The sequence below is a fragment of the Paenibacillus sp. cl141a genome, from assembly GCF_900109305.1.
GTDB classification, from domain to species: Bacteria; Bacillota; Bacilli; order Paenibacillales; family Paenibacillaceae; genus Paenibacillus_AQ; species Paenibacillus_AQ lautus_A.
Window position 1 is genome coordinate 1 of record NZ_FNZO01000009.1, and the last position, 57,671, is coordinate 57,671.

At 53.0% G+C, this 57,671-nt stretch carries 49 protein-coding genes and 1 other RNA gene (1 of these 50 running past the window's edge); 5 read left to right on the forward strand and 45 right to left on the reverse strand.

The features are described from left to right. A partial coding sequence (locus BMX45_RS21770; RefSeq protein ID WP_139212482.1) for an IS3 family transposase occupies positions 1-298 on the forward strand: 298 nt, incomplete at its 5' end. A 55-nt stretch (positions 299-353) separates the two neighbouring features. Here BMX45_RS21770 and BMX45_RS21775 read toward each other — a convergent pair. Both BMX45_RS21775 and BMX45_RS21780 read right to left on the reverse strand, forming a co-directional pair. Then, positions 354-1,604, reverse strand: a complete 1,251-nt coding sequence (locus BMX45_RS21775) for an extracellular solute-binding protein (protein ID WP_090911791.1) — start codon at positions 1,602-1,604, stop codon at positions 354-356. A 196-nt stretch (positions 1,605-1,800) separates the two neighbouring features. Continuing rightward, positions 1,801-3,132, reverse strand: coding sequence for a PhoH family protein (locus BMX45_RS21780; protein WP_090911793.1), 1,332 nt, complete (start codon positions 3,130-3,132; stop codon positions 1,801-1,803). A gap of 117 nt (positions 3,133-3,249) precedes the next feature. Between BMX45_RS21780 and BMX45_RS21785 the strand changes: the two genes are divergently transcribed. Continuing rightward, positions 3,250-3,930, forward strand: coding sequence for a YhcN/YlaJ family sporulation lipoprotein (locus BMX45_RS21785; RefSeq protein WP_090911795.1), 681 nt, complete (start codon positions 3,250-3,252; stop codon positions 3,928-3,930). 455 nt (positions 3,931-4,385) lie between these two features. Here the strand turns inward: BMX45_RS21785 and BMX45_RS21795 are convergent, their stop codons facing one another. The 5 genes from BMX45_RS21795 to BMX45_RS21815 form a co-directional block, all read right to left on the reverse strand. Then, positions 4,386-5,489 (reverse strand): LCP family protein, encoded by a 1,104-nt coding sequence (locus tag BMX45_RS21795; protein WP_090911798.1) that lies wholly within the window; start codon positions 5,487-5,489, stop codon positions 4,386-4,388. Between the two features lie 163 nt (positions 5,490-5,652). Further along, a complete protein-coding gene (locus BMX45_RS21800; protein ID WP_009592386.1) occupies positions 5,653-5,946 on the reverse strand; it encodes a YlaH-like family protein in 294 nt (97 codons plus the stop codon). 39 nt (positions 5,947-5,985) lie between these two features. Continuing rightward, on the reverse strand, positions 5,986-7,827 hold the full coding sequence (typA, locus tag BMX45_RS21805; RefSeq protein ID WP_009592389.1) for a translational GTPase TypA: 1,842 nt from the start codon (positions 7,825-7,827) through the stop codon (positions 5,986-5,988). A 152-nt stretch (positions 7,828-7,979) separates the two neighbouring features. Beyond that, on the reverse strand, positions 7,980-8,492 hold the full coding sequence (locus BMX45_RS21810) for a hypothetical protein (RefSeq protein ID WP_090911800.1): 513 nt from the start codon (positions 8,490-8,492) through the stop codon (positions 7,980-7,982). A 258-nt stretch (positions 8,493-8,750) separates the two neighbouring features. Further along, entirely contained in the window at positions 8,751-9,413 is a 663-nt protein-coding gene (locus BMX45_RS21815; protein ID WP_090911802.1) for a TerC family protein, read from the reverse strand. A gap of 128 nt (positions 9,414-9,541) precedes the next feature. Between BMX45_RS21815 and BMX45_RS21820 the strand changes: the two genes are divergently transcribed. Further along, positions 9,542-10,234, forward strand: a complete 693-nt coding sequence (locus tag BMX45_RS21820; protein ID WP_090911804.1) for a TerC family protein — start codon at positions 9,542-9,544, stop codon at positions 10,232-10,234. A gap of 133 nt (positions 10,235-10,367) precedes the next feature. On the opposite strand, the gene thiI is transcribed toward BMX45_RS21820, so the two are convergent. From thiI to BMX45_RS21850, 6 genes are all read right to left on the reverse strand, one after another. After that, the gene (gene thiI, locus BMX45_RS21825) at positions 10,368-11,606 is read right to left on the reverse strand and encodes a tRNA uracil 4-sulfurtransferase ThiI (protein ID WP_090911806.1); all 1,239 of its coding nucleotides are present in this window, start codon (positions 11,604-11,606) and stop codon (positions 10,368-10,370) included. Beyond that, the gene (locus BMX45_RS21830) at positions 11,603-12,763 is read right to left on the reverse strand and encodes a cysteine desulfurase family protein (RefSeq protein ID WP_090911809.1); all 1,161 of its coding nucleotides are present in this window, start codon (positions 12,761-12,763) and stop codon (positions 11,603-11,605) included. The genes thiI and BMX45_RS21830 overlap by 4 nt, the downstream gene beginning before the upstream one ends. Positions 12,764-12,931: 168 nt before the next feature. After that, a complete protein-coding gene (locus BMX45_RS21835; protein ID WP_254778183.1) occupies positions 12,932-13,591 on the reverse strand; it encodes a lytic transglycosylase domain-containing protein in 660 nt (219 codons plus the stop codon). 187 nt (positions 13,592-13,778) lie between these two features. Then, on the reverse strand, positions 13,779-14,135 hold the full coding sequence (locus tag BMX45_RS21840) for a hypothetical protein (RefSeq protein WP_090911814.1): 357 nt from the start codon (positions 14,133-14,135) through the stop codon (positions 13,779-13,781). Between the two features lie 69 nt (positions 14,136-14,204). After that, positions 14,205-14,429: a DUF1540 domain-containing protein gene (locus tag BMX45_RS21845; protein WP_006209042.1), complete on the reverse strand. Its 225-nt coding sequence runs from the start codon at positions 14,427-14,429 to the stop codon at positions 14,205-14,207. A gap of 139 nt (positions 14,430-14,568) precedes the next feature. Next, the gene (locus BMX45_RS21850; RefSeq protein WP_009592128.1) at positions 14,569-15,075 is read right to left on the reverse strand and encodes a YpuI family protein; all 507 of its coding nucleotides are present in this window, start codon (positions 15,073-15,075) and stop codon (positions 14,569-14,571) included. 255 nt (positions 15,076-15,330) lie between these two features. Between BMX45_RS21850 and BMX45_RS21855 the strand changes: the two genes are divergently transcribed. Next, positions 15,331-17,259, forward strand: a complete 1,929-nt coding sequence (locus tag BMX45_RS21855; protein WP_090911816.1) for a S8 family peptidase — start codon at positions 15,331-15,333, stop codon at positions 17,257-17,259. Between the two features lie 68 nt (positions 17,260-17,327). On the opposite strand, the gene BMX45_RS21860 is transcribed toward BMX45_RS21855, so the two are convergent. The 30 genes from BMX45_RS21860 to BMX45_RS22005 form a co-directional block, all read right to left on the reverse strand. After that, a complete protein-coding gene (locus BMX45_RS21860; RefSeq protein ID WP_090911818.1) occupies positions 17,328-17,606 on the reverse strand; it encodes a hypothetical protein in 279 nt (92 codons plus the stop codon). A 313-nt stretch (positions 17,607-17,919) separates the two neighbouring features. Further along, positions 17,920-18,326, reverse strand: an RNA gene (gene rnpB, locus BMX45_RS21865) — RNase P RNA component class A. Between the two features lie 88 nt (positions 18,327-18,414). After that, positions 18,415-19,530, reverse strand: coding sequence for a Nif3-like dinuclear metal center hexameric protein (locus BMX45_RS21870; protein ID WP_090911820.1), 1,116 nt, complete (start codon positions 19,528-19,530; stop codon positions 18,415-18,417). Further along, complete coding sequence (locus tag BMX45_RS21875) at positions 19,506-20,264, reverse strand: tRNA (adenine(22)-N(1))-methyltransferase (RefSeq protein WP_090911822.1); 759 nt, start codon at positions 20,262-20,264, stop codon at positions 19,506-19,508. The genes BMX45_RS21870 and BMX45_RS21875 overlap by 25 nt, the downstream gene beginning before the upstream one ends. A gap of 263 nt (positions 20,265-20,527) precedes the next feature. Next, positions 20,528-21,658 carry an RNA polymerase sigma factor RpoD gene (gene rpoD / locus BMX45_RS21880; RefSeq protein ID WP_036666181.1) on the reverse strand — a complete coding sequence of 377 codons (1,131 nt, stop codon included), beginning with the start codon at positions 21,656-21,658 and terminating at the stop codon, positions 20,528-20,530. A gap of 42 nt (positions 21,659-21,700) precedes the next feature. After that, on the reverse strand, positions 21,701-23,518 hold the full coding sequence (dnaG, locus tag BMX45_RS21885) for a DNA primase (protein ID WP_015734206.1): 1,818 nt from the start codon (positions 23,516-23,518) through the stop codon (positions 21,701-21,703). Between the two features lie 41 nt (positions 23,519-23,559). Then, positions 23,560-24,039, reverse strand: a complete 480-nt coding sequence (locus BMX45_RS21890) for a YaiI/YqxD family protein (RefSeq protein ID WP_090911824.1) — start codon at positions 24,037-24,039, stop codon at positions 23,560-23,562. A gap of 213 nt (positions 24,040-24,252) precedes the next feature. Then, positions 24,253-26,328: a glycine--tRNA ligase subunit beta gene (gene glyS / locus BMX45_RS21895; protein WP_090911826.1), complete on the reverse strand. Its 2,076-nt coding sequence runs from the start codon at positions 26,326-26,328 to the stop codon at positions 24,253-24,255. Then, complete coding sequence (gene glyQ, locus BMX45_RS21900; protein ID WP_090911828.1) at positions 26,321-27,208, reverse strand: glycine--tRNA ligase subunit alpha; 888 nt, start codon at positions 27,206-27,208, stop codon at positions 26,321-26,323. Before glyQ ends, glyS begins: the two co-directional genes overlap by 8 nt. A 369-nt stretch (positions 27,209-27,577) precedes the next feature. After that, the gene (gene recO / locus BMX45_RS21905) at positions 27,578-28,333 is read right to left on the reverse strand and encodes a DNA repair protein RecO (RefSeq protein WP_009590819.1); all 756 of its coding nucleotides are present in this window, start codon (positions 28,331-28,333) and stop codon (positions 27,578-27,580) included. A 36-nt stretch (positions 28,334-28,369) separates the two neighbouring features. Beyond that, on the reverse strand, positions 28,370-28,510 hold the full coding sequence (locus tag BMX45_RS21910; protein WP_090911830.1) for a YqzL family protein: 141 nt from the start codon (positions 28,508-28,510) through the stop codon (positions 28,370-28,372). A 138-nt stretch (positions 28,511-28,648) separates the two neighbouring features. After that, positions 28,649-29,551 (reverse strand): GTPase Era, encoded by a 903-nt coding sequence (gene era / locus BMX45_RS21915; protein WP_015734202.1) that lies wholly within the window; start codon positions 29,549-29,551, stop codon positions 28,649-28,651. Between the two features lie 73 nt (positions 29,552-29,624). Beyond that, on the reverse strand, positions 29,625-30,032 hold the full coding sequence (gene cdd, locus BMX45_RS21920) for a cytidine deaminase (RefSeq protein WP_090911832.1): 408 nt from the start codon (positions 30,030-30,032) through the stop codon (positions 29,625-29,627). 21 nt (positions 30,033-30,053) lie between these two features. After that, entirely contained in the window at positions 30,054-30,437 is a 384-nt protein-coding gene (locus tag BMX45_RS21925) for a diacylglycerol kinase family protein (protein ID WP_090911834.1), read from the reverse strand. Next, positions 30,437-30,934: an rRNA maturation RNase YbeY gene (ybeY, locus tag BMX45_RS21930; RefSeq protein ID WP_009590805.1), complete on the reverse strand. Its 498-nt coding sequence runs from the start codon at positions 30,932-30,934 to the stop codon at positions 30,437-30,439. The genes BMX45_RS21925 and ybeY overlap by 1 nt, the downstream gene beginning before the upstream one ends. A 2-nt stretch (positions 30,935-30,936) precedes the next feature. Then, a complete protein-coding gene (locus BMX45_RS21935) occupies positions 30,937-33,237 on the reverse strand; it encodes an HD family phosphohydrolase (protein ID WP_036666063.1) in 2,301 nt (766 codons plus the stop codon). A gap of 14 nt (positions 33,238-33,251) precedes the next feature. Continuing rightward, the gene (locus BMX45_RS21940) at positions 33,252-34,223 is read right to left on the reverse strand and encodes a PhoH family protein (RefSeq protein ID WP_009590792.1); all 972 of its coding nucleotides are present in this window, start codon (positions 34,221-34,223) and stop codon (positions 33,252-33,254) included. Between the two features lie 6 nt (positions 34,224-34,229). Then, the gene (yqfD, locus tag BMX45_RS21945) at positions 34,230-35,423 is read right to left on the reverse strand and encodes a sporulation protein YqfD (RefSeq protein ID WP_090911837.1); all 1,194 of its coding nucleotides are present in this window, start codon (positions 35,421-35,423) and stop codon (positions 34,230-34,232) included. Beyond that, positions 35,420-35,713, reverse strand: coding sequence for a sporulation protein YqfC (yqfC, locus tag BMX45_RS21950; RefSeq protein ID WP_009590797.1), 294 nt, complete (start codon positions 35,711-35,713; stop codon positions 35,420-35,422). The genes yqfD and yqfC overlap by 4 nt, the downstream gene beginning before the upstream one ends. 191 nt (positions 35,714-35,904) lie before the next feature. Further along, entirely contained in the window at positions 35,905-36,483 is a 579-nt protein-coding gene (locus BMX45_RS21955; RefSeq protein WP_090911839.1) for a single stranded DNA-binding domain-containing protein, read from the reverse strand. Between the two features lie 21 nt (positions 36,484-36,504). Next, positions 36,505-37,512 (reverse strand): flotillin-like protein FloA, encoded by a 1,008-nt coding sequence (floA, locus tag BMX45_RS21960; protein WP_036666067.1) that lies wholly within the window; start codon positions 37,510-37,512, stop codon positions 36,505-36,507. 93 nt (positions 37,513-37,605) lie between these two features. Beyond that, positions 37,606-38,967: an NfeD family protein gene (locus BMX45_RS21965; RefSeq protein WP_090911841.1), complete on the reverse strand. Its 1,362-nt coding sequence runs from the start codon at positions 38,965-38,967 to the stop codon at positions 37,606-37,608. A 266-nt stretch (positions 38,968-39,233) separates the two neighbouring features. Next, positions 39,234-39,674: a GatB/YqeY domain-containing protein gene (locus BMX45_RS21970; RefSeq protein WP_006209020.1), complete on the reverse strand. Its 441-nt coding sequence runs from the start codon at positions 39,672-39,674 to the stop codon at positions 39,234-39,236. Between the two features lie 16 nt (positions 39,675-39,690). Then, positions 39,691-39,864: a 30S ribosomal protein S21 gene (gene rpsU / locus BMX45_RS21975; RefSeq protein ID WP_005547957.1), complete on the reverse strand. Its 174-nt coding sequence runs from the start codon at positions 39,862-39,864 to the stop codon at positions 39,691-39,693. Positions 39,865-40,049: 185 nt separating this feature from the next. Then, positions 40,050-40,409 carry a histidine triad nucleotide-binding protein gene (locus BMX45_RS21980; protein WP_015734194.1) on the reverse strand — a complete coding sequence of 120 codons (360 nt, stop codon included), beginning with the start codon at positions 40,407-40,409 and terminating at the stop codon, positions 40,050-40,052. Positions 40,410-40,688: 279 nt separating this feature from the next. Continuing rightward, the gene (locus tag BMX45_RS21985) at positions 40,689-44,132 is read right to left on the reverse strand and encodes an AAA family ATPase (protein ID WP_090911845.1); all 3,444 of its coding nucleotides are present in this window, start codon (positions 44,130-44,132) and stop codon (positions 40,689-40,691) included. A gap of 1 nt (position 44,133) precedes the next feature. After that, positions 44,134-45,318, reverse strand: coding sequence for an exonuclease SbcCD subunit D (locus BMX45_RS21990; protein ID WP_090911847.1), 1,185 nt, complete (start codon positions 45,316-45,318; stop codon positions 44,134-44,136). A 54-nt stretch (positions 45,319-45,372) separates the two neighbouring features. Then, on the reverse strand, positions 45,373-49,485 hold the full coding sequence (gene addA, locus BMX45_RS21995; RefSeq protein WP_090912135.1) for a helicase-exonuclease AddAB subunit AddA: 4,113 nt from the start codon (positions 49,483-49,485) through the stop codon (positions 45,373-45,375). A 5-nt stretch (positions 49,486-49,490) separates the two neighbouring features. Beyond that, positions 49,491-53,021, reverse strand: a complete 3,531-nt coding sequence (addB, locus tag BMX45_RS22000) for a helicase-exonuclease AddAB subunit AddB (protein ID WP_090911849.1) — start codon at positions 53,019-53,021, stop codon at positions 49,491-49,493. A gap of 305 nt (positions 53,022-53,326) precedes the next feature. Then, entirely contained in the window at positions 53,327-54,700 is a 1,374-nt protein-coding gene (locus BMX45_RS22005) for a class I SAM-dependent rRNA methyltransferase (RefSeq protein WP_090911851.1), read from the reverse strand. A 209-nt stretch (positions 54,701-54,909) separates the two neighbouring features. Here BMX45_RS22005 and BMX45_RS22010 point away from each other — a divergent pair, with 209 nt between their 5' ends. Continuing rightward, positions 54,910-55,881 (forward strand): Na/Pi cotransporter family protein, encoded by a 972-nt coding sequence (locus BMX45_RS22010; protein ID WP_090911853.1) that lies wholly within the window; start codon positions 54,910-54,912, stop codon positions 55,879-55,881. Here BMX45_RS22010 and BMX45_RS22015 read toward each other — a convergent pair. Continuing rightward, positions 55,878-56,333, reverse strand: coding sequence for an NUDIX hydrolase (locus BMX45_RS22015; RefSeq protein WP_090911855.1), 456 nt, complete (start codon positions 56,331-56,333; stop codon positions 55,878-55,880). The two genes, BMX45_RS22010 and BMX45_RS22015, sit on opposite strands and share 4 nt — an antisense overlap. An 87-nt stretch (positions 56,334-56,420) precedes the next feature. Then, positions 56,421-57,671, reverse strand: the 3' portion of a protein-coding gene (mtaB, locus tag BMX45_RS22020; protein ID WP_090911857.1) for a tRNA (N(6)-L-threonylcarbamoyladenosine(37)-C(2))-methylthiotransferase MtaB. The gene runs 93 nt beyond the window's last position; only the last 1,251 of its 1,344 coding nucleotides appear in the window; its start codon lies beyond the right edge, outside the window; it ends in the stop codon at positions 56,421-56,423.

Here is a 57,671-nt window from a genome sequence, read left to right on the forward strand (position 1 = left end):
TCTCCTTCATTCAGATCAAGGGTGGCATTACCAAATGAAGCCGTATCAGCATGCGCTTAAGTCGAGAGGCATTCTCCAAAGCATGTCACGAAAAGGGAATTGTTACGACAATGCCGTCATAGAGAATTTCTTCGGTATCCTCAAGTCGGAGTTTCTGTACTACAAAGAGTTTGAAAGTGTGGAGCATTTTAAGAAAGAACTGAAAAAATACATTGAATACTATAATACCAAACGGTTAAAGGCAAAATTAAAAATGAGTCCGGTACAGTACCGAACTCATTTTGAGAAAGCTGCCTAATGAAATAACCGTGTCTAACTTTTGGGGGTCTCTTCACGAGGGCAGCTTTTTCTTGTTATGGTTGAGCAGGCGTGTACAATTTCATATATTCTTTAACCGTTATTTCGCCATGCAGCAATCGATATGCTGATTGGCTATAAGTCTGGAAACCTTCCGAATCGCCAAAATCCAAGGCGGCAGGCTCATTCCGGGAGAGCAGCACCTGGGCGGGAACCGCTGCTTTTTGCCAAATGCCCCGATCCCTCAGGTTCGTGCCCGTGACATACATTTCGGGTACAACGGGGAGTGTTCCTGACGTTTTGCTCCACTCCTGCTGCATCTCTTTGCTTGTCATATACGTAATCCATTTCATGGCAAGCGCAGACGACTCCGTCTGTGCGGCTACAGCGAAACTTCTCGCTCGTACAACCGGCGTATTCAAATGACTCTTTCCCATGGCCAATGCGGAAGACACTCCGCTTACCGCTCGGTTCGCAAAACTCGAATACGGCTCAACGACCACGGAACCCGCCTCCATGCCAGAGGCATCTTCCTGCCCCGTTTCTATCGTATCCGCTGCGTCGTGGGACGATTCCAGCGTTCGAAGGTGATTGCGTATTAACATTTCAAGGACTTCTTGATCCGGCTTGGAAGGATCGCCTTCAAGCAAATGCACCGCCGCGCCGAAGGCGTAAGGATCCTTCGGATCAAATGAGAGGACAGGGCTCGTCTTATGAAGCTCCATATATTCCTGCCAAGCCTGACGGCTCTCCGGCATGTTAAATGAGGCGCCGTCCTTCCCTTCAGTCTGCCAGGTCACGATATAGGGATCTATATCAAAAGGCATTCCCCATTGATACCCGTTCCATTGCAGCTGCGGGAGAAGACCATTCAGGGTATCCTCGCCGGTCACCGTTGTCTGTGATGCATCGACGGGCAATAAATACCCCGTCATTGCAAGCGCTTTAACGTAATGGGAATCCGTTAATATAATGTCCGGTCCTTCGCCAAGGGACATATGAAGCAAAAACGATTCTTTCTCCGTATCGGCCGTTTCCAGAGGCGTGATTTCGATCACGGCTCCGGTCTCTTCCATAAAGCGTTCGTTGAGCGCTTTCAGGTGCCTCAGATCGTCCGGATTCAATTGGACGCCGACCTTGATGGGGCCCAGGTCGCTCTCCGGTACCTCCGGCCTCTGCTGCGGAGGAATCGGTTCATCCCCAGGCGGTTCCCGTCTCGTATGATGAGTGAAGTCAAAGCTGGGAGATAAACTGGATAAGGATAATAATAAAATGGCGAATAAGAACCAATATTTCTTCCGCTTCATATCCCTCTTCACTCCTCCCATAGTCGCATGCCCTTATTTTACCAAACTTATAGTGCTCTTGTCCTATCTTTTTTTATAATTTACCAGTCCATATTTTACTAATAGGACCCGATTGCGAAAAGGACTGTCCAATGAATTCCGGACAGTCCTTCTTGCACAAGTTACTTTGTGAGATCATTTCTCGGGAAATATAACACTACAGCAAATCGGCCGCCAGCTGTGCCAACTTGGAACGCTCCCCTTTAGTCAGCGTAATATGCCCGCTTAAACCTTCCTGCTTAAATCGTTCAACCACATAGGTCAGCCCATTGCTAACGGCATCCAGGTAGGGGTGGTCAATCTGTTCGGGGTCCCCCATCAGTATCACCTTGCTCCCTTCTCCCGCCCGGGAAACAATCGTCTTGACCTCGTGGCGGGATAAGTTCTGAGCCTCATCAACGATGATGAACTGACCCGGAATGGAGCGACCGCGGATGTAAGTCAGTGCTTCTACCTGAATGCTTCCCAGACCCATCAATATTTTATCGATATCGCCGGATTTCTTGGTATCGAACAAATACTCCAGGTTGTCATAGATCGGCTGCATCCACGGTCTCAGCTTCTCTTCCTTTTCTCCCGGCAAATATCCGATATCTTTCCCCATGGGAACGACCGGACGCGCAATGAGCAGTTTTTTGTATTTGTGCTCATCCTCCACTTTGGATAGTCCTGCTGCCAATGCCAGCAAGGTTTTGCCCGTTCCGGCTTTTCCCGTAATGGTAACCAGCGGAATGTCGTCATTCAAGAGAAGTTCAATCGCCATGCGCTGTTGAGCATTCCGGGCACTGATGCCCCATACGGGCTCGTTGCTTAGATGTAGCGGCTCTAGTCGGGATGCATCCTCATTCACATGAAGCAGGGCAGACTTGCCGGATCCCATCTCGTCCTTCAGAATAACGAATTCGTGCGGATACAGCGGATAGGAGAGTTGAAGTGGCTTAATCGGCAAATAACGATAGCTGTAGAATTCATCAATCACGGAAGGATGCACCTTGATCGTTGAGAATCCCGGATATAATTCGCTTGGGTCTGCCGTGCGGTCAGATAGATAATCCTGAGTCGTTAGCCCAAGCACATCCGCTTTTATTCGAACGAGAACATCCTTGCTGACAAGAACAACAGGTCTTCCGTCCTCCTTCGGCTCCTCCTCCAATTTATAATTTAACGCGACAGCCAAAATACGATTGTCGTTCGATGCTTCGCTAAATAACTCCTGTACCTTGACGAAGCTGCGATGATTAAGCTCAACCTTCAACGTCCCGCCGTTTTCCAGAAGAACTCCGTCGTGAAGATGACCTTGTTCTCTAAGCCCATCAAGCAACCGGGAGACCATACGGGCATTGCGGCCGATTTCATCGGCATTTCGCTTCTTGGAATCAATCTCTTCAAGAACCACCGCAGGAATGATGACTTCATGCTCCTCGAATGCATAGATCGATTGAGGATCATGCAGCAGTACGTTCGTATCCAGTACAAATATTTTTTTCATCTTATCCCTCCACTGCTTCTTCATCAGGTACACACATAAACCTTTCCGTCCCGGACATAATAAGCGTAGCGACTGGAGTAATTTAGCGAATTCTATTACGAAAGGACAGATCAATCCATGAGAGCTGCTCTATCCATTATGCTGGCGGTGTTGTTGCTCGCAGGCTGCGGGACCGCCAATAACCATGCATCACCCTCTCCTCGTAATCAAACCGATGGAACCACTGCTAACAGTGTTCGCAACATGAACGGGAACAGAGGTTATACCACCAACAATGTAGACGGTTGGACACCGGATAACCCCAATACGGGGCGTGTCGGTAACGTAAATGATAACAACGGACGAGTTGACGCTACAACCGCAAATCACCTGAAATCACTGGCTGAGAGCGTGCCTGGCGTTAAAAATGCGAACTGTGTTGTCATGGGCAATACGGCTGTCGTCGGGCTGAATGTAGAAGGAGATTTAGATCGTGCAGAAGTTGGAACCATTAAATACACGGTCGCGGAAGCCCTTCAAACCGATCCGGCAGGCGCCAATGCGCTGGTTACCGCCGATTTGGACGTAGCCAACCGGATTGCCGAGCTTGGTCGGCACATTCAGGAGGGACATCCTGTTTCCGGACTTGCCAGTGAACTTGCAGACATCGTTGGCCGTATCATCCCTCAATTGCCGAAAGACGTAACGCCGCGAGACGGAAATGTACCGCGAAACGGAAATGTCCAGCAAAACGGTGCTAAAACGGTAAAACCAAATCATCGCGGTCATGCACCGGCCCATCCGCAAGACAGGAAATAAACTTGAGGACATTTCGGCCCTATGTGCGGACACATCCCGTCATGACCCGAGTTTGTCCGTCACAAGTCTCCAAATTTCATACAAAAAAAGCCCAGTGAAGCTCACTGGGCTTTTTTTAAGGTCATAACAACGCCACTAACCGGCATAACTGCTTCGCTAGGGACATGACCGTTTACATATTCGGAGTATGACTGCTTATTCGGTGCAGCATGGACACCCATGTCGAAAGAACCCGTCATGAGCGACATGGAATCAGAAGGACGACATCCGAAGGATCCCCGTTCCCTAATGGAATCCGCCCGCACCAATGCAGGGGCAGGGCAACCCGTCTGCCGACTATGGATCAATGGGTGTGTCGTATGCATCATGAGGTAGGACATTCCATCGGCCTCCTGTACAATGATCTCCATCTGATACATTGTATTATAACATACGATAAAACTTGCCTTCAATTGTCACGGAGCCGTTGCAGAATCCGCTTCTGCTTCCTGATCGCCGGCGTTGTGTTTCCCTGCAAGCTCATCTTGCAGCGCTTGTTTGGCTGCATTGAGTTCATTTGCATTAATGTAAACGTTAGGACTTCTCCACTCACCGGTAATCGGCATAAATTTAACGTCTTCTTTTCCAATATCATAATAAGTTGCGAGCAAATTCCGGATTTGCTCCTGCTCGAAATCAGTGGTCATGTTGTCGCTGACTGCATCCAGCGCATTACCGACCTTGGTAACGCCGCCAAACGATTTCATCTTGTCGAGCAAGGAATGCAGCACTTCGCTTTGGCGGGCATTGCGATCAAAGTCGTTGGACTCCTTGGTCTTCGGATTACAGTTCATTGATTTGCGGTAACGCACATAGTCTAGCGCCTTCTTGCCATCCAGCTTTTGCGGACCCACCGTCAGGTTGATGTCGGTTCCATCCACGGAATCCCGGTGGCACATGTTGTATTGTACGTTAACATCCACCCCGCCGAAGGTATCCACGACCTCCCGGAAACCCTGAAAATCGATGACCGTTACATAATCGATATTAACGCCAAGGTACTTGCTCATCATGACTTTCATTTCTTCTTCTGCCGGAATGCCGCTGCCCGGCTCCTTTTTCTCGGCTGCTTTATAAGCTGCTTTGAATCTTGGGTAGTAGGCGTTCAGCTTTGTTGCCTTGTATCCTTCAAGTTCAATCAGCGTATCCCGCGGCAGGGACACCAGCGTCGACGTATTGGTTTCCGGATGCATGGAGGCGACCATCACCACGTCCGTCAGATACGTCCCTGTTTCCGGACGATGATCGGTTCCCAAGAGCAGCACGGTAATCGGTTTTTCTTTTGCGGAATGGCCCGGAGCTACCGGCTTGTCGATGCCGCTTTTCTCGATGACCTGATTCCCCTTGAAGAAGAGATACCCGGCATAACCTGCTGCCGCCAAAACCGCGATTAGCAGTACGATCAGAATAAATTTAAAAAAAGATTTCCATGGGCTTTTTTTCTTTTTAGGAACTGGCTGTTTCTTGCCCTTCCCCCCACTTTTGGCTCTTGGAGGGAGACTGGTATGAGTAGGATTCATATCATAACACCTGATTTCATTCAAATTAGATGAATGTCCGATAAACGCTTCAAATTGCGAAGCATTTACCGGACCATGGTTGACTTCTCTCTCTTATAAACGATGGGGACTGACAAAAAGTTGCCGTATGGTTGTTGCCTGAATTGCTAAATTTCTACAAACCTTATGACTTCGGCTCGGCTTGAGCCTTCTTCTTCTGACGATCTTCAACAAAGTATCGAATACGCACCATCAGCATCAACGCCACGGCGACCAACAAGCATTGGATAATCGGCAGCTTATCGATCTGAAACACAAGCAGTATCGCCGAACCCAGGGCCATCAAGATATACAGGAGAATCTCCTTCAACAGAGGGAGCTTCTGCTTCACTCGGAATACCTTGTTGTAAACGTAGGTGATCAGCACAAAAATGACGATATACGAAACGAGCGGGTGCGCGGCAAACCATTCCTGCATGATAGGTTCACTCCTTTTGGGCAAGTAGATCTCTATCTATTATAGATTTGCTTGCGCCATTTTACGATGTTTTTCTGCGCGTTCGCGCTCACTCTTGTTCAAAATCTTCTTGCGGAGACGAACGGATTTCGGCGTAATCTCACAATACTCGTCGTCGTTCAAGTATTCCAGAGCTTGCTCAAGCGAGAAAATGACCGGTGTTTTCAATTTCACCGTATCGTCCTTCGTTGCCGAACGAACGTTGGTCAATTGCTTCTCTTTACAAATATTGACGACGATATCGTTGTCGCGGGTATGCTCCCCGACGATCATGCCTTCATAAATCTCGGTCCCCGGTTCCAGGAACAGGGTTCCGCGGTCTTCAACCGACATCATGCCGTAGAACGTCGAAGATCCGTTTTCCGTGGAAACCAGCACGCCTTGATGGCGTCCGCCCACTTGGCCGCCAACCAGCGGGCCATAGCTGTCGAACGCGTGGTTCATAATACCGTAGCCGCGTGTCAGCGTCAAGAAATGGGTGCGGTAGCCGATAAGCCCGCGAGCCGGAATCAGGAATTCCAGACGGACTTGACCATTTCCGTTGTTCACCATGTTCACCATTTCGGCCTTGCGTGTCCCAAGGCTTTCCATAACAGCGCCCATGCTCTCTTCCGGCACGTCAATCAGGAGGCGTTCGATCGGCTCCATTTTGACGCCATCGATTTCTCTTACGATAACTTCAGGCTTGGATACTTGAAGCTCATAGCCTTCACGACGCATATTCTCAATCAGGATACTGAGGTGAAGCTCACCGCGTCCCGAAACGATATAGGCATCCGGGCTGTCCGTCTCATCCACTCGCAAGCTGACGTCCGTTTCCAGTTCTTTGAAGAGACGGTCGCGAAGCTTGCGGGATGTCACCCATTTGCCTTCGCGTCCGGCAAAGGGACTGTTGTTCACCAGGAACGTCATTTGCAGGGTAGGCTCGTCAATTTTAAGAACCGGGAGGGCTTCCGGATGCTGTGGATCCGCAATGGTTTCTCCGATGTTGATGTCTTTGATGCCTGCGATCGCCACGATGTCGCCAGCGCCTGCTTCGGCAACCTCGATCCGCTTCAGTCCCTGGAAACCGAACAGCTTCTCGATACGGGCATTCTTCGTGGAACCGTCTCTAAGCATAACGGCAACCGGTTGGCCTTGCTTAATGACACCGCGATTCACGCGGCCGACGGCGATACGGCCCAGGTATTCATTGTAATCCATCAAGGTCACGAGGAACTGCAGAGGCTCGTCCACTTTCTCGGTAGGGGAAGGGATATGGTCGATAATGGTTTCGTAAAGAGCAAGCATGTTATCGTCTTGCTTCTCCGGATCCATGCTGGAAGTACCGTTTAGGGCAGATGCATATACTACGGGGAAGTCCAACTGGTCGTCGTTCGCTCCAAGCTCAATGAACAGGTCAAGCACTTCATCGATCACTTCAGCTGGGCGGGCAGCCGGACGGTCGATCTTGTTTACAACGACGATCGGCGTCAAGTTATGGGCAAGCGCTTTGCCCAGAACGAACTTGGTCTGAGGCATGCAGCCTTCGTATGCGTCAACAACGAGCAGAACGCCGTCGACCATTTTCATGATACGTTCGACTTCACCGCCGAAATCGGCGTGTCCAGGCGTATCCACGATGTTGATCAAGAAATCTTTATACGTAATAGCCGTATTTTTGGCTAGGATGGTAATACCGCGTTCGCGCTCCAAATCATTGGAGTCCATCGCGCGCTCCTGCAGCGTCTCATGCTCCCGGAAAATACCGGACTGCTGCAGCAGTTGGTCTACAAGTGTTGTTTTGCCATGGTCAACGTGAGCAATAATGGCAATGTTGCGAATCTGATCTCTTGATTGCATAAATATATCTCAAATCCCTTCTATTCGAATGAGCCACAAAGAAAGCGCCGGACGACATGCCGACGCTTCAACATACATCCTATAATATAGGTAAACGAGCGGGAAAATCAAGTCTTTTCAGAAAACTTCCAGCAACTTTTACCTCTTCCCGTTTACCAGCCCCGGCTCCATTTATTATTGCGTCTGGAACGATTGCGGCCGAAGATCATCCAAGCGCCCGCCGCGATCAAGATCAGCGCAATAATGTAGAACGCTCCTGTCTGAAGCCAGGTGAAGATGAATATCACAACGGAAAGCGCCGTCAAACCAAGCGCAATCGGCAATGCAGCGCCGGGACGCGGGCTCTCGTACAGATAATACTCAAACAGGCCTACGGCCACACCGAGAATGAGAACAGGCCATAATGAGGCCATTAGTCCCCACCCGCCGATATTGCATATAAGGAACAGAAGCCCGTATACCGTCAGAATACCGCCCGGTATCAGTACGGCGGCAGAAGCCCGGCGACCAAAAAACAGGATATGCAAAAAAATACCCGGCAGCAGCAGGACGAGCGGCCATAACGTTCTGCCCAGAAATCCGAACACGCCAAGCTTGCCCAGCAAAATAACGACTCCAGCGACAACGATGAAAATACCCAGCGCCAAATCTTTTCTGGAGGACATTTGATCACCCTCTCTTCAATATATGTATCACCATAAACAGCGGTTTCTAACAGAAGCAGTTACGTTAATTTTAGCCCAAACCGACAAAAAAAACCATATCCCGAGCTTGTTCCGCTTAAAAATTACCCAACTCGTCTAATGAGGCATCGGCCTTACATCACAAGAAATGGACGACTGCGGGAGACAGTCGTCCATTTATCCGGTTTACAGCTTCTGCATGAGTATGTCCAACTTCTCACCTTTCAGGAGTATCCCCTTTTACGTGCCTGTCCGTCTTACCGTCTGCAATCCGCCGATGAGGACAACGAAACCCGCAACGATTATCGGCAGCATGCTGTGCGCATTGGGCATCCAATAAGCCAGCAGCAAGCCGACGCGAGAATCCTGTATGAGCATTTCGCCTGCTGTAAAAGCTAGAATACCGGCACCTATATAGAGCAGTACGGGAAACTTTTGAAGCAGCCTGGAGATCATCCCGCTTCCCCATACAACAATTGGAATGCTTAATATAATCCCGATGACAATCAGGGAGAGATCGCCATTGGCAAGCCCCGCGATTGCCAAGACATTGTCCAGGCTCATGACAAAATCGGCGATCAGAATCGTATTGACCGCGCCCCATATCGTGGAGGCCCTGGCCATGCTCGCAGGATCATGTTCTTTTTGCATCATCAGTTTGACCGCGATCCAGATGAGCAGCAACGCGCCGCCAGCCTGCAGAAACGGAATTTTCAACAGCAGGACGGCCACAAAAGTCAGAATGCAGCGTAAAAGCACAGCCCCTGCCGTCCCGATCCAAACGGCCCGTTTGCGGTGTATTTCCGGAAGATCCTTGCTGGCCATAGCAATGACCAAGGCATTGTCGCCGCTGAGTACAAGATTGATCACTAATATTTGTCCCAACAAAAAAATCGTCTCCACCAGAACAACACCCCCACTCTACACATATGTGGTTTTTGTCCAGGCTATGCTTGCACATCAGGAAAAATAGGCCTATAATAAATCCACTTTGTTTAATGGTGGAACGTATTCTAAGAGGAGTGACATTCATGGAAACCACAGCCGCTGAATTTTTTCTCGCATTAATCAACATTGTGTTTTTGGATTTGATATTGGCTGGGGACAACGCCATCGTGATCGGTCTTGCGGCACGAAATCTTCCGAAGGAAACCCAGAAAAAAGCCATTATCTACGGTACGGCAGGTGCTGTAGTTCTCCGCATCATAGCCACCATCCTTGTCGTCTGGCTGCTTAACATCCCTTGGCTGCTGCTTGTGGGTGGCGTGCTCCTGATCGGCATTGCTTACAAGCTGTTGACCGACGATAATAATGATCACGGCAATATCAAAGCTGGCAACAACCTGGGCGCAGCCATCCGCACCATCATTGTAGCCGATGCCGCCATGGGCCTGGACAACGTCATTGCCGTTGCCGGCGCGGCCAAACATAACATGATCCTTGTAACCCTGGGCCTGCTCATCAGCGTTCCCATCGTGGTATGGGGCAGCACCTTGTTCATCAAGCTGATCAACCGCTTCCCATGGATTATCTATGTAGGTTCAGCGGTGCTTGCATATACGGCATCCTCCATGATTACCGAGGAGAAGCATTTTATAGGGTACTTTGAAGGGCACCAGATTATAAAGTATCTGTTCATTGCCGCCATCATCGTCGGCGTGCTGACGGCAGGACATCTGAAAAAAAAATCAGCCGCTCGCCGTCAGTCGTCCACCCTGTCCTAACGGTCTCGACATACCATAAAAACGCCCCGAGGCTTACGATAAGCCTCGGGGCGTTTTTATGGTCTTTATTCTAATCGAACAGCATAAGACGCTGTGTCGGCGGCGCCATGGCGGCTACCGCTTCATACCCGATTTAGAACCAGTCTTCGTTGACCACAGGCTCCTCACGCTTCTCGCCAAGCTCGCCGATCTTACTGTCCGGCGTGATGATCACGGTCTCCGTGCTTTCAATCGCCGCTTGGATCAAGACAGGCAGCTCGGTAAGCGAAGCCTCCACCTTCTCGATAATCTTCAGATTCGGATTGGTGGTCGGTGATTTAGGCACAAACAACGTGCAGCAATCCTCATACGGCAGAATCGACGTGTCAAATGTGCCGATGTCCATTGCAATGTTGATAATGTCGTTCTTATCCATCATGACGAGCGGCCGGAGCAGCGGCAGTTCGGTAACTCTTCCGATCACATTCATGCTCGGCAGCGTTTGGCTAGCCACTTGTCCTAGGCTATCCCCGGTCACGATCGCCAGTGCCCCTTCCCGTTCAGCAAGCGAGGAAGCAATCCGTAACATCGCTCTGCGCATAAACGTAATGATCAGATTGTCCTGGCCGATGCCGACAAAGGAGGTCTGCACATCGGTAAACGGCACCAGGTGAAGCTTGATTCTTCCTGTATAGCCCGATAACAACCTCGTTAACTCCATGACCTTTTCCTTCGCAAGCTGGCTGGTGTAGGGGAAGCTGTAAAAGTGGACGCACTCAATTTCAAGTCCCCTTCGCATCGCTGACCAGCCCGCTACAGGACTGTCAATTCCTCCGGAGAGGAGCAGCATCGCCTTCCCGTTCGTACCGAGGGGATAACCGCCCGCGCCGGGAATCACTTCATAGTACAAATACGTCTCGTTCTCCCGAATTTCCACGCGCAGCTCCATATCGGGCTGCTTCACCTTCACTTTAAGCTGGGGATAGGTCCGCAGCAATGGCGATCCGACCAAATGGTTCATCTCTTGCGAGGAATGAGGGAATTGCTTCCATACTCTTCTGGCATTGACCTTAAAGGTTACCGTGCCTTCCAGTTCCTTCTGTCCCACAAAATCAACCGCTGCTTCGATAATGCGGTCAGGTTCCGAAGGGCATACGCGAACCGGACTGATGGAAACCAGGCCAAATACCTTCCTCAGCACTTGAATCAGCGCCTCGGGAGACTCTCCGTTAAGCTCGACGTACAGGCGGCCGTATTCCTTGATGATTTTCGCACCCGGGTACGGTCTGAGCACGCTTCGAATATGATTCAGCACCGATCTCTCGAACCGGTTGCGGTTTTTGCCTTTCAGGGTAAACTCGCCAAAGCGAAGCAGCAGTTTATCGTAAGTCATCTCCGATTACCCTCTCTTTCTATGATGGGACGCAGGTTCCCGCAAATTTTCGCCAATACCTCGACCAGCCGCGCTGCATCGCCCAGCTGATGCTCCTTGCCAAGACTGATGCGAATTCCGGAGGAAGCTGCCTCCATGTCTTTTCCCATCGCTAACAGCACCCGGCTGGGCTCGCTGAATTTGGAAGAACAAGCCGACTTGGTCGATACGAGCATGCCCATCTCTTCCAGAGCGTGGACCATCACCTCGGGTTTTAATCCCGGATACGAAAAATGAATGATGTGCGGTGCGCTCTGCTCGCTGCTGTTTAACGCCAAGCCCGGAATTTTGCGGATGCCCTGAAGCAGCAGCTCCCTGATCTCCGTCATCCTGGCATAAAGCTCAGGCTGATTTTCCCTGGACAATCGCATGGCCTTAGACATCGCTACCGCTCCGGCAACATTCTCCGTGCCCGCCCGATGCCCGCTCTCCTGGGATCCGCCGGATATCAAGGGGAAGAGCTGTACGCCTCGCCTGATGTACAGCACCCCCATCCCCCTCGGACCGTTGAACTTATGTGCGGACAAGCTGTACAAATCGGCCTGCCACCCGGATAGCGAGACCGGGACCTTGCCGAATCCTTGTACGCCATCCACATGCAGCAGCGTGCGTGGGTTCCGCTCCTTCACGATACGCCCCACTTCCGCCAGCGGCTGCATGGCCCCCGTTTCATTATTCACATGCATGATGCTGACCAGCACCGTATCTTTACGGACCGCTTCGCTCAAGGCAGCCAGATCCACCATGCCCTCGGCATCCACGGGAAGGTACGTCACTTCCCAGCCCAGCGTTTCCAGCTGTCTGCAGCATTCATATACGGATGGATGCTCGATTCCCGTCGTGATGATATGCTTGCCCCGGCTGCTGTACTGCATCGCAGCCCCTTTTATCGCCATGTTATTGCCCTCGGTAGCCCCGGACGTAAATACGATCTCATCCGGCTGAACGTCCAGCGCGGCCGCGCACACCTCTCTTGCCCTTTTCTGCACTTTGGCGGCCGCTTCGCCTGAACGGTGAAGGGCTGACGGGTTAGCATAATGAATCTTCATGACTTCCGCCATCGTGTCCACCACTTCATCAAACGGAGGGGTCGTTGCAGCGTGATCCCAATATATCAAGGTAATTTCCCCTTTCCATCTTGCGCGTCGCAGATTGCATAGCTTATGATTCCAGACCTTTATATTTACACAAAAAGACCAAACGGTAAAGCCGCACTCCATCTTGCCTTGGACAAAGCGGCGCTTCTCGTTTGATCCTTTATCAGATTACTATTCGCCCCAGTCGGACTACAATGCGTATTTCGACTGGGCGTTCATGACTTTGCTAATGTATGCCTGGGTTTCCTTGGGCAATTCATGAGCCACGGACATCAGCTCTTCATCGCTGGATACACCCAAACCCGCGACGCGTGTCGGTCCTGCATTATAAGCAGCAAGCACCATGGCTATCTCTCCGCCAAACCGTTGGATCAGATTGGACAAATATTTGGTACCGCCGTCGATGTTCTGAGCCGGATCAAAAGGGTTGCTTACCCCGAGTCCTCTCGCCGTACCGTCCATGAGCTGCATCAGCCCCTTGGCACCTGCAGACGAGACGGCATGCGGATTAAACGAGGATTCCGCGTCGATGACCGCTTTGATCAACGATACCGGCACGCCATAGCGTTCCCCTGCCGCCGTAATTAAATCCTCAAAAGTCGTAGGCTTTGTTGCGCCCGTGTCGTTGAACTCTGCTTCTATCGAGGTGCTCGAAGAAACGGACTCATCCACAACGCCTAACTGCTGCCACAACAGCCCGTCCTTAAAGGTGACACCGGGCGCCAGCTGTGTCATGGAACGTTCAACCGGTTTGGAAGTGGATTCTTCGTTAAGCAGGCTGCTCAGCACATTGACAAATCCGGCTGACGATTCGGTGGAATTCGTATTCGTCTGTGATACATCCGTCATTTGCTTCCATGATATCGGATCTATTTGCATTGTTTAACTCACTTTCTGCAGTTGAATTTCAAACTTGTCCTTTATTTTATCACGGAACTGGAACAATCTGCTATACCTATTCGACAAAAAAATAGGCGGAGCAACCCTGCTTCCCGGTTGACCCGCCCATATTGAACGATGATAAATAAATCAATCATTATCTGCTGAAAGGAATCAAGATAAAATAACTGAGCGTCGCCAGAATGCCGAGTCCTATGGACCAAGCACCTGTCGTTCTGCTGCCTTTGCTGTAAGCGTAATAACCCACGACAGCCGCGATAGGTCCGAGAATGACCGACCACATGAACAAGGAGGCAATCCCTAATACCAGGCCTACGTATCCAACCGCCCGGCCAGTGGACAGATCCGCCTTATCCTCGTCTGCATGCCGCACCGAGGTTTCCATCGGCGGAGCCACCTCGGCTGCATATTCTTCGCGGTGATCCTTCCGCGGGAAGTCTACCCGGTTTCGCTTGCCTTGAACAACCTTCATTTTGCGATGTTTTTTATCCATAGCTCGCTTCCTCCATTTCCATCATCCTAAAGTGCCCGGCACCCTGACTTTATCGGGGGCTTGTGTCCGTCAGCCCTTCGGCTTGAAGGTCAGACAGCAGGTCTCGGAAGACTTGTCAGCAACATCCTGATGATCGTCTACGTAAGGCTCTGCCCCATACTCTTCGTTAAGTTTCACATTTGCATGACGGTCAATCTCGATCATAATCATCTCGGCATGACATAAATTTTGTTCTCCCCAGTAATGGCAATTGCTGACACTGCACTTCACTAATGGTTTGGCTTCGTTGGCCATTTTAGCATCACCTCGTCAACATTTTTTCCTATGTTTATGGCCCGTATGCACGATAACGATTGTCAGTTGGTGCCTTAGGCGCATAACGCAAAAAAGAGATGCCAACGGTTGGCATCTCTAGCGTCTTCCTTAAATTATACTAAGCGTGGCTTCTCTCGGATTGCATCCGGCGCTCCGTCAAATAATCGCTCTCGTAATAAGCAAGATCGTCACGAAGCTCTTCATAAATCTTGGTAATGTTCATGATGACGTCACGTGCCGGACGGACCGGCTTTTTCCGGAAACGGATGGCATCCTGTCCGGTGTAGGCGTAACGGCCATCTTCGGAATAACTTTCATTTTTGGGATAGAAGAAGCTGTTCACACAGCGATGATACAAATTATACAAAGCCTTCTCGGCAAAATCGATATCAAAATTAGGGCGACGCTGTACAACGCCTAGCTTCTCATAGGAAACTTCAGAAAATACGAGCAAATGGCGAACATCCGACAGAAATCCTTTGTAAAAGTGAACGGTTTCCTCGTCCTGTTCCGTTACCAATTGAGATAAAGCATGTTCATTCAAAAACGTTTCCATAATCGAAATAGCAGATTTCAACTTTTCTCTGGATTCTGAGCATAATTTCTGAAGATTGTCTGCTGGCATTACGATAGATCCCCCTTAAATGGTCGTGACCCTGCAGGCCGAACGGCCTGACGGTCATGCTAATATGTACTATCCTAACACAAATTTTGGGATAACGAAATCCCTATCATGAATACACTTACAAGGTTATTTTTAGTACAATTTTTTGGCGCATTCACTCAGATTGACTAAAGATTTCTTGCACGCATAAAAAGGATTCACTCTTCCCACGCTAAGATTACTTACAATCCTGAAATGCGGCGAGGAGGAAAATATGTGAAATCCCGTACCTTTTGGAGCATTATAGGGGCGGCGTCAGTTATTGGCGCGCTTCTGATCTTGCTGTTCATCCCCGGTTCCAAACAGCCGGCTCCAACGGCTGAACCGTCACGGCCCTTAAAACCCCAGCAGGAGGACAAGGCCAAGCATTTTACCATTATGGGCGATATCCAGGCGACGGATCAATTAAACCGTCTCGATGCCAGGGGACACCTCCGCAAAATGCTGAACAATGACGCTTTGCGCAGCGCGGGGCAAGTCAAGGCGTATACGCAGAAAGAGCAAAAGATGCACAAGCATTTTCAGCAAGTACGCTGGTATAACCTCAAGGAAAACAAGATGGCGGACGTTCAAGGACCGCTTCCCAAAATGAGCAAAACCGACAAAAATCGGATCGCTCATCATTTTCAACTGGCGCAGCAGAAATTGAAACGCGGGGAAGCTTATGATTCTCCCAAATTCAACGCGGCGGGGCAGCCTTATTTTATTGTGGCCGAACCGTCCAAGGATGGCAGATATGGCGCTGCCGCCCTGGTCAATCAAGCTGTGCTTCAAGAGGTAAGCAATCACCAGAAGCGGAATCTCCGCTTAATTCCGTATCCAAAGGAAGGAAAATTCCGGGTCGAGTCCATCCATGCGGATACCCTCTCCGACATCACCGTCAAAACCGGCCATGATAATGAAAAGGCCAGTCATTTTTACGAAAATGAAATCGTGGTGTCCTTTCAAAATGAACCGTCAAAGCAGCAGCTGCTGGATATCTCCAGGGAAATATCTTGCGAAACGCCAAGGAAACTGGGCTATGCCTATGTTTTCCGTTCCAAAGATATGGATTACCAGAAGCTGCGCTCCTATTTCCAGCAGAAGTGGAAAATCAAATACACGGAGCCTCACTACATTTATTTAACCAATGATCGCAGCCCTCAATCCCGGGTTAACTCGGATTTCCCGGAGGGGGCGAATGCCCAAGTCAATATTCCGAATGATCTCCTGTTTTCGGAATATCAATGGAATCTGCCCGTCATCGAGACAAACCGGGGCTGGGATCTGTCCAAAGGCAGCGAAGATGTCATCATCGCCGTAATTGACACTGGGGTGGATCTTCAGCATTCCGATTTGGACGGACAACTGGTGGAAGGATACAACATTGTTGAGAAAGACAAACAGCCCCTGGATGATGTGGGGCACGGGACGCACGTAGCCGGGATCATCGGTGCCCTGGTCAACAACGGCGAAGGCGTTGCAGGCGTTAGCTGGTACAACAAAATTATGCCCGTTAAAGCGCTAGACGGATCCGGATCGGGAACAACCTATGCCGTCGCGGAAGGCATTATTTGGGCCACGGATCACGGAGCGAAGGTGATCAATATGAGTCTTGGCAACTATGCGGATTCCCAGTTCCTGCATGATGCCGTCAAATACGCCTATGATCGCGACGTTGTGCTTGTTGCCGCATCAGGCAACGACAACACGGAGCGCCCCGGTTATCCTGCCGCCTATCCGGAGGTGCTGGCTGTCGCCGCAACGGATTCCAATCAAAAGCGGGCGGAATATTCCAACTATGGCGATTACATCGATGTGGCCGCTCCGGGGACCAATATCGCAAGCACCTTCCCGGGAAATCAATACGCCGCTCTGTCCGGGACCTCCATGGCAAGTCCCCATGCAGCCGCCATGGCGGGGCTCATCCGTTCCCTTAACCCTGACCTGACCAATCAAGAGGTCATGGATGTCATGATCAACCAAGCGGTGGATCTCGGCGACAAGGGACGGGATAAATATTACGGTCACGGTCAGATCGATATCTTCCAGTCCTTGAAAGCGGTCGGCGCCCCTGAAGTGCCTCTTCAAATGTGGCCTGGCCGTACCCTTCGCAATCTGGAACAAGAGCTCCGCAAATTAAACGGCTTAACGAATAAAAGATAAAGAATAAAGCAGCTTCCGCCCTCTCGCGTTGGCTGCTTTATTCATGATCCGGGGCATTGCCGCCATGTTTATTTCTTCCGGCGAGTACGACTGGTACGCACTGTAGCTTTCTTGGAACGCTTGCCGGATACCGTAACGCCGCCATAGCCTCCTTTTTCGGTTACGACTTCCTCTTCGCTGTACGTGTACAGATGTTTTTCTACCGGCACGCAGTGAATCTTATCCACCACTTTTATAGGATGAATAACCGGTACGATCTGCGGTACATAGTGGTCTCTCACGACTACAATCGGATCGCACACAATCGGGGACACCGGAGGACATGGATAATCGTTATGACAAGACATGTGTTTGCATCTCCTTTCCGTTGATGATTATAGCTTATTATCACAAGGGCTATTTGGTATGGACGATTATCCGTACAGGGCACATGATCTCCCAATATTTTCACAACCCCCTAAGAAAAACGACTATCGATGCACTTTCTCAGAAGAAAAACCGCGGCTAGAGGAAGTTTTCTTGCGATATCAGGAAGACCCGAGCTTCGAAGTTTATACTTTCTGATACTTGAAAAAACGCGCATTTCCTATGCACCCCGAGACAAGGAGTGAAAAGAAAATACGCGTTTGTACCATAGCATATTCATAAACGTTGTGCAGTTGGGAAAGTTTTCCGTAAGCCGGGTTCTGTGCTCTTCGTGGTCATAACGGGAACTACCCTGCCACCATAAGCGACAATCATCTATCTAGGCCGATCATTACTAATCGGCTCAAGCGACCAACCCGGACGCGCCTCGGGCTAAGGCTGTCTCTTCGAAGGAGACTGCGTCCCATTAGGTCTTGCTCCAGGTGGGGTTTACCAGGAACGAAGTCACCAGCGTTCCTCGGGGTCTCTTACACCTCGGTTCCATCCTTGCCTGTGCCGCCCTAAGGTGGCCATCGGCGGTCCATTTCTGTGGCACTATCCTTCAACTCGCGCTGACTGGACGTTATCCAGCACCCTGCCCTATGGAGCCCGGACTTTCCTCTCGCGGCTTAGCGGCCGCCAGCGATTGTCTGTCAAACTTTCCGGACAACATTACATATTATATCGTGATTTCATGCGGTACACAACCATTAAACATTAACAACAGCTGATTATTTTCCCATTCCGAAATCAAACAAACTGGAAAGGCTCCGTATTGATGCGGGAAGCCACGACCCGGGTTTCGTACTTATGCTCCTGCAGCTTCTGCTCCATCCACTCAGCAACTTTGACTTTCATGATCTTCTCGGCATTGTGGCCCGGATCAATAATTGTAAGTCCAGCGGCCAGCGCGTCCTGTGCCGTATGATAATCCACATCTCCCGTTACCAGCACGTCTGCTCCCCGGAACAGCGCCTTCATCATGTAGCGCCCTCCGGAGCCGCCGATAACGGCTGCCTTTCGTAGGGTACGGTCGAGTTCTCCTACTACGCGAACATGAGGGACCTCCAGCTTCTCTTTTACCACGTCGACCAGCTCAGCCAGCGTCAGGGGCTCCTTCAGCTTCCCGACACGTCCAAGACCGAGGGATCTTCCCTTCAGGTCCATGTTATACAGATCGTAGGCAACCTCTTCATAAGGATGCGCTTTGAGCATAGCTTGGATGACCTTGTTCTTAATCGTGTGGGGAACAATCGTTTCGATCCGGACCTCGTCTGCCCGTTCCATCTTTCCTTCCTTGCCTTGAAAAGGGGTGCTGCCTTCTCTTGGAACGAAGGTGCCGAAGCCCTCGATATTGAAGCTGCAGTGGCTGTAATTTCCGATCCAGCCTGCGCCGGCTCCGAGCACGGCATCCAGCACCTCTTGATGGTGGCTCTTCGGAACAAACACCACCAGCTTGGACAGCTGCTCGTTATGCATGTCATGGATGGGCGACGTATCCTCGATGCCCAGCGCCTCCGCCATCCAATCGTTCATGCCGCCCTCGGTTACGTCCAGATTGGTATGGCTTACATAGACCGCGATGTCGTGTTTGATCAGCTTCTCGTATACCTTGCCCATCGGCGTATCCGTCTGCAGCTGCTTCAGCGGACGGTAGATAATCGCATGATGCGCGATAATCAGGTCAGCCCCAAGCTCAATGGCTTCATCCACCACTTCATCATTCACGTCCAATGCAATCAGCACCGTACGGATGTCCTTTTGCAAAGTTCCAAGCTGGAGCCCGATTCGGTCATCGGGTTCGGCCACGTGCTTGGGGGCCAGTTGTTCCATGAATTGAATTACGGTTTGTCCTTTGGCAAGCATGCCAGCACCTCCTGAATAAACTCGATATCCGATCGAATCTCGCTCGCCTTATCGGCCGCCGTAGGCAGATCCGAACGCGATAACGACTGAAGTATATACCCCATCTTCTCCATCTCCGACGTCCACTTATCGTGGAAAACCGGATTCGGGGATTGCGTCAACCAAGGCCCCATGCGGAACAGCCAGTCCGCAGAAAGCCGGACACCGTCTCCGATCGTCCTTTCCTTGTATACCTGTTCATTCGTCAGGTGCGTTGTATCCGAAAGCTCGGCGACCAGCACCTCGTAAATTTTTCCATCTTCTTCCAGGATCCATTCCTCGATCAGCACCCAGCCATGGGAATGGAGCCATCTGCGCAAAATGTCCTCTCCCACGTTCGGCTGTAAAACAAGCCTTCGAACGCCGGCCAGCTTCTCGATCCCGCGATCCAGAATCGCTGCAATCAGGCTGCCGCCCATGCCGGCAATGGTAATCACGTCCGCCTCACCGGCCGAGAGCACATTCAATCCGTCCCCTTTTCGCACGCTGATGACATCGGTCATCCCTGATTCAATGACCTGCTTGACGGCAGCATCATAGGGGCCTGGGTTGACCTCACCGGCGACAGCTTGAACCGCAGCCCCGCACTCCACGGCAGCCACGGGCAGCAAGGCATGATCCGAACCGATATCTGCAAGTTTGCTGCCGCGAGGAATCTTCTCCAGAATCTTCGTTAATCTTCTTGATAATTTCAATGCTGACACCCTTACATTCCATATTTTCGTTCAATCCACGATCTATTCATTACCCTAACAGACACGATACCAAACTGCAAACCCGCAAATCCGGCAAACCAATCGGGTGCCAGGTCATTTGCAATGGGTCTGGAAAAGAGCTAAAATAAAGACCAATACAACAAATGAAGGAAGAAATTCCAGAACCAAGAAACCTCATTCACCCTGCTTGCATTCGAAAAAAAGGACCTGCTGCGTTACTGCAGAAGGTCCGTGGATTAAGGCTATTCGAGAAAATCCTTTAACCGTTTGCTGCGGCTCGGGTGACGAAGCTTACGGAGCGCTTTGGCTTCGATCTGCCGTATCCGCTCGCGCGTAACGCCGAATACTTTGCCGACCTCTTCCAGCGTTCTTGTGCGGCCGTCATCGAGTCCGAAACGAAGGCGAAGGACATTCTCCTCGCGCTCTGTCAGCGTATCCAGCACATCCTCGAGCTGTTCCTTCAGAAGCTCGTACGCAGCCGCGTCAGCAGGAGCGAGTGCTTCCTGATCCTCGATGAAATCCCCAAGATGGGAATCGTCCTCTTCACCGATCGGCGTTTCCAGCGAAACCGGCTCCTGGGCAATCTTCATGATCTCCCGGACCTTCTCAACGCTGAGTTCCATCTCTGCAGCAATTTCCTCCGGCGAAGGCTCACGCCCAAGCTCCTGCAGAAGCTGTCTGGATACACGTATCAGCTTGTTGATGGTCTCTACCATATGCACGGGAATACGGATGGTACGGGCCTGGTCCGCGATCGCGCGCGTGATCGCTTGGCGAATCCACCAAGTCGCATACGTACTGAATTTGAAGCCTTTTTTGTAATCGAATTTCTCCACGGCTTTGATCAAACCCATGTTGCCCTCCTGGATCAAATCCAGGAACAGCATTCCACGACCCACATACCGCTTCGCAATACTTACGACGAGACGCAGGTTGGCTTCGGCCAGACGGCGCTTGGCTTCTTCATCTCCCTGTTCAATCCGGTTGGCAAGCTCAATCTCATCATCCGCGGACAACAGCGGAACCCGTCCAATTTCCTTCAGGTACATCCGAACCGGGTCGTTAATTTTGATCCCCGGAGGCAGTGAAAGATCGTCGTCAAATCCAAAATCCTCATTATCATGGGATTCGGAATCTCCCGATTGCCGGTGAGGGCCCTCTTCGTCATTTTCATTTACCACATCGATCCCCAGGTCGGCCAGCTGCTCATAGAACTCTTCCATCTGCTCCGTGTCCTGATCAAATGGCGACAATTTCTCCATAATATCTTTATAGCTTAATACGGATCTCTTTTTACCCTGTTCAATCAACTGATCCTTGACTTGATCCAGCGTAAATTCCGTTTCTAGTTCAGTATGCTGATCATTCGCCATCATTCGACTCCCTCCTCCCTAGAAACAGCAATGCGCGGGGCTTCATTGTCTTTCTAGGGCGATAATCTCACTTGCAATTTGCGCGGCTCGCAAAAAATCACCTGAGCGCTCCGCCTTTATCATTTCTTCTTTTTTCTGGTCGATCTCTCTCTGCTGCGGAAATTTCAGCACCTCGCGTATGCAATCATCGAGCACTTGAACGTTCCACTCGGCGGGTGCTTCCATCATCATGATCGAGCTGACCGTCATTTCCAAACGATCGTCTTGGAGCGATGACATGAAACGGCTGATATCCGGAGATTTGCCCTGTGCGTAAAAAGCATATAGATAAGCAGCGATTGCCGCATGATCTTCAATATTAAACGCTTCTCCCAGGCGATCGCCAACGTATCGCGCGGCCTCCGCATCCTGCAGCATCAGCGACAGCAGCCGCCGTTCTGCAGCATGGTAAGCAGGCAGAAGTGCAGGGGCGGGCTGGCGCCCTTTTTTATGCCTACCATTATTCCACCTTTTTTCCTTATTATCCCCATCGCCCATCTTTTTTTGCATCGATTGCCGAAGCAGATTGCAATCCTGCTTAAGACTTTCGTAGGAAAGATGAAGCTCGGAGGATAATTCCCTCAAATAAACCTCCCGTTCGGTTGAGGAATCCAGTACGGCGATAATGGGCAGTGCCTCTTTGGCGTACGCAATTTTACCATCTTCTTCTAGCAGTATATGGTTTTTCTTCAGATATATAAGTTTAAATTTTGTTGTTGAAACGGCTGTTTCTACCACATGCCTGAAACGCTCGGGACCGAACTTGCGGATATAATCATCCGGGTCCATTCCTTCGTTCACCAAAGCGATTCGTACCTTGAGACCAACGCCTTCCAGCATTGGAATGACTTTTGACGCGGCGGCCATGCCGGCTTTATCGCCATCATAGACAACAACAACTTCTTCAGCCACCGATTTCATGATTGCCACTTGGTTTTCCGTTAGAGAGGTTCCCATCGTTGCCACGCCGTTGTGCAGTCCTGCTTCCCATGACGAAATGACATCGCCGTATCCTTCGAATAACAGAATTTGACGCAATTTGCGTATGGATGTTTTGGCCTGGTGCAGGTTGTACAATGTGCGGCTCTTATTAAATAGAAGCGTCTCCGGGGAATTCAGGTACTTCGGTTGACCGTCCCCCAGTATTCTGCCAGCAAACGCGATGACCTTGCCGCTGCGGTCATGTATCGGAAACATGATTCGTCCGCGAAAACGGTCGAGATAGCCTTCTTGTTCATGTCTTGCGGATAATAAACCGCCTCTTTCCATCTCTTTCAAGTCAAAGGAGCGTTTGGTCAGGAACTGAACCAGCGTGTCCCAACGATCTGGCGCATAACCGATCTGAAACTGATCAATCATCTTGTCGTTCATTCCGCGGGCTCTTAAATACTTCATGGCTTCCGTACCATGTTCCGTATTCTTCAGCAGGAAATGGTACAGCTTGGCGCTAAGCTCATACGCTTCAATCAAGCGTTCTTTTTCCGGATTACGAGGAATTACAGGAACTCCTTGACCTTCCGGCAACGAGATATCATTCTCTTCTGCCATTGTCTTGACGGCTTCGGGAAAAGAAAATCCTTCGATTTCCATTCTAAACTTAATGGCGTTTCCGCCCTTACCGCAGCCATAGCAGTAAAAGATTTGGCGTTCCGGTGTAACCGTAAAGGAAGGAGTCTTCTCTGAGTGAAACGGGCATAAGCCCTTCAGGTATTTCCCCTGTTTGGTAAGATGCACGTATTTGCTGACCGTATCCACAATATCGCTTTTGGCCAGTACTTCCTCAATGACATCATCCGGAATATTGCCTTGTCCGGTACTCATCCAAACCACCTTCATCTCTTTTGGCACGTAAATAGTATTCGCTACGGGTGGACATTCTCCTGCAATTCACACAAAAGTTTTGTCAGTTTATGTTGAAAAATCCTCCGGTCTTCGTCAAGCAGTTTCTTGGGCCCTTTGCCATACCTTCCCTGTTTCCTCGCCTTCGCCTGATGGTGACGGGAATCCAGCATGAAATCGATATCCGTATTATGGAAAATACGGCCGCGGAAGGAGATCACGTGGCATGATTTGGCAAGCGCAAGCGCAGCCAGTCCATAATCCTGCGTCACCACGATATCCCCCCTGGATATGTGGTTGGCAATGTAGAGGTCCGCACTCTGATCACTCCGGTCCACCTGGATCGTCGTAACCCCTTCTTCGGCTTGCAGCAGATGATCATAGGAAGAAACAAGCAGCACCGGCACACGGAATGCACGAGCAGTCTCTGCGATTTCCTTCTTGACTGGACATGCATCCCCGTCAACCACGATCGAAATGGAGTTGCTTTCGTTCATACGCATCACCGGCTCTTATCTTAATCTTGGGTCCTTATTATGCTGTATATTATTATATACGTCTTTGGCCGATTAAAATCCTGCTGCCCAAATAAACAATGACCTTGCCCTTGCTTGAATCCGTCCGTTCATAGCGAAAGCGCCATCCCGCGCTGAACCGCGGGCTGTCGCTTTCACTGAACAATACATTATACCATTTGCAAAATCATGCTGTCACTACTACCACACCAATTTCGTGAAATCGGCATACCGCTTCAGATCACCGTCGATGCCGGAGAGCAGCGCAAGGCGATTGGCCCGAACCGCTTCGTCTTCAGCCATCACCATCACCGAATCAAAGAACCCGGTAATCGGCTCCCTTAGTCCACTCAGCAAGGACAAGGAACGTTCGCCGTCCGCTGCCTGCAGCGCGGCGTGGTAATCTGCGCGAATCGCGTTCCAAGCTTCATAAAGCTTGTTTTCTTCCGATTCCGTGAACAGTTCGGCGTTGACAGCGGCCTTGCCCGCCTTGGCAGCCAAATTGCTGACTCGGTTGAAGGACTCTACCGTCGTTTTGAAATCCTGGACGCTCTCCACGGCATTCATTAGCGCATGGCCACGGGATACAACGGACACTACATGATCGAATCCGGCCGTAATGACCGCATCCACCACATCATAACGTTGGTCCTCGGACAACAGCTTTTTCACGCGAAGCCCGAAAAACTCCTTAAGGTCTTTGCGGATTTCGTCCGTCGATCGCTTCAATACGCGAATGTTCTCATGAACCTCGAGCGCCACGCCGAACACGTCGGATAAAGTCACCGGAAGTTTGTGCTCCAGGATGATCTGAACGATGCCCGCAGCCTGACGCCGGAGTGCGTAAGGATCCTGGGAGCCAGTCGGAATAATGCCGATGGAGAAGCATCCTACGATGGTGTCGATTTTATCCGCGATGCTCACGATGGAACCCACCATCGTGGAAGGCACCGAATCGCCGGCAAAGCGAGGCTGGTAATGCTCAAACACCGCTTTGGCCACATGCTCCTTCTCACCGGCTTTTCTTGCGTAATCCTCTCCCATGACCCCCTGCAATTCAGGGAATTCATAAACCATCTGCGTCACCAGATCGAATTTGCAAATATCGGCCGCACGGCTCACGGAATCCGCTGCGTCTGCAGAAACGTTAAGCTTCGCGGACAACTGATCCGAAATCCGGCGGATTCTGCGGACTTTATCGCCGATCGTCCCCAGCTCTTCATGGAAAACGATGCTCTCCAGCTTCGACAGGGCATCCTTGATCTGAAGCTTCTGGTCTTCCTCATAGAAGAATTTCGCATCCGATAACCGGGCCCGCAGCACCTTCTCGTTTCCTCTGGCAATCACGTCGAGGGAGCGGCTGTCCCCGCTGCGAACCGTTACGAAATACGGAAGCAATTGTCCCTGTTTATCCAGCACCGGGAAATAGCGCTGATGCTCACGCATGGAAGTGATCAATACTTCCTGCGGAATATGAAGGAATGAGGAGTCGAACGATCCGTACAGCACGGTTGGAGTCTCAACCAGGAACAATACCTCTTCTAGCAGGTCATCCTTGATCGCGATATTCCAGTCCTTCTCCTGGGCCAGCGCCTGGATTTGCGAAACGATCATCTCCTGGCGCTCATTCACGTCGACGATAACATGCTGTTCGCGAAGCACGTCGCGGTAAGCAGATGCTTCAGGAATTACGGCTTCTCCGCCAAGGAAACGATGCCCGCGAGTTACGTTACCGGCCTTCACGCCCGTAATTTCCAGATTTACCGTCTCGCTGCCCAGCATCGCGACCATCCACTTAATCGGACGGACGAATTTGAATTCGTGCGCTCCCCAGCGCATGTTTTTCGGAAATGTCATCGAAGTCAGAATTCCAAGCAGTCCTTCGGACAGGATGGACTTCGTATCCACGCCGACGCTATTCTTCGTCACGTAAATATACTCGACTCCGCCGAGCTCCTTAAACGTAAAGCTCTCGGGATCAACGCCCTGGCTTTTGGCAAAACCAAGAGCCGCCTTGCTCCACTGCCCGCTGTCATCGAGAGCGATCTTGCGGGAAGGTCCTTTCACTTCCTCGCTGACGTCCTCTTGTTTATCCGCAACGTTCTGAACCCATACCGCCAAGCGGCGCGGGGTGGCAAATGCCGTGACTTCGCCATGCGCGATTCTGGAAGCATCCAGCCATTTGACCAACTTGTCCTGAAGCTGCTCCATCGCGGCGCGCAGAAATCTCGCCGGCACTTCTTCCAGGCCGATTTCAAACAATAAATCCTTAGACATGCTCTGCGCCCCCTTTCTTAATCAGCGGGAAGCCCAGCTTCTCGCGCTCCTCCAAATACGTAGCAGCTACCTGACGAGCCAGGTTGCGCACACGCATGATGTATCCCGTTCTCTCCGTTACGCTGATCGCTCCTCTGGCATCCAGAAGGTTGAACGTGTGCGAGCATTTCAGAACATAATCATAAGCAGGGAACACCAGATGCTGATTCATCGCTTTATTCGCTTCTTCCTCGTACATGTTAAACAGCGTAAACAGCATCTTCACGTCGGACACTTCAAAGGTATATTTCGAATGCTCGAATTCCGGCTGATGGAACACGTCTCCGTAGGTAATGCCGTCTACCCACTCCAGATCGAACACGTTCTCTTTATCCTGGATGTAGGATGCTAGGCGCTCCATGCCGTAGGTAATCTCCACAGCCACCGGATTGGCGTCAATGCCACCAACCTGCTGGAAATACGTAAACTGCGTAATCTCCATGCCATCGAGCCATACTTCCCAACCCAAGCCCCATGCACCGAGCGTTGGCGCTTCCCAGTTGTCCTCGACAAAACGGATGTCATGATCAAGCGGATTGATGCCAAGACGCTCCAAGCTCTCCAAATACAGCTCCTGGATATTGTCAGGCGAAGGTTTGAGAATGACCTGGAATTGGTGATGCTGATACAAACGGTTCGGGTTCTCCCCATAGCGGCCGTCGGCCGGGCGACGGGAAGGCTCAACATAAGCCACGTTCCACGGCTCGGGTCCGATCGAACGCAAATACGTCATCGGGTTCATCGTACCCGCGCCTTTTTCCGTGTCGTACGGCTGCACGATGATGCAATTCTGTTCCGCCCAAAATTGCTGCAGCGTCAAAATCATCTGCTGGAAATTCATGATTTTAGCTCCTTTGTTTTCTTTTTCGAATCCAATCCATCATGCCTGCATTTCTCTGTACAACAAAAAGCTCTCGTCCTACGCCTGTTGTACAGACATAGGGACGAGAGCTGTAGCTTCCCGCGGTTCCACCCTACTTGGCCTTGCTTTCGCTGCCGACGATCTGACGATCTCCAGCGGTAAGCAAAACCCACTTTATCGTTACACCATGCTCCCGGGTGCCCTGTTCATGAATATCTCCCGCCAGGCTTCCACCGCCCCCGGCTCGCTATCATTGGATCGATTATTCACTACTTTCCCGTTCAATGCATGTCAGTATTCAAAAAACTAATAAACTGATAAATATAATACCTTATTCCATACTTTACGTCAAATGTTGTACTTGTCCATTTGGTCCAAAAAGTTTTGCGATTTCAAACGCAGCCCCAACTGCATATCCATCAACGCTCGCATGACTTTTTTGAGCTCGGCCTTCGTTTCGTCCTTTACGTCTACATTGCCCAGCCGCCTCAGGTCCAGGCGTCCAAACAAGCGCAGCAGCTTCAGCGTTCTGGGCGAGATGGCCATCGCCGGCGGATCCAGATGTTTGCAGTAGCGGCACAGCACGCCGCCAAGGCGGGGGCTCACCAGCATATCTTCGTCTTTCCTGGATTGATTGCATGAAATGCAAACATCCAGCTCCGGCCCGTACCCTGCCGCCTGCAAAATTTTCATCTCATACAGATTGATGATAATTTGGGGGTCCTTATCCTCCTGAAGGGCTTCCAGGCAGGCCTTGAGCTGATGAAACCAAAAAGCGCCCGTCTCCTCATCCTGCAGCACCCGATCCAAGAGCTCGCAGGCATAAGAAGCATAGGCGGCTTTTACAAGGTCCTCCCTGAGCCCGTGATGAGATTCCATAATCTCGCCGGCGTTCAAGTTGCCAAGCCCGGTACCATTCCGGAAGAACACATATTCTCCATAAGTAAACAGCTGCGTCAGAGCAGCATGACGGCTTTTCACCTTCTTTGCTCCTCTGACCAGCACGCCTACCTTGCCCGATTCTTTGGTGCAAAGTGTAATGATTTTGTTCCCTTCACCGTAGTCCATGCTGCGGATGACAATCCCTTCCGCCCGATATAGCATGCGCTTTCCCCCAACCATTCCTGGAACAACCAATGATTACTCGTCTTCTTCATGCGGGGCCGCCTCATCTTCAACGGATGCAGCTGCAAGGACCGACTCACCCTCGGCTTCCTTATACAGCAAATACGCATCGACATCTCCAGTCATCGCAAAATACTTCCACGAAAAATCTCGCATTCGTATTCATCCTCTCTTCGGAAATGACGTCTGCATCATCTACGAAAATTAGGATGTGCCTCTAGAGCAGATTTATGAAATGCAATTGTTGGCAGGCGGCTGCCGCGTATGATTTTCCTCGAATCTGCACCGGCTTCATTATTCTCCGCGGTGAAATCCGAGATCACGAAGAACGCGTTCTTGATTGCGCCAATCTTTTTTTACTTTAACCCAGAGCTCCAAGAAAATCTTGGACCCCAGAAGCCTTTGAATATCCTGGCGGGCCTGTCTGCCCACTTCTTTAAGCAGTGCGCCCTGCTTGCCGATAATGATGCCCTTCTGGGAATCGCGTTCTACGAAAATAACGGCGGAAATATAGACGGTTCCGTTCTCTTCGACCCGCATGTCCTCGATGGTGACTGCGATGGAATGAGGCACTTCCTCCCTGGTCATGTGCAAAATTTTCTCGCGAATCAGCTCGGCGCATACGAATTGCTCCGGATGATCCGTCACTTGGTCCTCAGGATAGTACTGCGGGCCTGGCGGCAAATACTTCTGGATCTGCTCGAGCAGCGTGTTCACATTGCTGCCGAGCTTCGCGGAAATCGGGACGATCTCTGCAAAATCATGCAGCTTCCGATACTGCTCGATCAAAGGCAGCAGAGCGGGCGGCTCAATCTTATCGATTTTGTTCATGACCAGGATGATCGGCGTCTTGATCTTCTGCAGCTGCTCGGCGATATACCGGTCTCCCCCGCCGATGCCCTCGGACGCGTCAACCAGGAACAAAGCCGCTTCAACCTCACCCAATGTGCTCAAAGCGGTCTGGTTCATATAATCTCCGAGCTTGGACTGACGCTTATGGATGCCCGGCGTATCCAGAAAGACCACTTGGGAATCCGGGGTCGTATAAACGCCATGGATTTTGTTTCTAGTCGTTTGCGGCTTGTCCGACATGATGGCGATTTTCTGGCCGATCACTTGGTTCATCAACGTCGATTTGCCTACGTTCGGCCTGCCGATAATTGCCACAAAACCGGATTTAAATTGTTTCTTTTGCATACCATGCCTCCGTTACGGTTCCGTATCTACGTGTTGGTGTAATACATGATTTCATACAATATGATTTGGAGTCTTACTGCTTGTTTAAATCCCATGGACCGAACGCCCCCGGCAACAATTCGCTGACGGTCGTCTCCTTGATGTCGCCCTTCATGTTGCCCATAATGACCTTCATCTCGGGCTTGCACAGCTCAACCAGCACTTGCCGGCATACGCCGCACGGCGTGCACGGGCCGTCCGTATCCGCAACGATGGCAATCGCTTGGAAACTCCCCGCTTCATGACCGTCGGCAATCGCCCGGAACAATGCCGTGCGCTCAGCGCAGTTGGTCGGTCCGTAGGCGGCATTCTCCACGTTGCAGCCCAAATGCACCTGTCCGCGCGAATCCAGCAGGGCCGCTCCCACGCCGAATTTCGAATAAGGTATGTACGCCCGCGTGCGCGCCTTAATCGCTTCTTGCATCAACAAACCTGCATCCATATCTAGTCCCTCCTATATCGTTCAACTTGTTAATGACTGTATCCATTCCCATACCGGCTCATAGAAGACCAGAATGCCGATCACGACGGCAAACGCCGCTGCAACGAATGCTGCACCGGCTGCCGTATCCTTAGCCACCCGGGCTAACTCATGTTCGCCTGGCGAGATCAAATCGATGATGGCCTCCACCGCAGTATTGACCAGCTCCGCGATGAATACAGCAGCAACCGCCAATAGTAAAAATAACCAGCGGATTCGATCCAATTGCAGCAAAGCTGCTGCGATGAACACGATCAAGGCAGCAGCAATGTGGATTTTCATATTGCGTTCTGTTTGTACAGCCGTCAAGATGCCTCGTATAGCGCATCTAAAAGCCCTGTATAACGATTGTCTGTGCGGCTTCACTATCTTGTCAATCCTACTTCGGCTAGTACGGCTTCCTGTTTGCCCATCATTTCGGCTTCGCTCGCCTCATCCTGATGGTCATATCCGAGCAAGTGAAGAAATCCGTGAACAAACAGAAAACCCAGCTCACGCTCCAGGGAGTGACCGTATTCTTCGCTTTGCAGCTTCGCCCGAGGGACCGAAATAATGATATCGCCCAGTACATCCGGCACGCTCTCCAGCTCTTCTCCCTCTTCCAGCTCATAAATGATCTCGAGCTCATCGTTCGTTATTTCATTCATTGCAAAGGAGAGCACGTCGGTCGGACGATCGATTCCCCGGTACTCCCGGTTCAATTCATGGATCCCTTCATCATCGACAAAGGTCAGATCAACCTCGCCATCGGTTACGCCTTCCGCCTCTCCGGCCTTCTGCAGAATCGCTTCAAGGAGGGCGATCAATTCCTCGCTAATCTGAAAATCCTCTTGTTCATTATTCCATGCCAGCTGCAGGCTCATTCTTATACGCTCCTTCTCTGTTCCTCACTCGTTGCGGACGTCTCCGATGCGGTCGAGGCTTCGCCGTTCGGCGCGGACAGTTTGGGACGCTTCACATCCTCCGGATATTCGATCCGGGAATGGAAGATCCCCATCACCGTCTCCTTTAACGTCTTGGCGATGATGTCCAGTTCCTTCATCGTTAAATCGCAATCATTAAACTGATGGTCATCCAGACGCCCCTTGATAATCTTCTCGATCATCGATTCGACCTGTTCGACCGTTGGTTTACGCAATGATCGGACGGCCGCTTCCACGCTGTCGGCGATGCCGACAATCGCAGACTCCTTGGATTGGGCCTTCGGCCCCGGATAGCGGAAATCATCCTCCGTGAAATCCGGCTCCACGCCCTGCTCTTCCGCCTGGCGAACCGCCTTATGATAGAAATAGTGTAAAAACGTGGTGCCATGATGCTGCTCCGCAATATCCCTGATCGGCTTGGGCAGCTTGTACTCCTTGAGCATCTCCACGCCATCTCTGGCATGCGCTACGATAATGGATTTGCTCAGCTTCGGTTCTATGGAATCATGCGGATTCTCCATATTGTTCTGATTCTCGATGAAATAGATCGGGCGCTTGGTTTTTCCGATATCGTGATAATATGAACCGACGCGGCACAACAGTCCGTTGGCGCCAATCGCTTCCGCAGCTGCCTCGGACAAGTTGCCGACCATGACGCTGTGATGATATGTGCCCGGCGTCTCTGTCAGCAGTTTACGGAGCAGCGGATGGTTCGGATTCGACAATTCAACCAGCTTCAGCGCCGAGAGAATGCCGAAGGTGACTTCAAAGAACGGCATGAGCCCGATAACCAGGATCGCCGTTAACAGTCCGCCCGCGATGGCAAAGCCGATCGAATACAGCGTTTCCGTCGTAGTCCACGTGTCGTTATTGAGCAGCAGCATAATGAAGACGATCAAGGCGCCGAAGAGAGAAGCCATGATGCCGCCCTTCAGCATCGTCGACCGCTGGCTTGCGCGGTGGATCGAGAAGATCGCCACGCAGGAAGTCACGGCCGCGAATAACCCGAACTTGAAGTCGAACAGTTCCCCTTGAACGTTCAATATGACGCTTGCCATGATGCTGAAGATAATGACGCTGAAATAGGCAAGCGAGGTCTCCAGCAGCAGGGTAACCAGAATCGCGCCGATCGCGACAGGCGCCAAATACCCCACGTACATCTGGGAATCGCTCTGCAGAAATGCGGTCAAATGCATGGTGATCAGCGTGATGACGTACACCAGGACCAGCATCAGCAGCTGCGAATTGTTGTATTTGAATTTGCCCGGCTCCGACTGCCGGATGAACATCAGTATGCCGAGGGACAACAAAACGGACAGGAGCAAAACGCCAAGCTCCGGCCAATAGTTGATGTCGTCCTTCAGCAGCCCGTTCTTGCCGAGCAGCTCGTACAGCTCCGGCGTGATGAGCTGACCCTTTGCCACAAGGATGTCCCCTTGTTTAATAAAGACGGGCGGGGTATTCTCGCGAGCTTCGACCTTCGCATTCTTCGTGGCGACCTCGTCATAGAACTTGTTGGCCGTAATCGTTAAACTCGCCAGTTCCTGAACGACTTCCCTGGCCGTCCGATCATTCAACGAGCTGGTGTTCACTCGTTCCGCCACGCGGGTGCGGGCCGTGTCGGCATCCACGATCTCGTTCAGCATCAGCCTGGAGACGATCTCGCGGGCTACGGGCTTCATCTGGATAATATCTTCCGAATTCAACCGCGGTATCTTAATGAACGTTTCCTCGGGAATCCGATAGGTCTGTTCTTCGATGACCCGCTGCATTTCCTGAAGCAGCTCTTTGGAGTAGGCTTCATTCGTGCTGTTGGCCGACACGAAATTTTGCACGAATTCTCTGGCCATCCGCGGAATTTCTTTGCGATAAATTTCCACCTTTTCAGCCGAGCTGATATCCACGTCCTGGTTCAAACGTTCAATGCGGTCAAGGATCTGCGTAACCAGAACGTCGTTCCGCAGGGGGACGAGAGGGTAGATCGGCTGGACGTTCTCCGCCGCCGCCTCCTGTGCCTTCAGCGTCGCCTTGCTGTCCTCGATTTGAACGGGCGCCACGATGTTCTTTTCGCTTTTCGTATTGACCTGGATGTCATAGCGTTCCGGCAAAAGCTTGGATGCTAGACTGATATAAAAGAGCAAAGCAAGCAGCAGAAACAGAATATAGCGTGTTGCCACGCTATATTTCCATCCGCTGTTTTTACTCCACATGGACTTGTCCGTCGATGGTTCTTTGGAGGCCATTGCGACAATCCCCTTTAATCTTGGTTTTCTGCTGCTTTATCATAAGCGACGATGATTTTTTGTACTAAGGAATGACGTACAACATCCTGTTCGGCAAAATAGACGAATCCGACTTCCTCAATTCCGCTTAATATCGTTTTAGCTTCGATAAGTCCTGATTTTTTTCCCCGCGGCAGGTCAATCTGGGTCACGTCCCCTGTAATGACCATCTTCGAACCGAATCCAAGCCTTGTCAGAAACATCTTCATCTGTTCCGGCGTGGTGTTCTGTGCTTCATCCAAAATAATAAACGAGTCGTCCAGCGTCCGTCCGCGCATGTACGCGAGCGGCGCGATTTCGATCAACCCGCGCTCCAGCGCCTTGGCCGTTTGATCCGGGCCCATGACGTCGTATAACGCATCGTACAAAGGTCTCAGATAAGGGTCAACCTTCTCTTGCAGGTCTCCAGGCAGGAAGCCCAGGCTCTCTCCGGCCTCCACTGCGGGCCTTGTCAGAATGATCCTTTTGACGGATCCTTCCTTCAGCGCGGCTACGGCCAGAACGACGGCCAAATAGGTCTTCCCTGTTCCGGCAGGACCGATGCCGAATACGATGTCCCGCTTCTTGATGGTGGTCACATAGTGCTTCTGACCGATGGTTTTTACTCGAATAGGCTTACCTTTGAAGGTTGTCGTAATCTCGCCCTTGTACAGATCCAGCAGCTGATCGGCTCTCAGATCCTTGGCAAGTTCTACAGCATAAAGAATATCACGCTCGGTCAAAATGTAGCCGTTGCGCACAAGCTGGAGCAGCACTTCAAACAGCTGCTGAAGACTCTCCACATTCCGATGTTGTCCCCGAATCGTGATGACGGCTTCCCGTGAATCGATCGTCGCAGGAATCTCTTTTTCGATTAATTTTAGAAATGTATCTTGTGGTCCGAATAAGGACAGACCTTCTGACGCGCTTTGAAGTAAAATTTGAATGCTGGTCGTTTGCTGTGACAAATAGCCTCATTCTCCTTGATCGTATACTATGGGAAGTTCTTTCGCGATGGTCTCTTCCACCTCGAAAAGCACTTTCATATAAACTTTACCATTCTCTTTCTTATCATGCAAAATTTTTTGGCTTACGAATCTTGAATCGGTCCCATATTTCGCCAAAATATCCCGGCGCGCTCCCTCGATTCCCTCTTTTTTGGCTTCATCCTCGGTAATGGTCCGCTGGACCTCGGTGACCTCCATGATTTTTTCCGTCATCCAGCCGAGCGGCAGCACGCGCGTCCTCCAAGTCAGCGGATCATAGAAGGTCAGGGTCTCCTGCTGCGAATACGGGATTTCCCCGTAGCCCCACAACTGAACGGCACGATCCCCGAACACGATATAGGAGCGCTTCTTTCCTTCGCCCGTATAGACCTTATGCGTTTTTACCAACGGAATTTCGATATCGTATTCATGCCATACCAGACCTCTCACTTCCCCCTTGGCTACGACTCTCTCCGAATTCTCCTCATCCCCAAGAACCCCGGAGATCAGAATGTCGCCCTTCTTCACCCGGCTGTTGATCCCTACTTTAGGAACCCCCTTCTCTGCGTACATTTGAGTAATTACCGCGTCCTGGGTACTGATCAGATGCCTTGGGCTCTGGAGAGGCGGTTTCTCCGGCACGGCTGCCTCGACGATCTGAATGCGTATGCGCGTCCCGTTGCGTTCCACCCCTACCCAAGAGGTTCCCGGAAGACGGACGGTCAAATTGCCGGACAGCTTGTCCATCGATTGCAGCTTGAATATCCATTGAAACGGATAAATGCCCTCCTGTTTGGCCGCATCGAGCACATCTTCCGACGCAATCGTTTCATTCCCCTCGACTTCCACGTTCCATACCATCGACGAAAGCGTCAGCAGAATCATAAAAAACGCAACGACGCCGATAACAAAAGCTTTGCGTTTCAACAGACGTCGTGCTTGAAAAGGATAACCAAACCGCTCCTTGATGCGCGTACGGCAGCCTGTCCGTTTTAACAGCGGACGGAGCCCTTTGAAATCTTTCAGCAGCAGCTTAAACTCTGCTGAATGCGCCCCTGTCGGTGTTACATCCCAAACCGGGGTCCCGGCCTCCGCCAATGAATTGATGAATGCTTCCACATGCTCACCGCGAACGGCAAGCTTCAAATATCCTCGAAGATGGATCATCGTCGGAATCTTCACGGTTTCTCCCCCAATCCTATGTATTGAATATTATGAATGGTGCCAATGATGGTCACCTCGTGGCTTTGAATGGCCTGAATCGCAAGCCCGGTCCCGGAAATTTCCAAAGAACCCTGCGTTAATGACAACACAAGTCGTTCCTCGGAAAAATGCCGGACTCCGCGATGGTTTTCGATATGCAGCTCTTTATTGCCAATCAGGGTCAACCGCGGTAAATCAAATAACAGGTCCTGTGGCAAATCAAGCATTTCTTGGGTCCATTTCTGCAGCTTGCGGCTGATGCGGGACATATGGAGACTTTCCCCCTTCCTGTACTGTACACCTTATGCCCCAGGTTGCCGTTTTATGAGATGAAAAGTAAAAAGACCGCCCCGTCAAAAATCTGACGTGGCGGTCTCCCGCTTCTATGAATCTAAGAATCTATGAATCGCAGCTAACTTCTTAAATCTATGGCTCTGAACACCTCAGATGCGCCCGCCGTTCACCGGCGAGGATTCATGGAGCGTTTGGCGCGCGGGGGACCCAATATCTCAGCCCACACAATGCCGTTTCGAGCCTGTTCAGCAAGAGCCGATCGGCCATTCTTGCTCTGTTCCTGATCCTCGTCGTGGATTTCGACAACGGTTTCCGGTATATCGAGTGTCATCCGGTTCAGATGGGAGTGGATCCGGTCCAGATCCCGCTGCATCATCTCGATTCGATGATCCATACTGTCGTGGCTCGAACTCATTTCAAGCGCACGTTTCATCCGGTCAATCTCTTGATGCTCAAGAGAATATCCGTTTCCGGTATCCGCTTCTTCCTCATCGATCCTGTCGATCCGGGGGCTTTCCTGAACAGGTGCCGGACGGGAGACTTGCGGAGCGGTCTGTACCCGTCTTGCTTCAGGCCGCTGTGGCCGCTGCTGCCCCGGTCTTGCAGGACGGTCCCCTTCGCCGCCGAAGGATGGCATACGGGGGTTTTTCCCGTCCTCAGCGTTCTTGCCGCGCTTTCCGAGGGCGGAGATGATGAAGAAGCCTATAACAGCAACAATGTAAAAATTTTCGATTAACCAGCTCACTATAGGCTCACCTCATCGTGGTTACTTGGTTTTGTTGTCTCCGGAGTTGTCATTATTCTCACCCATCTTACCGAAGGAACCTCTCATTTGCGTATCAGCTTCGATATTCTTCAGGTTCATATAATCCATCACGCCGAGCTGGCCGCTGCGAAGCGCTTCGGCCATCGCCAGCGGAACTTGGGATTCCGATTCCACGACGCGCGCTCTCATTTCCACGACGCGGGCCTTCATCTCCTGCTCTTGCGCTACCGCCATGGCACGGCGCTCTTCCGCCTTCGCTTGGGCAATGCGCTTGTCGGCTTCCGCCTGTTCGGTCTGCAGGTAAGCACCGATGTTTTTGCCTACGTCGACGTCCGCGATGTCGATGGACAGGATTTCAAACGCAGTCCCCGCATCCAAACCTTTGGACAGCACGGTTCTTGAGATCGAATCCGGATTCTCCAGCACGTCTTTATGGGAATTACTTGAACCGACCGTGGTTACGATACCTTCGCCGACACGGGCGATGATCGTTTCTTCCCCTGCGCCCCCGACCAAACGGTCGATGTTGGCGCGCACGGTCACGCGGGCTTTAACCTTCACTTCAATACCGTCTCTCGCCACGGCTGCTACGACCGGCGTCTCGATCACGCGCGGGTTAACGCTCATTTGCACCGCCTGCAGAACATCGCGCCCGGCAAGATCAATCGCCGCAGCTCTTTCAAATTCAAGCGGTATGTTCGCGCGCTGGGCTGCAATCAAGGCGTTGACCACACGGTCTACGTTACCGCCGGCGAGATAGTGACTTTCCAGCTGGTTGATATTAAGACCAAGTCCTGCCTTTGTGGCCTTGATGAGCGGATTCACGATCCGGCTTGGCGTTACGCGCCGCAGGCGCATGGCCACCAATGTAATAATCCCGATGCGCACGCCGGAAGCGAGCGCCGAAATCCAGAGCATTAACGGGAAGAAACTGAAAAACACGCTAAGCAGGATAATCGCGACAACCCCGATTAGAAGAATCGGTACCAAAGAACCATCCAATTCCATATTCGTTTACCCTCCAATATTGAATATTTGCCTTCATCACGTAGAACGTTTAAACACGGGCTCTTTTAATACTACACAATTCCGCGCAGAGGTTCACCCTTTTTCTTCCTCTACCACAATTCGGGTACCGTCCGTCTTGATGACGCGGACCGGTCGGCCGGCATCGATGAAGCCGCCAAGGGTAACCACATCAAGGCGCCGTCCCTCAAGTTCCATCGTTCCAGCGGGCCGAAGCGGCGTTAACGAAGTTCCGACCAAACCGATCAGAACATCCCGATCTTCATTCGGAATATACCCCTGTTCCTTCGATAAGCTGTCGCTGAGTATGAACTTGCGCCACACTCCCCGTTCTTTGAATACGAGGGCAACCACAATGATGGCCACCAGGGCCGATGCCGCTGCAACCCCAAGGGACAGAGCAACATGTGAGGTACTATAAGCCGCCATGACGACGCCGGCAATCAAACTGGCTGAGCCTATGATGCCCAGTATCCCGAAGCTTGGCACAAACAGCTCCATCGCCAGCATCACGATACCGATCACAAACAGCAGCCAGGTCTCCCAACCGGCAAATCCGGCCACCTGGTTGCCGAAGAAATAGAGCACGAATGCAACCACGCCAAGAATCCCCGGAACGCCGAAGCCAGGAACAATGACTTCGATAATCACGCCGGCGATACCGATGAACAACAGCAGCGTCATGACCCCGGGATGCGTAAGAAATGTAGCCAGCTTCTCCGAGAACGTCTGCTCCATCCGGAATACGTCCTGCGTGGAGTAGTCCATCCATGCGATGACCTCTTCGGTGCTGTTCGCAATCGTGTCCGCATATCCTGTCTTCAACGCTTCATCATGCATCAAGGATAGGCCCTCGCCAGGCTGTTTCGTCAATCCGATTTCTGGCATATCGACCCTTAGATTGATATCTGCCATGCCCATCGCGATTTCTTTGTTTCGACCACCCGCTTCGGCAGCTCCTGCCATCTTGCTCTTCCACCAGGAAACCAGCTTGGCATCGTCGATCCGATTGCCTCTGGCATCCACCATATAAGCCGCGCCGATCATGCTGCCCTCGGACATGGCAATCTTGTCTGCATTGAGTGCGATGTAACTGCCGGCCGATGCCGCATCGCCCGTAATGTAAGCCACGATCGGAATCTCGCTGTCCTTCATCAGAGTGGCAATTTCACCCGCTTGGTCGACAAGACCGCCCGGCGTATCGATTTCCAGAACGATGAGTCCTGCCGCCATTTCCTTGGCTTCCTTAAATCCGCGTTCCATAAAGCTGGTTAAGCCTCGTTCGATCGGCTGCTTCACCGGAATGACGTACACCGACCCGATGTTAGCCGCCATCGCGGATTTCATCGGTGCTGCATACATTCCGATCGATATCAGCATCATCACGACGGCTGCCGTTAATGTCAGGAATCTGCGCATCCACAACTTTCCACTCATTTTTCCCCCTCCTTTTCGACTTAATTCAGCCTCCCCCACCCTCATTTCGACAAAACGGGTTCAGCGGCCTGCCTCTTGCATAAGCATATGTATCTACTTGCACTCATATGGTAGTTATTACGAATCAGAAACGATTTCGTTTCAAAAAGTATGCCCATCCACGGAAAAAACCATCGATCAAGGCGCTTTGCCTTCTCCAAGCCCTGCTCCTTCACGACAAAGAAAAAACACCCCTTGAGAAAACAAGGGGTGTTTCACTTATGTTGTTACAGAAATTGTTGAACAACTTGATTGACAAGCTTTCCGTCTGCACGCCCTTTAACTTTCGGCATGAGAGCGCTCATTACTTTACCCATCTCGGCTTTTGAAGAAGCACCGGTTTCCTGGATGGTCTGCTGTACAATGACTTTAATTTCTTCTTCAGTAAGCTGTTCCGGGAGGTAGGCGCTAAGGAGCTCAATTTCTGCTTTTGCATCGGCGGCAAGATCGTCGCGTCCCGCTTTTTCAAATTCTTGGAGGGCATCTTTGCGCTGTTTGATTTCACGACTAAAAATATCAAGCACTTCGTTGTCATCCAAACTTCGTTTCAAATCTATTTCAAGATTTTTTATCGTCGAACGAACCATTCGAATCGTTGAGAGTTTGAACTTGTCCTTACTCTTCATCGCTTGCTTCATATCTTCGTTCAATCGTTCGCTAAGATTCATGCTAGTTCAGATCCTCCTAAAACTTTCTCTTACGAGCAGCCTCGGACTTTTTCTTGCGCTTTACGCTTGGCTTTTCATAATGCTTGCGTTTCTTCACTTCAGCCAATACGCCATCTTTAGCAATGGAACGCTTGAAGCGACGAAGTGCAGCATCAATTGTCTCGTTTTTGCGAACTTTAGTTTCAGACACCAGTTTTCCCTCCCTCCGACCAGACCGTCCAAGAGCATTAACACGGTTCATCAAACTTCATTATAGGGCAAACCGAAATAGGGTGTCAACCTTGGGCGTTTAATTTACGATAGTCCGTGCAATGGAAACACCCCCGCGGCGGCCATGCGCTGCGAGGCTGATATATTTCTTCCTATGTTAAGAAATTATGTATGAGCCGGGGAAATGCCGGTTAATGCGCCTAAGCGGCGGCCGCCCATCAGGTGATAGTGCACGTGGAACACCGTTTGTTCCCCATCGCGACCACAGTTGTTGATTAACCGATAACCGCTCTCCGCAATGCCCAGCTTGGCCGCGGCCTCTTTAGCCGCTTTGTGCATCTCGCCAATCAGCAGCAGGTCCTCATCCCCAATATCGTTCATGGAAGCGATATGCTTCTTCGGAATGATCAAGACATGAACCGGCGCTTCCGGGTTGATGTTTTGAAATACGAGCACCTTATCATTCTCGAGTATCTTCGTGGAAGGAAGCTCACCTTCTACGATTTTACAAAAAACACAATCCATTCGCGGTTACCCCTTTCATACGTGTACGTGCTTTTATCATATAAGAAAACGGGCAGTGCGTCCAATCGATGGAAGATGATCCATATAAAAAAGAGAAGCACCCCTGGAACGCAGCTGTCCAGTAAGGAGGCGCTTCATCACGAGAGCAAGGGAAAAGAAAGGAATCTCTCATGATCAAGCGCCAGCCCGGTGCTTCTTCTATATGTCGGCTTATCTGTACTATAACAGCGCCTTGTTGCTGTTTCCGTGATTTATATCACACCGCCTTATGTTTAGCGGCTACATCGATTCGATTGCAATCCGGGATCCCGCTCCCGCCTGTTCCGCCGGCTGTACCACCAGCTTGCGCGGCAGGCGTGCCCGAAGCTCGGGCACATGGCTGATGATGCCGACGGTTAGCTTATCGGTATGGAGGCGCTCAAGCGCGGTGATGACCGTCTCCAGCAGTTCCGGATCCAGCGTGCCGAACCCTTCGTCGAGGAAAAAGAATTGCAGCGGATATTGCCCGCGCAGCTGGATTTGGGCGGAGAGCGCCAAAGCCAAGGCCAATGAGGTCAGGAACGTCTCGCCGCCGGATAATGTGGATACCGGGCGCCGGACGCCGCCGTTGGCATCGTCCCGAATGACAAAGCCTCCGCCGGAATCCACCTCAAGCGAGTAGCGCTGCTTGGTCAAATAGCGAAGACGCTGGGAGGCCGACTGGCTCACCTGCATCAGCTGTTCTTCCGCAATATATTCAACAAACGCGTTGCCGCGCAAGCAGGACTGCAATTTGGACAAGCGCTCGCTCTCCCGCTGAAGGTCTAGGCGCCGCTCTTCCAATTCCATGAACCGGACGTGTCGCTGGTTCAGGTCTTCCAAATCCCGCTCCGCCCGGGCTCTCGCCTGCAGCGCTTCCTCATCGGCTGCACGGGCGGCCTGAAGCTCGGCTGTGCACCGTTCCCAATCCTCTTCTTGGAACGGGCGGGTGCCAAGCTTCAGTTCGACGTCGCGAAGCCTCAGCGTCCATTCCCGCTGCCCGTCCCGATGCGCTTTCACGAGCTGGGCACATCGTTCGCTTTCTTCCGGGGTTAGACAGGCTTCCATGACGGCATGCTCCGTAGCGAACGGAGAAGCGGCCAGTTGGTTCTCCCAGGCAAGCTTGGCAGCCTCGTGCTGCTCCTGCGCGGCTCTTTCCGCCTGTTCCGCAAGCGCCGCTTCCTTGGCTGCATGCCGAGCCGCCTCCTCTGCCTTCCTGCATTCGCTCCTGGCTTGTTCCGCGGACTCCTTCAGCAGCTTCATCCTGGTCCTGCACTCGCCCAGCATTTCCTCAGCCGACCGGTCTCCGATCCAAGCCTGAAGCCGTTCTTCTTTATCCTTCAGGCCATCCGCCTTTCCTTCCCGCTGCGCATCCCATTGAATCAGCAGCTTTTCGAGCTCAAGCAGCTGCTGCTCCAAGCGGAGGACGGCCTCCTTTTTCTCTTCGATGAATGGAACGCTGCGCTCGAGCCCTTCCTTAATCGATTCGGATTCCGCGTCCTTCTCCTGCATGAGCTGAAAACGGGCAGCTGCCTCTTCCAAAGGAAATTCCGGCTTGCTTTCCTGCCAGGAAGCCAAAATGTCCGCAGCTTCGGTTTCCAACCCGGCTAACTGATCCCGCATCTGTTGCTCTGCCGCTTGTCCATTCTCCAGCGCGGCGCTCTGTTTCACAAGCTCCTGCCGACATGCCAGGAGACTCTGTTGTGCCTTGGAAACTTCCGCTCGGCATTGTCCGACGGCAGCAGCTTGAGCATCAGCCGCTTCTATGAGCCAGGCTGTATCCGAAGCAAGCTTTTCCACGTCATACGGCCCTTCAGCGACAGGCATGGCGGATACCGCCGCTTCCAGCGATCCGCTCTGCCTGAAGGAACTCACGTCAATCAATTCGCCGTCTGCGAAAGTGCCGATCTGCGAACGCGATTGACTCGCCAGCGACTCCGCTTCGCTATGCTGCCCCCGCAGGGTCAGTCTGGCTTCCTGAATTTGATGCGTGATCCGCGTCAGCCGGTCCATGCCCTCATCCAAAGTCTCTTCAGGCTGTCCTGCCGAAACGGCCGGTTGCGGATGATGCTGGCTTCCGCACACGGGACAAGGCTCGCCTTCCCGGAGCTCGGCGGCCAGCGAAAGGGACAGCGCATGAAGCTGTCTGTCCCGAAGCGATCGGCTCATCGCCTGGCTTACCTCGACTGCGGCGGCGGCGATCCGATCGGCAAATGCCGATGCTTCGGCTGCGTCACGCTGCAGGCTGTCAGCCTGCATGGAGAGCTGTATGTAGTCGCGCTGCAGCTCCTGCTCCTGCTTCTGCATGGTGCCCACTCTGGCCTCGAGCTCCTTCAGCTTGCCCTCCTGCGATTTCAACTCGAGCTCGGACTTTTGCTTCTGCTTGCGGACAGCCTCAAGGGCTTGAACTTTCTGCATCGCCAGATGAAGCGCATGGCGCTCCCCTGAACGGGTCTCCAGCCCTTTCAGCTTGCCCTGCAGCTCCTCCTGCCGCCTGCGGCCTCGTTCGAGCAGCTCCTGCTCCTTATGCAGCAGAGCGGTTACCCCTTCGCGGTCTTGACGCGCTTTCGTTCGCTGCGCATCCAGCTTGGCCAGTTCTTCCCGTAGTGCATCACGTTCCCGCTGCAATAAAACGGCCTGCTCCAGCTGCTGCTCCCGAAGCACCAGCTTCGGTTCCTCAGCCCGAAGCGCATCCTGGGCGGCTTCATCCGCCTTCACCGCCTGCTCGGCTGCCTGCTGGGCGGACGCGGCTTGCGCCAGGAGCCCTTCGGCAGTCCGCCGCCGCTGATCCCATGCCTTGCCGGATTCGCGCCATGCCTCAAGCGCGGGGAGAACGGCGGCCGCAGCCCCTGTCAGCTCAAGGCGGCGTTCCAACCGCTGCATCTCTTCCTCATGCTGGGCAAGCTCGTCCAGCTTCCCCTGCAGCCGCCGCTTTTCAATATCCAGCTCGCGAATTTTTCCCATAGCTTCATGGGCTTCCATGGCGGCTTGGAGTTGATTGCGGGATAACGCCGCGTGTTTCTTGGCATGTTCCAGCACCGCAGTCGCTTCCGCCAAAGCTTCTTTGCCTGCGCTTCCAAGACCCTGCTGTTCCGCTTCGACCGATTTCAGAGAACCCTCCGTATCCTTAACACGGCGGCTGAGCTTGATCGCAAGCTGATCCCCGTACCGTTCCAAATGGAACAACCGCTGCAGCATCTGCCGGCGTTCGCTCCCCTTCAGGGAAAGGAATTCGGCGAACTTTCCCTGCGGAAGCACGACCGCCCGGGTAAAATCGTCCATTTTGAGCCCGATTTTCTCTTCAACGCAGCGGGTGACCTCGGCCAATTTATCCGCCACCACCTGATCCCCTTCGGGGGTAACGCGAATGAAACGGCTCACCGTATTGCTGATGGAAAGCTCGTTAACCCGTTTGAACCTGCGCTCTACCCGGTATCGCTCCAGCCCGGCCGCGGAAGACAACTCAAACGTAAAGGAGACGGACAGACCGTCCTCCGAGTGGTTCATGATGCCCTGGGTTCCGTTAACCGCGCGCTCCACTTTTCCGTACATGGCTAAGGTAATCGCATCCAGCAGCGTGGACTTCCCGCTGCCCGTCGGTCCGAAAATACCGAAGAGCCCGGTTTCGCACAACGTTTCGAAATCAATCTCCTGCGTGCTTCGGTAGCTCTGCAGTCCGGATAACTTCAACAAAATCGGCTTCATTCTAAGACTTCACCTCCGTGCCGTCAGACTCAGACTCCTCTTCCTCAACCAGCTCCAGAAATAAATCGACCAGGTGATCCTCAGGCTCAGCTCCCCCGGTTTGCCGTTGGTAGAACTTTCGGAACAGGTCCGGCAGCGGCAGCCTTGTGCGCTCGCTCTCCAGCTCCAACGCTTCCATCTCCGGGTATACCGGACGAATGTGGACGATGCCGTCCCTGCTCTTGCGCAGCCGCTGAATATCGGCAAGCCCCATGGCCTCCGTTAAGGATACCTCCAGATCAATGAAAGCCTCGGGATCCCGCCCCTCATCCAGCCAGCGGTAGACTTCATCCAAGCCGCCTTTGGCCTTCCATCGGACAAGCGGGCGGCCGCTGCTGAGAAACAGCTCCTCAATCACGGGAGCTCCGCCCGGCGATACGTCAACCATGGTCACCGATTTCGCCTGTCCCGCTTCCGAGAAGCTGTAGGCCAGCGGGGATCCGCTGTAGCGGATCATCCCCTCCCCTTTCACAGCCTGGGAACGATGCAGGTGACCCAGCGCCGTATAGGCAGCGCCGACAGCGAGTGCCAACGGATCAACCGTGTACGCTCCCCCGACTTGAATCGGACGCTCGGAATCGCTCTCGACGCCGCCAAGGACATAGATATGGCTCATCGCCAAATTGACCGTCTGCGGAGAAAATTCCCTTGCCATCATCCTCATCAGTTTTCCGACTCTCTCGCTGTAGGCGCGGCGAAGCTGATCCTCATCCCCGTCGACCGATAACAACTCGTTGAGCCTGGCCTCTGACGGGTAGGGCAGAGCAGCGATCTTGGCCGTTTCTCCGGTGCGGGCTGCGGCAACCGTTACCGCATCGGCGATAGGTGTCCCTATTAGCGTTATGCCTCTGGCTGCAACAAGCGGCGTAACGGATGCAACCCGTTCCGGCTGATCATGGTTGCCTGCAATGACCACCATGGGGCGGCCTCCCTCCGTAAGCCTGGCGGCCGCTTCGTAAAACAACTGCTCGGCTGACGCAGGCGGATTCACGGAATCATAAACATCCCCCGCCATGAGGATCAGGTCCGCCTGCTGATCGTCCGCCAGCTTAACCAGCTCATCCAGAAAGCGCTCCTGCTCGGCAAGCCGGCTTCGGCCTTCGAGCGTGCGCCCCAGATGCCAGTCCCCGGTATGCAAAATACGCATCGATAATCTCCTCTCCCGCTTCAAACGTCTAACAAAACATAACTTACCGAAAGGTTATACCTGTACGGCATGTCCCCCATCAAAAAAGTACAGCCATTTCTCATGCACAGGCTCGCCTAAAATATCCTCCAAAGCCTTTGCATACAGGTCCAGCTGAAAACGATACTGGTCAGCCAAGGCCGTCAGGCCGCCGCGATGCTCCAGCACCCGGTCGGTCTTATAATCAAGCAGCACAAGGCGGCCGTTATGCCTGAACATGCAGTCCACAACCCCTTGGATCAGCACCGTTTCGTCCCGCAGCAGCTCCATCTCGGGCAATCCTTGGGCCGAGTGTTCGGAAATCGGGTCCAGAAAAGCCAGCCCCTGATAAGCTTCTGCCGCTGGGAGCGCATAGGAAAACGGCATCTCGCGCCAGACATCCTCTGCTGACAGCAGCCGTTTTCCAAGGTCGCAAGCAAAAAGGCCGCTAATCTCGGCTGCTTCCACCGCGGAAGCCTGCTCACCGGTGACGATCTCCTTTTCCACCAGATAGCGGATGGTTTCTTCGATATCCGCTGTCGGTTCTGCAGCGTCTTCCAGCCGTTGAAGCGGCAGATGCTGCATGATGGTATGATAGACGGTTCCCCGCTCGGCGGGCGTCAGCTTTGTGGACTCCATAAATTTCGGCCGCCGCAGGTTCAGCGTGAAGGAAGTGCTTGCGTCGATGCGTTCCCTGCTCTGGCGTTTCACGGCCCGTTCTTCCAGCAAATCCAAGGAGGGGCTGTCCTGCAGGGCAAGCAGCTTTTTCATCTCCGTAACGGACGTTTTGGCCGATATTTGACTGACCGCTTCATAACGATAATTCCACGACAACCGCTGATCGATGGAAGCCCGCTGAACATCCGTCCCCTCCTCTTCCGCTTCGGCAATCGCAGATTCCGGGACAGGCTCGAGCCTGAGCAGGGCATTCAGCTTCGTCATCCGATTTTCGCTGTCCGCCTGAACGTCATCGCTCATGCCGGTCATGCCCTGTGCCAGGGATTCCGGCGTTTCAATCGAGAATATCCATTGCGATCGGTCTGCCGCTAACGCGCGCGAGCTCGTCTCTTCCGGCAATCCCGACTGTCCGCGGAGCGGACCCGCAGACGGATGCCGTATCACGGCCGGACCGATCCAATCCAGGTAGCTCCGTCCCCGGGCAAGGACGTAATCCGGCAGAAGTTGCTCCGGGTAAAAATCGGCCTGTGCCCAAGCAGACACCTTTTTCGGCAAATCCTTCACCGTGCCGACCAGAATCATCTTCTCTTTCGGCCTTGTAAGCGCAACGTAGAGCACCCGCATCTCCTCGGCCAGCAGCTCCAGCTGCGATCTGCGCCGAATCGCCAGGTTTGGCAGCGTCGGGTAGCTTACGCGCATGCCTTCATCCACGAACTTCGGTCCGAAGCCAAGCTCCTTATGCATCAGGAAGGGGGCGTTCAAATCCTGTTGGTTGAAATTTTTGGACAATCCCGCCACGAACACGACCGGAAACTCCAGGCCCTTGCTCTTGTGAATGGTCATCAGGCGCACCGCGTTGCCCTGGCTTTCCGTGCCTCCGGCCGTGCCAAGATCCCCGCCGCGCTCGCGGAGACGCGAGATAAAGGTCAGAAAACGGAAGAGCCCTCTGGAGGCTGTGTCCTGTTCATACTGCACGGCCCGGTCATATAGGGCGGTCAAATTGCCCTGACGCTGCTTGCCGCCGGGCAAGCCGCCAACCCAATCCAAATATCCGGTTTCGCCGTAGATCCCCCAGATCAGATCGCTCAGGCTTCCCTGACGCGCTTCCTGCCGCCAGCGCTGCAGCCGATCCATAAACAATCCAAGTTTGGCGCCCAGCTCCGCCGATATTTCGATAGCATGGACCTCCGAAGTCAGCGGGGCATCCGAAAGATGGCTGCCTGCTACGAGTTCATGACCGGCGGCGGCTTCGGCCAGGCTTTCCAGTCCTGCGCCCGGCGTCCATTTTCCGTCGACGAAGCCCATAGGGCGTGCCGGATCCATGACCGGCGGCGCGACGCTTACCGAGACCGCCGCCTTCAGCGCATCGTAATAAGTCCCTTTCGCGCACAGGCGCACCTGTGCCATCTCTTCCTCGGATAATCCAAGAAGGGGCGAGCGCAATACCGAAGCCAAAGGAATGTCCTGCCGCGGATTATCGATCACCTGCAGCAGCGATAAAATGATCTCCACTTCCGTAGCCTGAAAGTATCCCTTGTTCTGCTCGCCGAATGCCGGTATTCCCTCCTGCCTTAACTCCTCGATCATTAACGGTGCCCAGACCATGGCGGAGCGCAGCAAAATGACCATGTCTCCATACCCGGCGGGCCGCATCGTTTTCAACCCTTTATCGTAAACCATGAGCGGCTTTCCGCTTTCGCCTGTCATTTCGCGGATTTTGCGGGCGATGGCGCGGGCTTCCAGCTGGGCGGTTTCCATTTCGAGCGCCTCGGCCTCAAGCAGAACCCCGTCCTCTTCGGAAGCCGATTCATCGGACTGCTCCTCCGGACCTTTTCCGGCACGGTCGATCAGCAGCATTTCGGGCATGTAGGGATTCGCGCCTCCGTTCGTTTCCTGTTCCGGAAAAGAAGCTCCGCATACAAGCTCGGCCCGTTCATCATAGGCAATCTCGGCTACCGATTCGTTCATGATCTGCCGGAACAGCAAATTGACGGCGTCCACCACTTCCATCCGGCTGCGGAAATTACGGGCCAGATCAATTCGGATGCCTGTTTGGGACGTGCCTGTCCCGGAAGAAAACGTCTTGTACTTATCGAGAAACAGTCCCGGTTCCGCCAGACGGAACCGATAAATACTCTGCTTCACGTCGCCGACCATAAACCGGTTGCCCGGCATCTCCCGGGAAATCAATCGTACGATGTCTTCCTGCACGCTGTTTGTATCTTGATATTCGTCCAGCAGCACTTCATCAAACTGCTCGCGGTATTCCATCGCCGCATCGGAAGGCATCATATGGCCCGGCACGGAATCGGGATGGCGAAGGATATGGAGGCAGTAATGCTCAAGGTCGTTAAAGTCGACCATGCCTTTTGCCGCCTTGGCCTCCCGGTATCGCTCGCCAAACGCGATCACCGTCTCGGCCAGCTCCATCATCAGCGGCGCTGCCGTGTGAAGCTCCCGCAAAAACTCCGATGCCGGACGGCCGAACAATGCATTTTTCAGCTCATTTACGATTTTCTTCACGTTGTCGCGCAGTTCCTTGACCTGCTCCTGCAGCTCCGGCAGCACCTCATCCTTCCGAACGGATTTGAGCTTGCCGAAAGACGCCTCGCGGAAAATGCCGTACAACGATTCCCACGGCGAAGTATCGATGGCCTCCAGCAGGGAAGCCACCAGTCGCAAGTCCTCATCGAGATTGTCCGCATACGGTGTTGGCCCTCCCGGCTGCATGGCAATGGCCTTGGCTTGCTGCAGCAGCCCTGCCGCTCCGTTCAAAGCCAGGCGTGCATCAGCCAAGATGCTCTGGACCCATGGCGTGTTACCGAGGGCTTCCGTATCGGCCACCTGAAAGCCGGCGGCTGTCTCCCTAAGCCAATGCGACGGCCATGAATGGCTGCGGGAGAAATCGTATAGACGCTGCACGAGACGGTACAGCGCATCGTCCGTTCGCTCGCCGCTGAACCAGTCCGCCAAGCGCAGAAACCGGTTTTCCGGGTCCCCCTCCGCCTCTCCGTATTTCTCTTCGAACAGCTCCTCCAGCATATCCTGCCGCATTAAATCCGCCTCATGTTCGTTCAGGATGCGGAATCCCGGATCCAGCGGTATTAACTGATAATATCGCCGAATGACTTCCATGCAGAAGGAGTGCAGCGTTGTAATCGACGCTCTGCCAAGCAAAGCGAGCTGACGCCGGATATGCTCATTGTCCGGATCCCGGTCCAGCTCACGGTCCAGCGCTTCCCGGATCCGTCCCCGCATTTCGGCAGCGGCAGCTTTCGTAAAGGTAGCCACAAGCAGCCGATCTACGCTGAACCCTGCGGCATCGTCCAGGATTTTGCGAATGATCCGTTCAACCAGCACGGCGGTTTTCCCTGAACCTGCCGCAGCTGCAACCAGCATATCGTCGCCCGACAGCGCAATGGCTTTCCACTGGTCGTCGCTCCACATGCTTCCCTCGGGTTTTGCTATCATCTCTCTCACCGGCTCTCTCCTCCCTTCGGATGTCCAAGCATATCCCACACCTGATCTTTGCCCGGTTTGCCCAGCAGCTGGTATTCGCTGCCCTCAATCGCGTCGTCGAACTGACATACGGGCCGGAAAGAACAGAACGTGCAGGCGGTCTCCTGCTGTATCCGGTACGGTTTAATCGCGACATCGCCCCCTGTGATGCGGGAGCCGATGTTCAGCATGTTCTCCCGCACGGCGGACAACAGGGTCTCCCACTGGTCAGGCGTTGCCACGGCCGCGCTGCTGTAGAAGCTGCCGTCCGTTTTGACGGCGACGGGCAGGATGGCAGAGTGCCCTTTTTCAAGGAACGAATCCATGAGGGACACCGCTTCGAGGTCTGCCAGGAGCAGGCCTTTCATTTTGTAGCGCTTGAGCAGCTCCTCCGCCGCCTGCTCCGGCGTCATGCCGTTGGCGGACTGCAATACCGGATCATGCACATGAAAGTACAAGGTTCCCGCAGGCAGGGCCTGCTCGCCCAGCCATTCCTCCGCAAACGTCAGCAGCACGTCCAGATAGGTCAGCATCTGCAGGGATAGGCCGTAATAGACCTCATGCAGCCGCAGATCCTTCTGGCTCGATTTATAATCAATGACTCGAAGCATGATGCCATGCTCGCCTCGAGCCATGTCGACCCGGTCTATGCGCCCGACAATCTCCATCTTGGTCCCGTTCGGCAATTCGAACGCCAGGGGCGGCAGCGGCTTTCCGGGACCGAAATCAAGTTCAAGGCCGATCGGCTCGAATTTGCCGCGCCTCGCCTGCTCTCCCAATATGACCGACGCTCTGCCCACGATGTTTTTAAGCTTTCGCGAAATATAGCCGTACCGCTTGGAGCTGAGCAGGATTTCACCCTGCAGCATGGGTGCGAGCCGATCCACGGTCGCTTCCGCTTCGCGCAGGCATTCCTCGGCGGTCAGGTCTCCCCAGCTTCGATGCTGCGACTGGAACTTGACGGCCATGCTGCTCAAGGCAGCATGAAACAGCTGTCCGATGTCGGGAGCCTGAAGCCTGTACAGCTGCCGCTCTCTCAGCTTCAACCCATGGGAGGCAAAATGGGAAAACGGGCAGGCAACAAAGCGCTCCATCCGGGATACGCTTGTCCGCAGCTTCGTTCCGTACAACTGTCTGCTGGTTTCCAGCTTGAGCGGCCTGGCTTCATTCCGGTAAGACAAGGAGGAGAGCATGGTCGTGAGGCGGGGCCGCAAACCCGGCTGCTCCGCATACCAGTTGTAAACATGCCACCACAAATCCGGGATCTCCTCCCCATTCCTCCAGTCGCGAAGCCGGCCCGCTAAATAAGCAAGCGTCTTGTCCGGACGGACCGCATAACCCTCCTGCTCAAGGGCCGATTGCCCGGCATGCGGTCTTGGAAACAAAGGCTCCTCTTCCAGCTGGAACATCAGCTTCAGATGCCGCACCACCTCGGATGGCAGTAACGGCTTGCCTTCATCATCCGCTGCAGGGTAGCTGACCCACAGCTGTTTGCTGGCCGAAGTCAGCGCATTATAGATCAGAAACCGTTCATCCAGCAGTCTTCGGGATATGCTCGGGGCAAGCTCCAGCCCGCGGTCTTCAAGCTGAACCCGTTCCGGCTCCGTCAGGATGCCGTCATCCTGGAACTGGGCCGGGAGCACGCCGTCGTTAATGCCGAGAAGGAAAGCATATTTCACCCCGCCCGTCCGCGTCCGGTCCATGCTGCCGATGAGCACCTGGTCCAGAGACGGAGGCACAAGAGCCATTTTCATTTCCGTAAGTCCCGTACCCAGCACGCCGGTAAACAATTCGGTGCTTAGCTTCTCCGCGCCCATCATCTCGACGATTTGGTCGAGCAGGCCGAGCACGGCCCCCCATACCTGGCGATGTTCCCGGGCTTCCTCAGGACGCCCGGCATCCAGTGCAGCCCGGCTTAACAGCTCCAGCTTCTCCGGCACAGCGCACTCCTCCAGCAGCCGATAGACAGCGGTGCTCTGATCCATCGCGCTCGCAGCCTTTTTCATCCGCTTCTCGAACGCATGCAGCGGTTCCGTTATCACCTTCCTGGCGTACTCGATCGCCGCCATGCCGTCCTGATTGCGGATCTCGCTTTCCCCTTCTTCTAAAGAAAGGCTTGGAACTCCCTTCCAGGGACGGCCGTCCGTCCAGCGCGTGCCCTGGATTCCGGAGGCCAGCACATGGTTCTCCAGATGGTCCATGTCCTCACGGGTAAGCGAACCGTCCAGCGGCAGCAGCAGATCCGTCTTCACGCAGCGGAATACGTCCTCATAACGCCACCGGCGTCCGATGACATCAAGCGCAGAGCGTACGAACTCGACCAGCGGATGGTGAAGCTCGCTCCGCTTCTGATCGAGAAAATAAGGAACGCCGTATTCCCTGAACAAAGGACCCATCAGATGCTCATAGTCCCCCATATTCCGGACAAAAACAGCCATTTCGCGGTATCTTGCCCCTTCCTCCTGTGCCAGCCGCAGCATTTCGCGCAGAGCTCCTTCGATTTCGGCCCGGCGATGGCTGGCAGCGTGTAAAAGCAGACCTTTCCACCCGCGGTTTGGACTGCTCGCTGTGTCCGGGCCTTCATCCGGTTCCACCCAGCGTCTCTTCCGATCATAACCGCGCTCGAGATGGGCAAGCATGGGAGATGCCTGAAACCGCGGCAGAACATCGGGATGAAGAATGCGGTGCTCCGCCTCCAGCCCGATCTCATCGATAATCCCTTTGAGCTTTATGTACGTCACCGCAGTAGGATGAAAGAGATCCAGCTCATGCGGAACCGTCCCGTTCCGGTAAGACTTGTCCAGCGTCAGCGCGATCGTCACTCGCTTGGCATGTGCGATGATCTCCCGCAGCACCCGGTACTCCTGCGGCGTAAAGCCGTGGAAGCCGTCGATCCAGATGTCGGCACGCTTGATATATTCCGATTCGGCCACACCCTCAGCCAATGAGACCAGCGTGTCTTCCTCATCCATGTAAAACCGTGAAATTTCAAGCTCGAAATCGCGAAAGACCGTTACGATGTCCTCCAGCTTCCGCCGCAGCATCGGTGAATTCCCAGAGCCCGATACCATCTGTCCCAGCTGCTCCTCCACGCATGAGGCGTCAATGCAATAGCGCTTCATTTCCGTGTACAACTCGCTCAGCTTGCCGACAAAGCCATGCTGCTCTCCCGAGGCGCCGAACATGTGGAGCTCTTCCTTGCGCCTCCGCAGAATTTTATACAGCAGCATCCGCTTGCCTTCCTCGCTGATCGCCACTTTCGCGGCTCCGCCGGTTTCCTGCATGACGCGGTAAGCCAGACGGCGGAAGCTAAGCACCTGTGCGCGCATCATTCCGCGAATGCCTCCCGCATTGACGAGCGCGTGCTCCGCTTCATAGGACCCTTGCTCCGGAACGATCAGGATCATCGGATCCCCCTTGGGATTATGCTCCAACCGTTCGATCATCTCTTGGCGGATCGACGTGCTCTTGCCGCTGCCCGACCTGCCGATAACAAATTGAACGCTCATGCTATGCCTCCTTTACATCTTGCCGAAAGAGACTCTTTCACCTTCAAAACCAGCTGCTGATCCGGTGAAATCATGCCCTTTGAATCTAGCAGTTCAAGATCAAAAATGTATGTCAAATCTTGCGTGATGGTTCGACTCTATCAAAAAAGATGCTGATTACTAGTATAACATAAGTCCTGATTGGTGGAACATACGTTTGGATTTAATTCCCATTCCCAACGATTTCGGACATATGAAAAAGGACCCTGCCATCGTGGTTATCCACCATTGCAAGATCCTCTACATGAACCGCCAAACCGGGATGTCTACAGTTTTGATTTGCTGCGCACTTCAAAGACGGCGAATTTCAAATAATGTCCCTCGTCGACCCCAAGAATTTGCGGATGGTCCTTGCCGGCCGCACGCCATTCCACCAATCTCAGAATTTTGCCGGCATCCTTCGCCGCATCCTGGATCGTCTCCAGGAACAAATCCGGCCGCATATGGTACGAGCAGCTTGCCGTAACCAGATATCCGCCCTCGTTGACCAGCTTCATGCCGTGAAGGTTGATGTCCTTGTACCCGCGGCAAGCTCCCTTGACGGCCGACCTGGTTTTGGCAAACGCCGGCGGGTCCAGAATGACCACGTCCCAGGATCGCCCCCCGCCCGCGGTCAACGGTTTCGAGGTATCCACTTTTGGGTCCCCTTGGGCACGCTGCTCGCGCTCTTCCAAACCCTTTACCTGGCTGCGCAAATATTGGAAGGCGTCATCCACCACAAATTCCACGCGATCCTGGAATCCGTTCAATTCCACGTTCTCTTTGGCACTTTCGATGGCATGCTCCGATATGTCCAGGCAGGTGACTTTCTTGGCGCCGTATTTGCATGCATGCAGTGTGAAGCTGCCCGTATGCGAAAAGCATTCCAGCACCGTTGCGCCGTCCCAATACGGGAACATAACTTCTTTTCCGCTTTTGTTTACCGGCAGGGTTTTCTTCTCACCGTCCCGCTCCACGGCCTGAAGCGTAATCCCGCTGCGGCTTCCCCAACCGGTCATTAACGGTTTGATGGATGCCCGATTCTCCCGCTGATCAAAGAAATATCCGGTCTTCTGACCCTCTTCGATATCCACTTTGATCTTCAAGCCGTTCTCCGTCACGACGACGTGGCGGGGACACTCCCCGTAAAGAGTTCCCTTGCGCTGTTCCAGCCCTTCCAGTTCCCGGATGGAAACGTCGCTGCGCTCGTAAATTCCTCTCGGCTGTACCACTTCGACAAGCGCGTCCACGATGTCCGCACGGCATCGGTCCATGCCCAGCGTCAGTAGCTGCACGACCAGCACGTCGGCAAAACGGTCCACGATCAGCCCCGGCAGAAAATCAGCCTCGCCGTATACCAGCCGGTAGGCGTTCTCGTCTCCGATAAACCGCTCCCGGTGTTTCAGGCATTCCTGAAATCTGGCGGCGAAAAAAGCCTTGTCCATCGCCTCGACCGGTTCATACGAAACGGTGCGCACGGTGATTTGCGATTGCGGATTGTAATACCCGGAGGCAAGAAAACGGCCTTGGTGATTGAACACCGATACGATATCGCCCGGCTCGGGCTCGCCCTCGACAGAAGCAATCTCGCTTTTATACACCCAAGGGTGCCCCTGCTCCAGTCTCTTTTTTCGACTGCGCTCCAAAATAACCGATGGCACTGTATTTCACTCCTTAAAGTAATCCCCTGGTTTATTGCAATAGGCATGCATGTCCGCCAAGGGTCATATACGTAATTAAGAAAAACATCGACCGACGTGCTTTCACAGTTACCCGACCGCGTGAAGAGATCGTTTTCTTGCGATGACCGATGACTTTCGGCTTTGCTGGAAACTCCGCTCCCACCTTATTTTACAAAAAGGAGAACATCATGCTATCCACGCTCTGGTTTCCCGTCTGTTATGGTCTTGTCCTGTTTCTGTTCGGCATGAAGGTCATGGAGGTCGCCCTTCAGCGCTGGGCCGGACCGCTCTTGCATAAATGGCTCCACAAAGCGACATCCACGCCCCTGAAAGGCATGATTGCCAGCACGGCGGTCACGGCCCTGCTGCAGAGCAGCACCGCCGTAACCGTGCTGGCGATAGGCTTTGCCAATGCCGGATTGTTAAGCCTGTCCGGTACCTTGGGTGTTATTCTCGGCACGAACATCGGCACGACGGTAACCACCGAACTCATCAGCCTGCAGATCGGACAAGCCGCCATGCCTCTGCTTGTCCTCTCCCTGATGCTGTGGGTCGGAGCCGTTCTGGTCAGCGAGCGCGTACCTGCGAGTCACGACAAGTTAAAAAACCAGTTGATCCGCAGCCAATTTTTATGCCTTGCTGTCGCCGGATTTTCGCTGGTGCTGCTCGCGATACAAATCATGCAATCCATTGGGCCGACCCTTCAAAGCCTCGGGTTGTTCCAATGGTTCCTTGACCACGCCTCGCAAAGCGTCCTCTGGGGCATTGCAGCCGGTGCGATCCTGACGGCTTTGATGCACAGCAGCGCCGCCGTCATCGCCATGGCTATGGGGCTCGCCGCCAGCGGAGCGCTGCCTCCCGAGATCGGCGTCGCGATCGTGCTGGGCTCCAATGTCGGCACCTGCGTGACGGCGCTCATCGCAGCGATTGGCAGCAGCCGCGCCGGACGATTCGTGGCTTGGTCCCATTTGGGGCTTAATATCGGCGGAGTCCTGCTCTTCATTCCGTTCACAGCGGGGTTAACCGCCGTATCCGGCTGGTTAGCCGCAGATCCGGCCGGGCAAATCGCCCATGCGCAAACCCTGTTTAACATCGTATGCTCGCTGATCGCGCTTCCTCTATGCTATCTGCCTTTCTGGAACAAGCGATTGCCGTCCTAAAATTTCATATCTTCATCCGCCGGAATAGCGACTTCAAGCAGCATCAGCGCTTTGCGCAGGATGATATCGTTGTTATTATACCCGTTGCTCCGCTGCTTCCTCCATGCGGCAAGAGGCTCGAACCAGTCCACCCCGTTGATTTCCTCGATTTGGGGTTTTAGGATGCCTCCTACTGCCTTAACCAGGTAGTAGTGAACTTCCTTGTCGACCTGGCCGAATTCGGGATGATGGTATTTATATGCAATAATGTCCACTGGAGAAGTGATGGATCCGACAATACCTGTCTCCTCGCGTATTTCTCGGAGAGCCGTCTGCTCGACGGTTTCACCGGCTTCCATCTTGCCTTTGGGAAGCGAGGTTTTTCCATAACGGTCCAAGATGAGCTGGATCTGAAGCGCCCCTTCATGATAACGGTATACAACGCCGCCCGCGGAAATTTGTGTATATGCCATGTCCTGTTCCTCCTTCATGTACAACAAGGACTCCACTTCCGGTAGCCAGGAAATGAAATCCTTGTCTGGTATGGCCGCTATGGAATATTACTGGGCAGCTGCCTTTAATCCATGATCCATGACGCTCAGGAGTTCGCCCTCGCATTCATTTACACCGGCTTTGGTTACTTTTACGCGGCACAGCTTGCCTTCGAGATCAGGCGATCCGTTGAATACAAGCTGCAGGTAGTTGTCGCTGTAACCCTGCATTTTTCCGCCTTTCGGAGCACCCTTGTATTCGCGCTCCGGTATCACGTCCAGAATCTGGCCCACGAAACGCTCGGCATAAGCAAGCTGAAGCTGCTCCGACAAGTCGATCAGATCGTGCACACGCGCATTCTTCACTTCCTCGTCCACCTGATCCTCCATTCGTGCCGCCGGCGTGCCGGTACGCTTCGAATACGGGAATACATGCATTTCCGAGAATTGAATTGCCTTCATCAGGTCATATCCGTTCCGGAACATCTCATCCGTTTCGCCAGGGAAGCCGACGATGACGTCCGTCGTAATGCCCACATCGGGCATCGCTTGACGAATCAGGCCCATCTTGTTATAGAATTCTTCCGTCGTATATTTACGGCGCATCCGTTTCAGTACCGTATCATCCCCCGCTTGGAGCGGAATGTGAAGATGGCGGCACATTTTACTGGATCGGTTCAGCACGTCCAGCATCTTCTCATCGATCTGGCTTGCTTCAATGGAGCTGATGCGGATCCGTTCCAAACCGTCAACCCGGTCAAGGTCCCACAGCAAATCGGACAATCTGTAATCCTCGAGATCATCCCCATATCCGCCGGTGTGGATACCGGTCAGCACGATTTCCTTATAGCCCGCTCCGACCAGCTGATGCGCCTGCTTGATGATGCTCTTCGGATCACGGCTTCGCGACAAACCGCGGGACCAAGGGATGATGCAGAACGTGCAGAAGTTGTTGCATCCGTCCTGAATTTTCAGAAATGCGCGAGTACGTTCTGCGAAATCCGGTACGTCCATTTCCTCGAATACCCGGGTTTTCATGATATTACGCACGGCGTTAATCGGCTGGCGCGTCTTTTCGATGTCATGAATGAAGTCCATGATTTTCTCGCGATCCTGGTTCCCGATGACGAGATCCACGCCCGGAATATCCAGAATTTCCGCTGGCGAGGTTTGGGCATAACAGCCCGTTACGGCCACGATCGCCTCGGGATTTCGGCGAACCGCGCGCCGGATCATCTGGCGGCTCTTCTTATCCCCTGTGTTGGTAACGTGGCAGGTGTTAATCAAATAAACATCTGCGGTTTGTTCGAAGTCCACCTG

Bases quoted from the DNA above. Each gene is read 5' to 3' on its own strand.
- cdd (WP_090911832.1), bottom strand. From the start codon at position 30,032: ATGGATGCAGGTTTGTTGATGCAAGAAGCGATTAAGGCGCGCACGCGG.
- BMX45_RS21810 (WP_090911800.1), bottom strand. From the start codon at position 8,492: ATGTCCTCCAGAAAAGATTTGGCGCTGGGTATTTTCATCGTTGTCGCT.
- BMX45_RS21965 (WP_090911841.1), bottom strand. From the start codon at position 38,967: ATGAGTGGAAAGTTGTGGATGCGCAGATTCCTGACATTAACGGCAGCC.
- BMX45_RS21990 (WP_090911847.1), bottom strand. From the start codon at position 45,318: ATGCGTATTTTGCATACCGGGGACTGGCATCTGGGGCGCACGCTCGAA.
- BMX45_RS21980 (WP_015734194.1), bottom strand. From the start codon at position 40,409: ATGGATTGTGTTTTTTGTAAAATCGTAGAAGGTGAGCTTCCTTCCACG.
- addB (WP_090911849.1), bottom strand. From the start codon at position 53,021: ATGAGCGTTCAATTTGTTATCGGCAGGTCGGGCAGCGGCAAGAGCACG.
- thiI (WP_090911806.1), bottom strand. From the start codon at position 11,606: ATGACTTACGATAAACTGCTGCTTCGCTTTGGCGAGTTTACCCTGAAA.
- yqfC (WP_009590797.1), bottom strand. From the start codon at position 35,713: ATGTCCCGCATCAGCCGCAAGCTGCAGAAATGGACCCAAGAAATGCTT.
- dnaG (WP_015734206.1), bottom strand. From the start codon at position 23,518: ATGAGTACCGGACAAGGCAATATTCCGGATGATGTCATTGAGGAAGTA.
- BMX45_RS21935 (WP_036666063.1), bottom strand. From the start codon at position 33,237: ATGGCCTCCAAAGAACCATCGACGGACAAGTCCATGTGGAGTAAAAAC.
- BMX45_RS21820 (WP_090911804.1), top strand. From the start codon at position 9,542: ATGGAAACCACAGCCGCTGAATTTTTTCTCGCATTAATCAACATTGTG.
- BMX45_RS22010 (WP_090911853.1), top strand. From the start codon at position 54,910: ATGCTATCCACGCTCTGGTTTCCCGTCTGTTATGGTCTTGTCCTGTTT.
- ybeY (WP_009590805.1), bottom strand. From the start codon at position 30,934: ATGAGCCTGCAGCTGGCATGGAATAATGAACAAGAGGATTTTCAGATT.
- recO (WP_009590819.1), bottom strand. From the start codon at position 28,333: ATGCTATATCGGGCGGAAGGGATTGTCATCCGCAGCATGGACTACGGT.
- BMX45_RS21850 (WP_009592128.1), bottom strand. From the start codon at position 15,075: ATGCCAGCAGACAATCTTCAGAAATTATGCTCAGAATCCAGAGAAAAG.
- BMX45_RS21910 (WP_090911830.1), bottom strand. From the start codon at position 28,510: ATGCGAGATTTTTCGTGGAAGTATTTTGCGATGACTGGAGATGTCGAT.
- typA (WP_009592389.1), bottom strand. From the start codon at position 7,827: ATGCAATCAAGAGATCAGATTCGCAACATTGCCATTATTGCTCACGTT.
- BMX45_RS21840 (WP_090911814.1), bottom strand. From the start codon at position 14,135: ATGGATAAAAAACATCGCAAAATGAAGGTTGTTCAAGGCAAGCGAAAC.
- BMX45_RS21845 (WP_006209042.1), bottom strand. From the start codon at position 14,429: ATGGCCAACGAAGCCAAACCATTAGTGAAGTGCAGTGTCAGCAATTGC.
- rpoD (WP_036666181.1), bottom strand. From the start codon at position 21,658: ATGGCGAATGATCAGCATACTGAACTAGAAACGGAATTTACGCTGGAT.
- BMX45_RS21780 (WP_090911793.1), bottom strand. From the start codon at position 3,132: ATGAAAAAAATATTTGTACTGGATACGAACGTACTGCTGCATGATCCT.
- era (WP_015734202.1), bottom strand. From the start codon at position 29,551: ATGCAAAAGAAACAATTTAAATCCGGTTTTGTGGCAATTATCGGCAGG.
- floA (WP_036666067.1), bottom strand. From the start codon at position 37,512: ATGGAATTGGATGGTTCTTTGGTACCGATTCTTCTAATCGGGGTTGTC.
- glyS (WP_090911826.1), bottom strand. From the start codon at position 26,328: ATGTCTAAGGATTTATTGTTTGAAATCGGCCTGGAAGAAGTGCCGGCG.
- BMX45_RS21775 (WP_090911791.1), bottom strand. From the start codon at position 1,604: ATGAAGCGGAAGAAATATTGGTTCTTATTCGCCATTTTATTATTATCC.
- BMX45_RS21870 (WP_090911820.1), bottom strand. From the start codon at position 19,530: ATGCTTGCCAAAGGACAAACCGTAATTCAATTCATGGAACAACTGGCC.
- BMX45_RS22015 (WP_090911855.1), bottom strand. From the start codon at position 56,333: ATGGCATATACACAAATTTCCGCGGGCGGCGTTGTATACCGTTATCAT.
- BMX45_RS21970 (WP_006209020.1), bottom strand. From the start codon at position 39,674: ATGAATCTTAGCGAACGATTGAACGAAGATATGAAGCAAGCGATGAAG.
- addA (WP_090912135.1), bottom strand. From the start codon at position 49,485: ATGATAGCAAAACCCGAGGGAAGCATGTGGAGCGACGACCAGTGGAAA.
- BMX45_RS21835 (WP_254778183.1), bottom strand. From the start codon at position 13,591: ATGACGGATGTATCACAGACGAATACGAATTCCACCGAATCGTCAGCC.
- BMX45_RS21890 (WP_090911824.1), bottom strand. From the start codon at position 24,039: ATGCGTATGAACGAAAGCAACTCCATTTCGATCGTGGTTGACGGGGAT.
- BMX45_RS21985 (WP_090911845.1), bottom strand. From the start codon at position 44,132: ATGAAGCCGATTTTGTTGAAGTTATCCGGACTGCAGAGCTACCGAAGC.
- BMX45_RS21800 (WP_009592386.1), bottom strand. From the start codon at position 5,946: ATGCAGGAATGGTTTGCCGCGCACCCGCTCGTTTCGTATATCGTCATT.
- BMX45_RS21795 (WP_090911798.1), bottom strand. From the start codon at position 5,489: ATGAATCCTACTCATACCAGTCTCCCTCCAAGAGCCAAAAGTGGGGGG.
- BMX45_RS21785 (WP_090911795.1), top strand. From the start codon at position 3,250: ATGAGAGCTGCTCTATCCATTATGCTGGCGGTGTTGTTGCTCGCAGGC.
- glyQ (WP_090911828.1), bottom strand. From the start codon at position 27,208: ATGAATTTCCAGCAGATGATTTTGACGCTGCAGCAATTTTGGGCGGAA.
- BMX45_RS21860 (WP_090911818.1), bottom strand. From the start codon at position 17,606: ATGTCTTGTCATAACGATTATCCATGTCCTCCGGTGTCCCCGATTGTG.